Origin of the sequence: Limibacillus halophilus, from assembly GCF_014191775.1 — a bacterium.
Classification (GTDB): Bacteria; Pseudomonadota; Alphaproteobacteria; order Kiloniellales; family CECT-8803; genus Limibacillus; species Limibacillus halophilus.
This window is the reverse complement of record NZ_JACHXA010000008.1, coordinates 1-56081: the sequence shown is the minus strand read 5'-3', so window position 1 is coordinate 56081 and position 56081 is coordinate 1. Positions and strand designations below refer to the sequence as shown.

The window sequence follows — 56081 nt, the reverse complement described above, 5'->3', positions numbered from 1 at the left end:
TCGTCGATCAGGGCCTGCAACATGCGCCGTTCGGGGCTGAACCAGAAGCCGTTGTAGATCAGCTCGGCGTAGCGCGGCATCAGCTCATCCTTCAGATGCATCGCGCCGCGGTCGAGGGTAATGGACTCAATCGCCCGATGGGCCTGCAGCAGGATCGTGCCGCCGGGCGTCTCGTAAACGCCGCGCGATTTCATGCCGACGAAGCGGCCTTCCACCAAATCCAGGCGTCCGATGCCGTTGTCGCCCGCTAGTTTGTTGAGGCGGGTCAGCAGGGCTGCTGGCGACAAGGCCTCGCCATCGACGGCGACCGGGTCGCCCCTTTCGAAATCAACGGTGATGATCGTCGGCTCGTCCGGCGCGTCTTCCGGAGAGACGCTGCGCGAAAAGACGTACTCCTCCGGCGCTTCCCAGGGGTCTTCCAGCACTTTGCCTTCGGCGGAGATGTGCAGCAGGTTCGCATCCACCGAGAAGGGCGCCTCGCCGCGCTTATCCTTGGCGATGGGAATCTGGTGCTTCTCGGCGAACTCGATCAGCTTGGTGCGGCTGGTCAGGTCCCACTCGCGCCAGGGCGCGATGACCTTGATGTCGGGGTTGAGCGCATAGTAACCCAGTTCGAAACGAACCTGATCGTTGCCCTTGCCGGTTGCCCCGTGGCAGACGGCGTCCGCGCCGACCTCGCGGGCGATTTCGATCTGCCGTTTGGCGATCAGCGGTCGCGCGATCGAGGTGCCCAGCAGGTAAAGCCCTTCGTACACGGCATTCGCGCGGAACATCGGGAAGACATAATCTTTCACAAAGGTTTCGCGCAGGTCTTCGATGAAGATATGTTTCGGGTTGATACCGAGCATCTCGGCTTTCTTGCGGGCCGGCTCAAGCTCTTCGCCCTGACCGAGATCAGCAGTGAAGGTCACCACCTCGCATCGGTAGGTCTCCTGCAACCATTTCAGGATCACAGAAGTATCGAGTCCGCCTGAGTAGGCGAGGACGACGCGCTTGATTTCGCTCATGGGACACCTTCACAACATCTTGGGTTTGGACGGCCCGTCTCAGGCCGTGACCGCGCGGCGGCGAGTATAGGCAAAAGGCGTTCTCTTACAAGAGGGCGTTCCGTCGCCATTGCGCAAGTGTCATGGGTCTTGCAAGGCCAATGGCTTGCTGATCGTGTCGGTAGCCGCCTTATCGCGCCTCTGCGTCAGCTTTTTGGCGCGAATCAGAGAGACAGGCTTCTCGTCTGTGCCGCAGTTTGGGGCAGCGACCAAATTGAGACACGAGGGCAGAAAAGATGCCAGGACCCATGCGGGATGCGGGGAGCCGGACCAGAGGGTTTTCGGCGGCGGAACTTGCGCTTTACGAGGCGCAAGGATTTTTCGCCCCCCTGACGCTTATGGAGCCTGCCGCCATGGCGGCGCACAGGGCAGCGCTAGAGATGGCGGAGGCGCGGCTGGGCCCTCTGCATTACAAGACCAAGCCCTATCTGATCTGCGGCTCCGCCAACGAGTTGGCGCGTGATCCGACACTGCTGGATGCGGTTGAAGCACTCATCGGGCCGGACATCCTGTTGTGGGACAGCGCCTATGTGATCAAGGAGCCCCATAGCCGGGGAAAGGTCTCCTGGCATCAGGATCTGACCTATTGGGGCCTGGATAGCGACAAGTTGGTGACCGCCTGGATCGCGATCAGCGACGCCACGCCGGAAAACGGCTGCATGATGATGCTGCCCGGATCACATAAGAGCGGTCGGCAGGCACACCGTGATACCTATTCGGACGACAACATCCTGCACCGCGGTCAGACCGTGGATAAGGAAATCCGTGAGGACGACATTGTTCATGCGTCTCTCATCGCGGGCCAGGCTTCCCTGCACCATGGCTGGACCCTGCATGCATCCCAACCTAACCGAAGCGATAGGCGCCGGATTGGCCTGACACTGCAATACGCGGCTACATCGGTTCGGCAAACGGTTATCGACAACGAGACGGCGACACTGGTGCGTGGCGAGGACCGCTTCCATCACTTTGAAGAAGAACCGCGCTTCGTTGGGGACTTCAATCCGGGAATGTTGGCCTATCGCGAAGAACTGGAGCGCCGTAAGCACGCTGTCTACGATGCGGATAGCCCGACGTGAGCGTTGACGCGCCCACCCTGGGTTTTGACCGGGAACGCATCATCGGATTGTCGCTCGTGATGCTGGCGGGCACCTTCTGGAGCACCTCCGGAATGTTTGTGCGTTCCATGGAGGAAGTGGACGCGTGGCAACTGCTGTTCTACCGGTCAATTTCAGTGGTTGTTGCCGCGGGACTCTACTTTGCCTGGCGCCAGCGTGGACGCAGCTTCGCTGTTCTGCGCAACGAGGCGCGTCTCTCCCTGATCGGCGGGTTCTTTCTGGCCGTGGCCTCTGCTGGCTTCGTCTTTGCGCTTTTTTACACCACCGTGGCCAACGCGGTCTTCATGCTGGCCGCCGGTCCCTTCATGACGGCGATCCTGGCTTGGTTCATTCTCAAGGAGCCAATCCGCAAGGCAACCTGGATCACCATGTGCATCGCCGGGTTCGGGGTCGCCTACATGGTGCAAGGCGGCGTGGAGGCCGGTCGTTGGCTGGGCAACGTCACCGCGCTGATCTCGGTTGCCGGGTTTGCCTGCTATGCGGTCACGCTCCGTCAGGCGTCCTCCAGGGACAGCAAGCGCGAGACCATGCCGGTTGTGATCGTGGGCGGCTTGATGACTGCGCTTTTCGGTGCCGTGATGCTGGAAAGCTTTTCCGTTAATTTGCACGACCTGCTGCTCTGCCTGTTGATGGGGGTCGTGCAGATCGTTCTGGGCATGGTGCTGTTCTTGAAGGGAGCGTCCAGGGTCTCGGCCGCCGAGTTGTCGCTCTTATCCCTGACCGAGGTCGTGCTCAGCCCTGGTTGGGTCTGGATGTTCTACGGGGAGGTGCCGGAAACCACGACGGCCATCGGCGGCGGGCTTGTCATGGTCGCCGTGCTGTTGCGCGCTGTCTCCGGTCTGCGGCGTCGACCCACCTGGCGGTCCGTGTGAAAGTGTCAGGTCTCGGCCGGAACCGCCGCCGCCGCCAAAGCGGCATCGCGCTCGGTTTTCTTCAGCCGTTGGCTTTCACTCTTGAGCTGTCCGCAGGCGGCGAGGATATCCTGACCCCGGGGTTGACGCACGGGTGCTGAGAGATTTCCGGCCGCTAGAATATCGGCAAAGCGGTTGATGCGCTCGCTCGTCGAGCATTCGAACTGCACGCCCGGCCAAGGGTTGAAGGGAATCAGGTTCACCTTCGCCGGGATGTCTTTGAGGATACGGATAAGCTGACGCGCATCCGCATCGCTATCGTTGACGTCCTTTAGCATCACATACTCGAAAGTGATGCGCCGGGCATTATGGATACCGGGATAGTCTCGACAGGCCTGCAAAAGTTCGGCGATCGGGTACTTCTTGTTGATCGGCACGATGTGGTCCCGGATCTCGTCGTTGACCGCGTGCAGCGACACCGCAAGGTTGACGCCTAACTCCTCGCCGCAGCGCTTCATCATCGGCACGACACCGGCCGTCGAGAGCGTGATCTTGCGCTTGGAGATGCCCAGTCCCTCGCCATCCATGATAATCTTGAGAGCCTTGGCGACGTTGTCGAAATTGTACAGAGGCTCGCCCATTCCCATCATCACCAGGTTGGTGATCTGGCGGCCTTCCCGGCTGGCGGGCCATTCGTCGAAGCTGTCCTTGGCCAGGATTACCTGGCCGACGATTTCGGTGGCCGAAAGGTTGCGTACCAGCCGCTGCGTGCCCGTATGGCAAAAGCGGCAGGTCAGGGTGCAGCCGACCTGGCTGGAAACGCAAAGGGTGCCACGATCGCTTTCGGGAATGTGGACACTCTCGACTTCCTGGCCATCGGGGAAGCGCAGCAGCCATTTCTGCGTACCGTCGCTCGACTCCTGGTGCAGCTTCACGCCAGGCCGACCAACCTCGAACCGCTCCGCCAGCTTCTCCCGGAAGCCCTTGGAGAGCGAGGTCATTTGGGCGAAGTCCGTTTCACCCCGGTCATAGATCCAGTGCCAGAGCTGTTTGGCGCGGAAGGCAGGCTCACCCAAGCCAGTGATGGTCTCGGTCAATTCCTCGCGGGAAAGACCAAGCAGCAACGGCCGCCCGTCGGTTATGGCGGGCGGTGGGGCAAAGGCTTGTGTGTGTGCGCTTCCAGTCATGGGCGCCTAGATAAGCCTGCGAAGGCTCCTCGGCAAGGGAATCCTTGTTAAGACCCTTTACGGACAGGCTTTGGAAATGGCGTCATAAGCCGCCGTGAAACCCTTCAGGGAGTATGTGTCCTTGGTCTTGGTGCCGCGCGAGGATACGCCCTGGACGACCATGTCCAGCCCAGCCTTCATGGCAGTCACCATGGCCTTATCCGTCTCGCTATCGCGCGCCCAGGCATTGCCTTCCTGGGTAAAGAGCGCAAAGGAACGGTTCTCCACCGTCACGGTCACATCGGAGCCATCTTGGTAGGTATAGCCTGCTTCAATGGATACGACGTCGCGGGTTTCCCGCGCAGGCCGGTGGGTCACCATGGCCGAGATATTTCCACGGCGGGTGTAGTTGCCCTCCGCCTTTGCCGGCGTTGCGGACATGAAGCAAATCTTCTGACCGCCCGATTCATAGGTGTAAGCGGTCCACTGCTGGAAACTGCCAAGTTGCTCAACGGCCTGGGCCGAGGCATTTTCCGTGCTGAAACCCAAGATCAAGAGCCCTAGGGCCGCTCCGAGCAAGGAGCGGGCCGTCATCCTGTCGACCAAGCATCCGTGATTGCCTTTTGCCGCCGATGTCGATGTGATCTGCACTGCTGGTCCCTCTCGTTTCTCAACTGTCGCGCTGCCGTGGCAAACTCTTCCCGGCGAGCCTAGCGTTTGTCGACTTCCAGCGGAAGTCCGCCGCAACCCCCGCCGATAATCTTCATGTCTTTCTGCGCCGAAGCACAGGACCCCCACTCACATGGGGCGGTTTTTCTCCGGGCCCACCTAGGCTTCCGACCGCACGCGGGGCGAAGCGCCCGAGCGATCGCATGCGATCATACATCACGATGGCCCCTGCAACGCCGACATTGACACAGAATTTTGTCGGTATTTTGACAACCTGATCACAGCGTTCAATTAATTCCGGGCTGAGCGAGCCGCGTTCCGGGCCCAGGACATAGGCGGCGTTGTGCGGGTGGTGAAAGGATGGCAGGTCGACCGCATCGTCGGTGAGTTCCACGCCAACCAATCTGCATTCGCGCGGCAAAGTCAGGGACCCCACGGTGGGGAAGGTATAGAGGGGCAGATTCTTGGCAGCGTCGGATGTGTCGGAAAGCTTCACTTCCTTTGGATTGAAGTCCGGGTCGATGGTGAAAAAGAAACTGGCTCCGAAGGCATGCGCCGACCGCATCAGGCTACCCAAGTTCATGGGTTTGCTGATCTGCTGCACGCCGAATCCAAAATACCCTCTCATGACCCGAGGGAACTTGCACCGCGCCGCGCCGCAAGGCAAGGTCTGGACAAATCATTTACCGCATACAGGACGGCCTTCATGCTTGAACATGAGAAGGATACCACGGGTGAAAGCTCTTCGTCGGGCAAAGCCCATGCCAATCCGTTGCTGGTTGAACTGACGCGTGGCGATATGGTCGAAAGCGTTCACCGGGCCCGCTACGCGGTGGTCGACAACGAGGGGCGGGTTGTATTACAGGCCGGCGACATAGAGGCGCCAATCTATGCCCGTTCCGCCATCAAATCCCTTCAAGCCATCCCGCTGATCGAAACCGGTGCGGCCGAGGCCTTCGGTTTGGGCGACGCGGAAATTTCAATGGCCTGCGCCAGTCACGACGGGGAGCCACGTCATGTTGAAACCGTACTGGCCTGGCTGGAGCGTATCGGTTGCGGTGTCGAGGATCTCGAATGCGGTGCGCATTTGCCCTACGATCCCGCGTCGATGGAGTCATTGTTGCGGAGCGGAAACGCCCCGACCGCTGCGCATAACAATTGCTCGGGCAAGCATAGCGGCTTCTTGACCACCGCCCGCCACAAGGGAGAGGCGACCAAGGGTTACATCCGCCGCGATCATCCCGTACAGCAGCGCATTCTTGGTGTTCTGGAAGCCATGACCGGGCTCGATCTGTCGCGCGTACCTATGGGCATCGACGGTTGCGGTATTCCGGTAATCGGAATGCCACTGGGCAATATCGCCCTGGCCATGGCGCGGCTTGGCAGCCCGGACGATCAACCAGACCGCCGTCAGGAAGCTTGCGCGCGCATTCGCGGGGCGATTGCCAACGAGCCAATCATGATGGGTGGGACGCGGCGGTTCGATAGTCGGGTTATCGCCGCCGTCGGGGGGCGTGCCATCGTCAAGACCGGGGCCGAAGGCGTCTACTGCGGGACGGTGCCTGATTTGGGACTGGGTTTCGCCGTCAAGGTGGATGATGGGGCGGGGCGGGCCAGCGAGATTGTCGCTGGCGCCCTTCTGCGCCGTCTGGGTGTTATCGACGATCAGCAGGCCGAGGCGCTTTCGGAGTTGTTGCGGCCGGCCATATTGAACCGGGCCGGTCGCGATGTTGGCGTAATTCGTACCGCCAGCGCGGCCCGCTTCTGAGGTGTAATAACCAGCGGATGAGAGGTTGAAGAATGCGCGCAGTTATCTGTGACTCTTGGGGTGAGCCGGAATCTCTTAAGGTTGGTCAACTTCCGGAGCCCCGACCAGGGGCCGGCGATGTTTTGATCCGCGTGGCGGCGGCCGGGTTGAACTTTGCGGATACCTTGATGATCGCGGGCAAATACCAAGAGAAACCGCCGTTTCCATTCAGTCCTGGCCTGGAAGTAGCAGGCGAGGTTCTGGAAGTTGGCGAGGGTGTGTCCGGGACAAAGCCCGGTGATCGCGTCTTGGCGGTCGTTGATCACGGTGGATTTGCGGAGCAGGCCATCGCCCGCGAAAGCGATGTTTTCAAAATTCCCGATAGTCTCGACTTCCAATCGGCGGCAGGCTTTCCCATCACCTATGGAACGGCGCATGGCGCACTGGTCTGGCGTGCCGGATTGAAGGCGGGAGAGACGCTGTTGGTGCATGGTGCTGCCGGCGGGGTTGGCTTGGCAGCGGTTGAAGTCGGCAAGGCCCTGGGGGCACGGGTGATCGCATCGGCCGGTGGTGCGGACCGGTGTCGTCTCGCCGAAGCCCACGGCGCGGACGCCTCCATCGACTATCGAACTGACGACCTTCGTGCCGCCGTGAAGGATATGACCGACGGGCGCGGTGTGGATGTGGTTTTCGACCCCGTCGGCGGAGATATCTTCGATGCCTCCCTGCGCTGTCTGGCATGGTCCGGCCGATTGCTCACCATCGGGTTTGCAGCCGGACGGGTACCGCAGGCGGCCGCAAACATTCTGTTGGTGAAAAATATTTCGGTGGTTGGTTGTTATTGGGGCTCTTACCGCAAACAGGCGCCGGAAATGCTGCGCGACGAGTTCGCCGAGCTGTTTGGCTGGTACGATGCGGGCCTGCTGAAGCCGCATGTGTCGCACGCACTGCCCCTGGAAAAAATCGCAGAAGCAATGCAGTTGCTATTGTCGCGCCGCTCTACCGGAAAGGTCGTCTTGACGACCGACGCTTGAGTGCCGACGTCAATCGGGCCATCAACCCTGGTCTCGCAGGTAGTAGAGCAGGTCCAATGGTGGCGGCATGAGTCCTGCATCCTTGAGCAGGGCGTGCGCCTGCCCTCTGTGGTGGGTCTGGTGGTTGAAGATATGGGATAGCACCTGGTGCAAGGGGTTGCGCATCTGCCCGCCGGTGATGGTGTGGTAGGTAAGATCGGCAGCCAGCGCTTCGTCGGTCATGGTGGCAACCCTTGCCTCGATAGCCGCGTCCTCCTGCTCCCTTGCGGCGCGAAGCTCCGCAAAATCCTCGTAAAGGATACCGTCAAGCTGCGTGTGGCGTCCCGGACGGCCTTCTACACGGTCGAACCATAGTTGGTCGACCAGCAACAGATGATTGAGCGTGCCGAGCAGGGAGCCAAAGTAAGCCGCAGGTCGTGGTAGGCGCTTTGCCTCATCGCTCAGGGTTGCCGTCGCCTCATAGAGGCGCCGATTGGCCCAAGTGTTGTAGCGGGAAAAAGTTTGAAAATGAGCTTTCATAGTCTTATCCATCTGTAACATCTCATAATATAGCGATTAACTGCAAATCGATTAAAATTAACTTCCAATACGACATATCTAGCTGAAATGCTGCCTAATAAATATAAAACAGTTTAAAAATTTCTTATAAAGCAATAACATAAAAAATTAACGTAAGATCAGTTCAAGTCTATCAAGCGCCTTCGACAAGAGGTTGTGAGAAGACGCATAACAAAGGCGCATGTGCCCCTCGCCGCCCGGCCCGAAAGCAGAGCCTGGCGCCAGCCCGACACCGGTTTCGGATAAAATCCTCTTGGCGAAGGACAAGCTGTCCTCCACTCCGTCAATGCGAAAGAACGCATAGAAAGAGGCGGTTGGGCGCGATAGCGTGACCCGCTCCATTGCCGCCAGCCGCTGGAACACCATCTCGCCGCCCTGGCGGCAACGGTCGACCATGGAGCGCGCGAAGGTCTCGCCCTGGGGCGTCAGCGCCGCCAAGGCGCCATGCTGAAGGAATGCCTGCGACCCGGAGGTCGAAAACTCGATCAACTGATCGACGATCTTTCCGAAGGCAGGCGGCGTGATCAGCCATCCCAAGCGCCAGCCGGTCATGGCCCAGGCCTTAGAGAAGGAGTTTATGTGGATCACCGGGTCGTCCGGTTCCGCCAGCTGAAGGAAAGACGGTGCAACCGAGCGGTCGTAAACGAAGCGGGCGTAAACCTCATCGGCCAGCAGCCAGATACCGCGGGATCGGCAAAAATCGAGTATCTCGCGTTGCTGATCGGCTTCTATCATCCAACCGGTCGGATTGCCCGGCGAATTTACGAACAATGCGCGCGTGCGGTCGGTGACCAGGGAAAAAAGCCTCTCCAGATCCAGCGTGAATCCGCCTTCCGGTTTCGGATCGAGGGTGGCAAAGCGAACTTCGGCATGCTGCACCTGCGCCGCCTTGACCACATTCGGCCAACTCGGCGCGACCACGATGAGGTTATCGCCCGGTTCGAACAATGCCTGACAGATCAACGTGATACCGTGCATTCCCGAGGCCGTCACGCTGACGCGGTCGGCCGACATGGGGATTCCGTACAGTCCGGCAGTGTAGTCGGCGATGCCCTGGCGTAACTCGGGAATGCCACGCTTGTGAGTGTAGAAAGTCTTGCCGGCCTGAAGGGCCGCATAGGCTGCGTCGGAAATGAAAGCCGGGGTTGCTTGGTCACTTTCTCCCACCCAAAGCGGGATCACGTCGTCCATCCCAAAGCCTAGTTCCCAGAGCTGAACTATCCTGGAAGGTTCCATGGCGGCGACATCATGACGGACAAAAGCGGGGAACCGCTTTTCCTCGCTCGGCATGGAACCCTTGATATCAGCCATCTACGGACCTGCTGCTTTTGTTTGAACTCTAAGACCGGCTCCGTGCTTGCCGGATCGCGCCGCGCGGGCCGGCGCGGCGACTGCCGCCTTCCTCATCGAAAAGCTCCGCCAGCTTCTCCATCAAGGTTCCGCCTAGCTGCTCTGCATCCACGATCGTCACGGCGCGCCGGTAATAGCGCGTGACGTCGTGACCAATGCCGATTGCGATAACCTCAACCGGCGAACGCGTTTCCATGTAGTCGATGACTTCACGCAGGTGCTTTTCCAGGTAGTTGCCCGGGTTGACGGACAGCGTCGAGTCGTCGACCGGCGCACCATCCGAAATCACCATGAGAATCTTGCGTTGCTCGCTGCGACCGAGCAGGCGATTGTGCGCCCAAAGCAGCGCCTCACCGTCAATGTTCTCCTTGAGAATGCCTTCCCGCAGCATCAGCCCCAGATTCTTGCGTGCCCTGCGCCATGGAGCGTCTGCACTCTTGTAAACAATATGCCGTAGATCATTCAAACGGCCGGCATTGGCAGGCTTGCCCGCTGCAATCCAACGCTCCCGCGATTGGCCGCCTTTCCACATGCGCGTCGTGAAGCCCAGAATTTCGACTTTCACCCCGCAACGTTCGAGGGTGCGTGCCAGGATGTCTGCGCTGACGGCGGCCACCGAGATGGGTCGGCCCCGCATGGAGCCGGAATTGTCAATCAACAAGGAGACCACCGTGTCTCGGAAATCAGTCTCCAGTTCCCGTTTGAAGGAAAGCGGCATGGTCGGGTCGACCACGATACGCGCCAAGCGGGCTGTATCGAGCAGCCCTTCCTCGATATTGAATTCCCAGGCGCGGGTCTGCTTTGCCATTAGGCGGCGCTGGAGCCGGTTCGCAAGGCGGGAAATGACACCTTGCAGATGGGCAAGCTGCTGGTCCAGCAACATGCGCAGGCGCGCCAGTTCATCAGGGTCGCAAAGGTCTTCTGCCTCGACCACCTCGTCGAACTCCGTGGTGAAGGCCCGGTAGGGCGCTTCCGCCGGGGCGTTGCGACGGTCGTCGAACTCCGGCGGGGTACCGGGACGGCCGGGATCCTCTTCACTGTCACCCGCCATCATCTCACCGTCGGCATCCGCGCTCGCGTCGTCGCTGTCGGCGTCGTCTGCTTCCCCTTCTTGCTCCTGCATGGCATCGAAGGCATCGCTGGACTGCTGGTCGCCGCTCTGTCCTTCGCTGTCCTGCTCGTTCTGCTGTTGATCGTCGGTTTCGCTATCCTGGTCGGGGTCATCGGGGTCGGATTCGCTGTTGCCGAGGTCGAAGTCGAGATCCTCGATGAGTTGGCGCGCCATCCGTGCAAAGGCAGCCTGATCTTCGGCGAGTTCAGCCATTTGCTTTAGATCGCCCATTGCCTTTGCGTCGAAAAGTGGACGCCAGAGATCAACGATCGGCCGTGCTGCGGGCGGCGGCTTCTCGCCCGTCATGGCCTCACGGGCCAGCAGGCTGACAACCTCGGAGATCGGCGCGTCCTCGCGTTCGGTGATGTGGTCGTATCCGCGTGTCCGACAGCGGTCCTGCAGCATAGCGCCAAGGTTGGCGTTAACCCCGGCCATGCGACGCGCGCCCAAGGCCTCGCAGCGGGTCTGCTCGACCGCGTTGAAAATTTCCCGGGCGATCTGACTGCTGGGTGCAAGGCGCGCATGGTTTTTGGCGTCGTGGTAACGCTGCCGCAGGGCGATGGCATCAGCCTCTCCCCGCGTCAGGGCGACGTCCTCTGCCGAAAGGTCACGCCCGGGCATCGGGACACGCGCCTCGTTGCCCTGAAGGCCCTGGGCATGAGGCGCGAAGGCAACTTGCAACTCTGCATTGCGGGCGATTGCGCGCAAAGTTGCTCCGGTCGCCCGGCGAAAGCGTTCTATTGGTGCTTCACCGCCGCCGGACTTGTTGCTGGGTTTTTGATTGCCGCTCAAGGGGCTATTGCTCCTGCTGCCCGCATGCGTCAGGCGAGGTTGGCGTGCACGCCGCTCTCGGGCAGTTCACTGCCAAAGCAACGCTGGTAATACTCAGCCACCACCGGGCGCTCAACTTCGTCACACTTGTTCAGGAAAGTGACCCTGAAGCCGAAGCCGACGTCGCCGAAAATCTGCGCGTTCTCGGCCCAGGTGATCACGGTCCTGGGGCTCATCACCGTGGAGATGTCGCCGTTGATGAAGCCACTGCGTGTCAGATCGGCCAATGCGACCATGGCAGAGGCCGTCTCGCGACCTTCCTTGGTATCCAGGCTGGGAACTTTCGAGAGCGTGATGGCGACCTCTTCGTCGTGCGCCAGATAGTTCAGCGTTGCGACGATGTTCCAACGGTCCATCTGTGCTTGGTTAATCTGCTGGATACCGTGATATAGGCCTGTCGTGTCACCCAGCCCCACCGTGTTAGCGGTGGAGAAAAGTCGAAATGCCGGATGCGGTTTGATGACGCGGTTTTGGTCGAGCAGTGTAAGCTTGCCCTCGACTTCCAGCACGCGCTGAATGACGAACATGACGTCGGGCCGTCCCGCATCGTACTCGTCAAACACCAGCGCCGCCGGGTGTTGCAACGCCCAGGGCAACAGGCCTTCGCGGAACTCAGTTACCTGCTTGCCGTCGCGCAATACGATGGCGTCCTTACCAACCAGGTCGATGCGGCTGATATGGCTATCGAGGTTGATGCGGATGCAGGGCCAATTCAGCCGCGCCGCGACCTGCTCGATATGCGTCGATTTCCCGGTGCCATGATACCCCTGGATCATGACGCGGCGGTTATAAGCAAAGCCCGCCAGGATCGCCAGGGTGGTATCGCGGTCGAAGCGGTAGTTGTCATCCACATCCGGACAGTAGTCGTTGCGCTGGCTGAAGGCCGGCACTTGCATTTCACTGTCCAGTCCAAAGGTCTGGCGCACCGAAAGCGTAATATCGGGTCCCTCAGTGGGCATCGTGGTGTTTTGGGCCTGTGTATCGGAAGGCATATTTTCCTGCTTTCACTTCTCTATCATCGTCGTCGTTTCCATGCCGCCGGGACGGGGCAAAATCCTTCTTGCCAGGGAATAGCGCTCTTGGCCTCAGGAATAAATAGCTTTCAAGTGACCATAGGCCTGAATGATGATCTTCAGGCGCTCTTCGGCCGCCTTGTCACCGCCGTTCGCATCCGGGTGGTGTTCCTTTACCAGCCTACGATAGCTCTGGCGAATCTCCTCAAAGGTTACGGGCGGGCGAAGCTTGAGAACAGCCAGTGCCCGTGTTTCCTCAGTACTGGCCGGTTTGCTGGGCGGGTCGGCGTCTTCCTGCTCGAAAAAGCCGAAGGGATCGTTTGCCACGTTGCCCTTGCTAAAGCCGGCATTGTCGTAATGCCGATGACTGCGGCCCGAGAAAGGCCAGCTTGGACGCTGCCAGACTGTGTCCGCGCGAGTCATGCGTTCGATCGTGCCCTCGTCCAATCCGGCAAAGAAGTTCCAGGCACGGTTATAGCTACGCACGTGATCCAGACAAAACCAGTAGTACTGGTCCAAATGGTCGCGACTTATGGGCGCGCGATAGATTCCCTCTCCTTCGCAGCCGTGGGCGTCGCAGAGCTTCATCTGCTGCTGGGCCTTGCGGAACGGCCTGAAAAGGTGCTCTGACTGATTGCGTGACATAGCCCTCCAAGTATGGTGGGCGGACCGCTTTCAGGCAAGGCATGCCGCACGTTGCAAGGCAGGCATGCGTTAGCCGGAAGGCTGTCGGACGGTGGAAAACCAGCAACGGGAGAAAATGGTCGTGTTGTCCTACGCAGAACGAATTGAAGTTAAGCTGACCGAGGCCCTGTCGCCGCTACGGCTGTTGGTGCGCGACGACTCGGATCAACACCGCGGTCATGGAGGTTATAGAGAGGGTGGGGAAACGCATTTCCATGTCGAGATCGTTTCCCAGGCGTTTGAAGGCCTTTCGCGCGTCGCGCGCCAGCGAAAGGTGTACGAACTGCTTGAGAGTGAATTGTCCGAACGCGTTCATGCACTTGAACTGGTGACAAAAACACCTGCCGAGGCGGCCGCGGCAAAGGCCTGAAGATCGTTCGTTTTAGAAAATCTAGGGTTGCATACCTTAGATAAATCACTACTCTATCCAGAAATGCTGGATGGGGGATTATGGCATCTAATCAAAAGGGGGGCAGGCTTGGAGCGTCGGTCGCGGCCACCTCCAAACCGAGCACGCTGATCAACCGGAATGTGACGATCAAGGGGCGCAGAACGTCGCTGCGACTGGAGGCGATGATGTGGGATGCCCTGCAGGAGATTGCTATCCGCGAGCGTAGCTCACTCCACTTGCTTTGCGAAAAAATTGATAGCACACGCTCCGAATCTTCGCTTACCGCAGGGGTTCGGGTTTTCATACTTGGGTATTTTCGAATCGCCGCAACCGAGGCCGGACATGCAGGTGTCGGCCACGGAGGCCTTAAAGCCCCGGCGCGACCGGGAACCAAGACGTCGTCCAGCGAAGGGGGCCAAGCCTAGTTTGTGATACCGGGCGGCCTTAGGAAGCTTTGGGCGAATCTTCGCCAGAGCTTGAGTCTGAGCCTGGCTCTGGACCTTCATAGAATTCCGGCCAGGTATCCCTGACAACCGGGCTCGTGGGTGCGTAGGCATGGCACGTGCCTAACAAGGCGGGTCGCGATGGCGGGGCTCCCGCCGCACGGCGCTCTGCCGACTTGCGCGCCAGGGCGGGCCACATAGTCTGGTAGGCCGCCGTCGCCATGGCCCCCAGCATTTCCACCAGATGCGTGCAGCCCTCGGTGCCGCCGAGTTGTTTCTTGACGGCCATCCGCCAGCCTGCGCCGATCTGCAGGCCGATGGCTTTCTTGAAGTTCGGCGTGATCTGGGGGCAGATACCGTAGGGGCCGGAGTCGGTGACGGCTTCGATATCGCGCACCACCATATCTATATCCAAGGTCAGACGAATCCACATATCGTGAATTGGTTCTCCAGCCTCGATACGGCCGCGAAAAGCGTTTGGGAATCCGTAGGTTTTGCTGTCCGTCATATGGCCCTCTATGTCGAACAGGCCATCTTCTCGCTCGTAGCCCTGAAAGCGATATTGCCGCGTGTGCTTCTGTTCGCGAGCGACCTTGGCGGGTGGGAGAGGCATTTATCACGCTCCAATTCAAACTGTGACTTTATGTGGATTACTTCGCTGCCGCGTCCATTCTCTCTTCCGTCCGGGCCGTTCCGTCCTCGCCGCCGTCATCAGCAGGCGTTATCAGCGCGCGCGTCACTTGATTGCGCTTGCGGCCTTTAATGGCAAAGCGAAGGCCATGGAACAGGAAGACCTGACCGACTTCGGGAATGCGCCTGGCTTCATGCAGGATGAGACCGGCGATGGTCGTTGCCTCTTCGTCGGGAAGACGCCATTCGAACATGCGGTTCAAGTCGCGGATCGTAACCGTGCCCTCGACTTCGATCGAGCCGTCTTTCAGGCGTCGGACGCCCTCAACCTTGATATCGTGCTCGTCGGATATCTCGCCGACAATCTCCTCGAGAATGTCTTCAAGGGTGACGATTCCCAGCACTTCACCATACTCGTCGACGACGATGGCGAAGTGCTCATGCCGTGTTCGAAAGGCCTCCAACTGACTTAGTAGGTCCGTGGTGTCCGGAATGAACCAGGGCTTGTTCGCTATGCCGACGATATCCAGGCTGTTCTTGTCATCCCGCTCGGCTTCCGTGTCGCCCGCCATCAGGCTTTCCAACTGCGCAGGATGGGCACGGACAGCACGGAACAACTCCTTGGCATGCAAAACGCCGACGATGTTGTCCTGGTTCTCGCGATAGAGCGGAATGCGGGTATAGGGAGCGGCGAGCACTTGCTCGATGAGTTTTGCTGGTGGCAGGTCCGCGTCCAACGCGGCGATATTGCGGCGATGCGTCATGACCTCGGAAACTTCGAGGTCGGCCAAATCCAGAATAGAGCGTAACATTTGCCGTTCGGCGCGAACTTCGTCGCTGGTTCCATGATGTAGCTCGATAGCGCCGCGCAGTTCTTCTTCACGTACTTCGTCAGTGAGATGGGTGTCGACGCGGGCGCGGAATATCCACAGGGTCAAACGGACCAGAGCTTGCACGGCGCGCACCGGCGGGCTCAGCACCGCCACGACAAGCCGCAAAGGGCCGGCGGCAGCCAGCGCCACATTGTCGGCATGATGAATGGCATAGGTTTTTGGCAGCACCTCCGCGAAAATCAGGATCAATGCCGTCATTCCCAAGGTCGCATAGGCCACACCAGCATCACCGAACAGACGAATTAAAGCCGAGGTCGCCAAGGCGGAGGCCAGGATGTTAACCAAATTGTTGCCGAGCAGGATGGAGCCAATCAGCCGCTCCTTGCGCGCCCAAAGTTCATTGACGGTTTTCGCCCGCTCGTCGCCCTGTTGTTCCAGGTTATGCATGCGCGGCCGCGAAGCCGCCGTGATGGAGGTCTCCGATCCGGAAAAGAATGCCGATATCAGCAACAGGCCGATGATCGATAGCAGCGTCAGAATTAAGTCGGTTTCCATAAATTTATCTCAGCGCCTTGGCAGGTACTTGGCGTCCATCGGATCAGGCCGCCAGAGTCATGGTCATGAAGTCCTGCAAATCGCTTGCGTTCACTTCTGAGGTAATGAAAGCCTTGCCGATGCCCCGCGCAAGGATGAATGTCATCCGACCGTCCCGCACTTTCTTGTCGCGGGTCATATGTTCGATCAGCGCAGCAGGGGCGAAAAACTGTCCCGGCACCTGGCTGGGGTCGGTCGGTAAGCCTAATGACGCTGTGTGGCGCCGCAGTCTTTCTGCATCTTCAGCCGGACAAAGCCCCAGACGTACAGAAAAATCGAAAGCCATCATCATGCCAATGGCCACGGCTTCACCGTGAAGCAAGCGGTCGCCATACCCCGTTTCCGCCTCCAAGGCGTGCCCGAAGGTATGGCCCAGATTAAGCAGCGCCCGCTGGCCGGATTCCCGTTCGTCGGCGGCCACGATCCGCGCTTTGGCGGCACAACTGGTATGGACCGCTTTCAGCCGTGCGACCGGGTCGCCGTCGATGACGGCATGCCCATGGGTTTCCAACCAGTGAAAGAACGCCGGATCGTCGATTAATCCGTACTTGACGACCTCCGCATAGCCGGCCAGGAGTTCACGACGTGGCAAGGTGGACAGCGCCTCGGTGTCGGCCAAAACCAGCCGCGGCTGGTGGAATGCGCCGATCAGGTTCTTACCGTGCGGGCTGTTCACGCCGGTTTTTCCGCCGACCGAGCTATCGACCTGCGCCAACAAGGTTGTGGGAACCTGTACAAAATCTATGCCGCGCAACAAAACCGCTGCGGCGAATCCCGTGAGGTCACCGATCACGCCACCGCCCAATGCTATTAAGAGCGAATGACGGTCGACCTTCTTTTCGAGCAGATTGTTCGTCAACTTTTCAAGCTGGGTGAGACTCTTGGTCCGCTCCCCAGCTGGCAGGACAAGCGCTTCGACCTTGATGCCATTATGATTCAAAGACGCTGTCAGGGCATCCAGGTGATAGCGTGCCACGGTCTCGTCGGTGATCACGAAACAGCGCTTGTGCCCCAGTTGCGCGATCTCGGCCCCGGCCAAGCCAAGCACGTCTTGACCGATCAGTATGTCATAGGCGCGCGGACCCAAGTCGAGCCGCAGTCGTTTGTGCCGTCGGTCTGACGACAATGGCGTGTCGGAGGTCGGCGGCGTCATGAGCCAACCTCGAAACGCGCATCCTTGTGTCCTGTACGCGCGCTGTCGCCATGGCGCTCAAGATAGGATTTCAAGCCTTCTAGTGCGAGCTTCACTGTTTCCTCCGGTGGACCATTCTGTGAATCCACCACGATCTCGGCCTCGTTGTAAGTGGGGTAACGCTTCTGGATCAAGTTCCGCAAGATTTGGCGCGGGTTGCCTTTATTCAAGAGCGGACGGTGATTTCGCTTTGCCGTTCTGCGCACCAGCAAGTCCAAGTCGGCGCGCAGCCAGATTGAAATGCCACATTCTTTCACCTTTTCACGGGTGTGTGGATCCATGAAGGCGCCGCCACCGGTCGCCAGAACAATAGGAGGACCATCCAGCAGGCGGGCTATGACCCGGCGCTCTCCCTCGCGGAATTCTTCCTCACCACGCGTTTCGAATATGTCGGCAATCGAGCAACCGGCGGCCTTCTCAATCTCGTTGTCCGCATCGACGAAGGGTAGCCCGAGCTTCTGCGCCAGTTTGCGCCCAATGCAGCTTTTTCCAGCGCCCATCAGGCCGACCAGGACCAAACTCCTGTCGATCTCCAAGGCAGCGGTTTCATTTCCGCCGTTGCCGTTATCCTCTGCAATCATCCTGTCCATCGTTCCTGTCGTCATCTCTGCGCTATCGGCTTGCTCCATCGCCATTGCCGGGTCAACGGCCGATAGCTAGAGTGCCGCAAAGTCGCCATAGTCGGAACCTAGCATAAACAGGTGCTACAAGCGCAAGGAACGTCGCTGTTCCCTTTAACGCCGGAGTCTTTGCGCAAGCCTGGTGAAGACGTGCAGAATAGGGCTGGGCGCGGGTGTCGGACCGGGCGAGCGTCGGGGAAAGAAGTTAGAAAGAAAAGCGGAAGGTCGCATGCGAAAAATCGGTATCATTCTGGTACTCATTCTCCTCATCGGCGGGATCGGCGGTGCAGTTCTTGCGACATGGGACATGCCGCCGCCGACCCAGCGCATGGAGAAAGTCATACCGAATGAGCGGTTGCCGCGATAATTGCATGCACGAAGTAATGCGTATTCTGACATCGCATCGCTGTTTGCTTCTTGCGGCAAGCCTCTTGCTGATGACGGAAGCTGCGCAAGCCCAGCAAAGCAACGGTCCCATACGTTTGATGCCGCCGGCGACAGACAGCGGTCTGCAGCCCGACGGCGATTCCCCACCAGCACCGTCACTTGATGGCGGCCAAACCGATGGAAGCCAAAGCGGCGGATTCACAGGCGCACTCGCGCCTTCCAGCGGGTTCGCACCGTTAGTACCTTCTCAATCAGTATCTCCCAGCACCCCTAGGCGAGGCATTCAAATCGAATCCCTCGCACGCCCGAGCCTGGAAACCATAGGCCCTCTAGAGCCGCAGGACGGTGGGTTTGGCTACGATCTGTGGGAAGGTTCGCACCGTGGCATCGTGCTTGGTTTGATTCGGCAATTGCCCAATGATCTCCGCTCCCATTGGGGCGAGGGCATGGCGCGGCGTCTTCTTTTGACCAATGCAGAAGGCCCGCAAGCCGGTCCGGAAGCGACGGATTCGGCACTGCTGCGCGCGCGCATCCGACGGTTGATCGCGTTAGGGCATATCGCGGATGCAGGGGCGGTGATCGAGCTGGTCGCAGGGCCTTTGCAGGAGACGGTTATCGCCCGAGAAAAGGCGGAGGTGCTGCTCTATCTTGGCCGCTACGATGAAGCCTGCAATACGGCGCGCGGCCGTGTGGAACGCGCCATGGCGGTTGCGACCTCTGAAGCCGCAGCCGAAAACGATCCGGAGTTTTGGCAGAAAACTTTGATTTTTTGCAATATACGCGCGGGTGAAATAGCGCCGGCGCAGCTTGGTCTGCAATTGATGCAGGAGCTAGGCGGCGATCCCGAAGGCGCTTTCCTGGCACTTGGTCAGCGCATGCTGGATGGTGTTGGGCACTTCCCCGATTTACTCCCGGCTAAAGCTCCTGAGTTGGCGATGGTGGATCAACTTGGTGAAGCTTTGCCGGAAGGAATGCTCGACCTGAAGGATCCCAAGATCGCCGTGGCGTCGCTGCGCCTCAAGGGTCTATCGGCTAACGAGCGCGTTTTGGCTGCCGAAACGGCCGCAGCCAACGCGGCTTTGGATGGTGATAACCTGCGTGAAGCCTACCGTACCGTTTCCTTCACGCAGCAACAGATATCCACGGCGCTGAGCCTGGCAGGAAGCCAGCCCGTCGGCCTTGACCGGGCGCTACTCCTGCAGGCTGCCGAGGCGGCGGCGCAGCCGTCCTTGCGCGCCGAACTGGTGTTGGTCGCGCTGGAGGAAGGCAGAGCCGACGGACTTTATTACGTAACCGCAAAGGCCTTTGCCCCATCGATCTTGTCCCTGGAGCCGGAACCGGACCTGCTTTGGTTCGCCGGTTCCGCCGGACGCGCGCTTTATGCGCTTGGCAAGTACGAAGGTGCCAACGCTTGGTTCGACCTGGCTCGGCGCGAGTCAATGATCAGCCCACAGGCACAGGCGTCCCTGACGACGCTTTGGCCTTATGCGCGGCTGGCTGGGTTTAGCGCATCGGATTGGGATGGCAGCCTTGCTGCCTGGGGCCTGGCGCGTAATGAATCGAAAGAGCATATCGCCGACCTTCAGACCTTACTGGCGAGTGCTTTCGAGGCGCTGGGTCAGGCGGAGATGTCCGATCTGTCGCGCCAGCTCGCCAATTATCCCAGCGGGACTTGGCCGGAGCCCAACAACAATACGCTGTTGGCGCTGCGAGACGCAGCCGATGGCAACCGAAGGGGCGAGGCGATTTTGTTGAGTCTGATCACCTTGGCGCCCAAGGGGACGCAGCACCTTCATCCGCGTAAGCTGGAAGCAATCTGCTCGGCCCTCATTCGACTGGGTTACCCGGAGGAGGCGCGCCACTTGGCAATCGAAGCCGCAGTGCGCGCCGGAATCTGATGTCGGCAGAGGATTCCGCGGGCGCCGGCGGGGCGGGCCATTTGCAGGGCAGCGCGCGTGACATCGATAGCTTCCTGGAGATGCTTGAGGCCGAACGCGGAGCCTCTCTCAATACGCAGGAATCCTACCGCCGAGATCTTAAAAAAGTCGCGATTTTCCTTGGCGGCAAAAGGATATCGTTGCGGCAGGCCGCGGCCGAGGACTTGCGGGCTTTCCTGGGTAGGCAGAAGGATGCGGGAATGGCGGCCAGGACCGTTGCGCGCCGCCTTTCGACGATCCGTCAATTCTATCTCTTTCTCTATACCGAGGGTTGGCGCAGCGACAATCCCGCTTCCGATTTAGACAGCCCGCGGCAGGGCAGATCGCTGCCCAAAATTCTCTCTGAAAAGGAGGTGGATGCGCTGCTGGAGGCGGCGCGCCGGAAGGAGGGCTTCGAGGGCGCGCGACTCGTCGCTTTGTTGGAGTTGCTTTACGCCACCGGCATGCGCGTTTCCGAATTGGTCGCCTTGCCACAGGCCGCAGCCGCCCGCGATCCGCAGGTCCTGACCGTACGGGGAAAGGGTGACAAAGAACGCATTGTGCCGCTAAGCGAGGCGGCGCGCGGCGCTTTGAAGGATTACTTGGCAGCGCGCGCGGACATCTTGCCGAAGGGGAAGTCCTCGCCCTGGCTGTTTTTCTCCCGCAGCAGCAGTGGCCATTTGACGCGTCACCGGGTTGCCCAGCTCCTGAAGGCTCTGGCTGTTGACGCGAATATCGAGCCGACCAAGGTGTCGCCACACGTTTTGCGCCATGCCTTTGCCAGTCATTTATTGGCGCATGGCGCTGATCTCCGCTCGGTTCAGCAGATGCTCGGGCATGCCGATATTTCGACCACGCAAATCTACACCCATGTCCTGGATGAGCGCCTGCGGCGGTTAGTCGATGACCATCACCCGCTTGCGAAGGGCTTGCTGGACCCCTCCTAGACTTGCTATTGCCTGAGGATCGGTTTTTTGCGGCGCAGCAATTAGCGGTCGTCCAGGATGTATTGGGAGGGACTTCATGAGTTTTACCATCGTCGAACAGGCTCCAGCGCGATTGAATCGCAGCGAACTTGCGGTTCCCGGTAGCAACCCCAAGCTTTTCGAGAAGGCAGCGGCCTCCGCGGTGGATGTGGTGTTCCTCGATTTGGAGGACGCCGTGGCGCCGGACGAGAAGGTGCAGGCCCGCCGCAACGTGATCGCCGCGGTCAACGATGTGGACTGGGGCAACAAGACCCTCTCGGTGCGGATCAACGGGCTCGATACCCACTACATGTACCGTGATGTCGTCGACCTTCTGGAACAGGCAGGCGATCGTCTCGATCTAATCATGATCCCGAAAGTCGGCACCGCGCAGGATGTCTATGCGCTGGATATGCTGGCGACCCAAATCGAAGCGGCAAAGGGTCGGAAGAAGCGTATCGGTTTCGAACTTATCATCGAAACGGCATTGGGCATGCAAAACATCCATGAGATCGCCGCAGCCTCAAAGCGCAACGAGAGCCTGCATTTCGGTGTCGCTGACTACGCGGCCTCGACAAAGGCGCGCACCACCGGGATCGGCGGACCGAATCCAAGTTACGGCGTGCTGACAGACGCGGCAACCGATGGGGCGCCGCGCGATTATCACTGGGGTGATATGTGGCATTACGCTATCGCCCGCATGGTGGTTGCGGCGCGTGCCAATGGCTTGCGCCCCATCGATGGTCCTTTCGGTGATTACTCGGATGCCGATGGCTACAAGGCGCAGGCGCGCCGCGCCGCTGTTTTGGGCTGTGAAGGTAAGTGGGCCATTCACCCCAGCCAAATCGGTCTGGCCAACGAAGTCTTTAGCCCCTCGGAGCAGGAAGTCACCAAGGCCAAGCGTATTCTGGAGGCCATGGCGCAGGCCCAGAAAGACGGCAAGGGCGCCGTCTCTCTGGATGGTAGGCTCATCGACATCGCGTCGATCAAGCAGGCGGAGGTGATGGTCAAAACCGCCGAGCAGATCGCCGGCCAGGGCCAGGCAAAAGGCTAGCGGGCGACTTCCACCGCATAGCTGTCGAGGGCCGGGTTGTTGCGGATAACGCCCTGATCTTGCAGGAAAGCGGCGAAGGCCTCATAGCGACTGCGGTCGAGCGCGGCGGGCCGCAAGGCAAAGCGCGGCAGCGTATCGGCCCAGGCGCGACGGTTCAGTTCATCATCCAGTTCCGGGCGGTACTCCAGGAACGCGACCCAACTGTCTGCCGGATGATTGATCAAGTAGGTGGTGCCGCGCTCCACCGCCCGCAGAAAAGCCGCAAGCTTGGCATCGCGGAGGGTGTCGTTCTTGGCGACGATGATCAATTCGTCATAGGCAGGTACGCCGTGCTCCTCGATGAAGAAAGCGCGGCCCTTGTGGCCTTCCAGATCGAGGTGATTTAGCTCGAAGTTTCTGTAGGCGCCGATGACGGCATCGACCTGCCCCGATAGCAAGGCAGGACTGAGCGAGAAGTTGACGTTGATCAACTCCACGTCGTCCAACCCCAATCCAACCTGCTTAAGCATGGCGCCGAGCAACGCGTCTTCGAAGCCGCCGACCGAGTAACCGATCTTGCGTCCTTTCAGATCCCCAATGGTTTTGATCGGCCCGTCTTCCAGCGCCAGAAGGGTGTTCAGCGGGGTTGCCACCAGCGTTGCAATGCGTGTAAGCGGCAGCCCTTCGCCAACCAGGATATGAAGCTGCGGTTGATAGGAAACGGCGACCTCCGCCTGTCCGGCGGCGACCAGCTTGGGTGGGTCGTTGGGATCGGCAGGCTCAATAAGGTCGACTGCCAACCCTTCCTCGGCGAAGAAGCCTTTTTGCAGGGCAACGACCAAAGGCGCATGATCGGGATTCAAGAACCAATCGAGTAGAACGGTAAAAGGCTCGGCCGCGCGGGTTGGTGCGGCGAGCAGCAAAGACAGGGCAATACCCAGGGCCGGGATGATTTTTCGAAACATGACAACGGACCTCCTTGTCGTCTAAGTGGCGGCGCGGAGATCCGGGGTGCTTAAGAGCAGGAGCGGTTTGCCGTCCGTGGATGGTGTGGCGGCGTCTATTCCATTCCCTGCGCCGGCATGACCCGGATCAGGTTCTAAGGGTCAGGGATAAATCCCAATCTCAGCCCGCCGTTGCAATAGCGTGCACCCCTAGGAACGCCCCAAGAAGTGACCGTCCCAGCGCCCGCTGTCAAGCCACAGATATTGCCTAGGCCTTTTGCTACCTCTATGAAGCAGGTTACGCTTCGCTTTCCATAAAAGCCTGTGGTAGAACGGCCCGCCATGCAGACATACCTTGATTTTGAACAGCCCATCGCCGAGCTCGAAGGCAAGATCCATGAGCTCCGTCACCTCTCCAACCATGATGACGTAAACATCGCGGAGGAGATTTCACGCTTGCAGCAGAAGGCCGACCGCCTGCTGACGCAAACCTATGCGAAATTAACGCCCTGGCAAAAAACCCAAGTCGCGCGCCACCCGGATCGGCCGCACGCGAATGATTACATCGCGCACTTGCTCGAGGATTTCGTGCCGCTGGCAGGCGATCGCCTGTATGGTGAGGACCATGCGGTAATCGGCGGGATTGGTCGCTTTAAGGGGCGCAGCGTGTTGGCGATCGGTACTGAAAAGGGTCATGACACCACCAGCCGCGTGAAGCGTAATTTCGGGATGGCCCGTCCTGAAGGCTACCGCAAGGCGCAACGCCTGATGCAGATGGCCGAGCGCTTTGACTTGCCGGTGATCACTTTTGTGGATACCGCCGGCGCCTATCCGGGGCAAGGGGCCGAAGAACGAGGTCAGGCAGAGGCTATCGCCCGGTCAATCGAGGTGGGTCTGAACATTCGTGTGCCTTTCGTTGCCGTGGTGATAGGCGAAGGTGGATCCGGCGGCGCCATAGCGCTGGCGGCAGCGAATCGGGTTCTTATGCTGGAGCATGCAATCTATTCCGTCATCTCGCCGGAGGGCTGCGCATCAATCCTGTGGCGGAGTGGCGACGAGGCGAAATCCGCGGCCGAGGCTCTGAAGCTGACGGCACAAGACCTCAAGAAGCTTGCCGTCATTGATGCGGTGATCGAGGAACCACTTGGCGGGTCTCACCGTTTCCGAGACGAGGCGATGCGCCGGGTGGGCGATAGTATCTGGGAACAGATTGAAAGCCTGAAGGGGCTGGACGGTGATGCGCTGCGCCAGGATCGCCGGGAGAAGTTCCTTGCCATGGGGCAAAAGGGCTTGAGCTAGGCTTTAACTATCCGGCCAGCAGGCTGGTATCCTGCTTGAAGTCTAGCGACGTTTGGACAGTTTCTCCTCCAGCGGTTTCAACCAGCCGATTTGGTGAATGCGGCGGCCAAAAAATGCGGCGCCCTGCATGGTGTAGTGGCCATAGTCGTAGAAGGCTTTGTGTCCCTCGTCCGTCGCGCCGAAGCATATTTTCCGCGAAAAATCACAGAGGTAATCCTCTTTCTTCAAGAGGGTGAAGTCATAGGTCTGGGCCAAATCGGCGATTTCACGATTGATCTCATCAACCTCCGACGGCGCCCGGGCCTTGTTGCGCTCCAGAAAGTAGCGCTGATTCACGGCCTCGGAGAAGCCAGCGTTTGCTATCCCGTTATCTGCGCTCGCTTGCCATAGGAGTGAGTCGTAGAGGGTCTTTGTGCCATCCCAAAAGAACTCAACGGTATTGTTGGCGACCACGAGGATCTTGTCGTCCAAAAGCGCGCGTTTAGCGAGGGACTCCAGACCCTCAATGTCGCTCAAACCCCCGGCCTTTCGACGCTTCCTCAAGTATCTCGTTGAAACGAAAATCACATCGGCTTTGCGATAGGCGGCGCTCCTGAAGAAGTTGCCCGCCTGTTTGCTATGTTGGTGGAAGTCGGCGAGCTGCATGGGATACCGGGAAAATCCAAACTCCGTGAACAAGCCCGCATTGGTCATGAACACGTTGTACAAGTCCTTACTGTGAGAATTTCCTACGATTAGAACTTTGGTGGCTCGGTCCGGCGGTTCGAATTTTGCGCGCCGCTTTATCGCGTCCACCAGGATCCAGGTTTCGTCGAGCAGTTTTTCGTTATCCGGCTCGTAGTCGGCGAGGAGCGACTTCAAGTGTGCGTATCTTCCGAACTCCCCCTCCTTCAAATCGACGGTTGAGGCGATTCCGCTAAGAAGCATCGCGGTCAACGCCATCGAACCGATGGCCTTTTTCCGCCCGAAGCGCTGTCGGTCGCGAAACGGCTGTTCGATGAATTTGTAAGATAGCAACGCCAGGACGAATGTCAGTGCAATAGCTATCAGCTTGTCGTTCAAGCTGAAGTAAACGAGAGAAATTCGCGAGAAAGAGAAGATCGGATAATGCCAAAGGTAGAGTGAGTAGGAGATGAGTCCGATGCCGACGAGAAGCCGCGTGGAGAGCAGTCGGCCAGCGAGGTCCAAGGCGCCGGCGTAGCGAATAACCAGAACGGTCCCGATGACAGGCAGAAAGGTCGCCAAACCCGGGTGCTGCGTTTCCTCGTCTAGGGCGCCAAACGCGAAGACAATGAGCAAAAGGCCGGCGGTTGAGAAGGCAGCACTCGAGGGCGGAAGTTCCCGGGCGCCCTTTTTTATCTCTGAGTGTGCCAAGAGCGCTCCGGCGAGAAGCTCCCAGGCCCGGCTCGGCAGCATGAAGAAGGCCAAACTTGGATCGCTGCGGCTGACCCATACCATGATCGACAGGCTTGCGGCCGCGAGCAGAATCAAGGCCGCCGGAGCGCGCTTTCGTAGATATCGTTCGGATATTACCAGGAGAAACGGAAACGTAAGGTAGAACTGCTCTTCAAAACTAAGAGACCATGTGTGGAGAAGCGGTTTCAGAAGGCTTGTGTCAGCGCCATACCCGGTCGTTGAGAAATAGAAAAAGATGTTTGATCCGAAAAAGACGGACGAAAGCATCGACCGAGCGTATTCGGTCAGCGCCGTGGGCAACAGCGTGAACCAAGCGAACGGCAACGCGACCAGCATTGTCGTAAAGAGCATGGGAAGTATGCGCCGGGCTCTTCGCTCGAAGAAACGGCCGTAGTCGAAGCGGCCGCGTTGCCGTATTTCCAATAAAATCAGCTTGGTAATCAGATACCCGCTGATAACGAAGAAAACATCGACGCCAAGAAAGCCTCCGCTAAACCATGTGAGGCCATAAGCATGAATCTCCGCGTGGTAAAGAATGACCGCAACAACGGCAAGCGCCCTCAACCCGTCGATTTCAGGTCTGTAGGCGATCTTCATTCAAACGACCCAGATTGCCGGTCCAGCCGGCCGAAACGAAAAATAAACAAAGCTTTCCCGATAAATGGGGCCAGGGCTCCCATCGTTCAGTGATTGGTTGGTGATCCGGTCGTTACGGATACCCTGAGAAAAGCAATTTGTTGTGTATTAATTTGTACAGAAAGGTCCGGTCATTCGCCGCGCCACCCGAAAGACGCGAGAGGACGTTCAATTTCCTTTCGTCGGATCACGTCGGGTCAGCGGCCCGCCTGTTCCGACAGGTGAAGCGGGTGCAAACTAGAGTTTCCCGTGGCAGTGCTTGTACTTTTTGCCGGATCCGCAAGGACAGGCCGCATTGCGTGCCACACGGCCCCAGGTTCCCGGATCATTCGGATTGACCTTGGCGGCGGCTTGGCGCGTCTCGACGGTTGCCTGCCCGGCAAGGTTGCCCTGACCCTGAGCGGCAGCTTCCTGCCGTCCCTGTTCTGCAAAGGCCGGGTCTTGACGACCCTCATGCAACTCCCGCGGACGCTCTTGGGGTGCCAGACTTTCCGGCGCTTCGTTGCTGCGCACTTCCAGATGGCTAAGCACGGCGGTCACGGTCTGGCGCACTTCGTCCAGCATCGCCCCGAACATGTCGAAGGCCTCCCGCTTGTACTCGTTCAGCGGGTCGCGTTGGCCATAGGCACGCAGGCCAATGCCGTGCCGCAGATGGTCAAGGCCCAGCAGGTGATCCTTCCACTGTTGGTCAAGAACCTGCAGGAGGATCGATTTCTCCGCCATACGCATGATTTCCGGGCCGAAGTTGGCGGCCTTTTCGGCCATTCGGCTGTCGCTGGCCTTGATGATACGTTCCAGTATCTCCGGTTCGGCAATGCCTTCTTCCTTGGCCCACTCCTGAACCGGTAGATCGAGGTCGGTCAAGCGGCGCAGATTCACATGCAGACCGTCCAGGTCCCACTGCTCCGGCAGGGAACCGGTCGGAATTGCGGTGCTTACCGCTTCCTCCAACGTCTCGTAGCGCATATCGCGGACGGTATCCTGTACCGTTTCGGCCTGCATGAGTTCCTTGCGCTGTTCGTAAACGACCTTGCGTTGATCGTTCATGACATCGTCGAACTTCAGCAGGTTCTTTCGGATCTCGAAATTGCGTTGTTCAACCTTCTGCTGGGCTTTCTCCAGGGCTTTGTTCACCCAGGAGTGGATGATCGGTTCGCCTTCCTCTAGGCCCAGGCGTTGCAGCATGCCGTCCATACGCTCTGAGCCGAAAATACGCATCAGGTCGTCTTCGAGAGATAGGAAGAAGCTGGAGGCGCCAGGATCGCCCTGGCGGCCCGAACGGCCGCGAAGCTGATTGTCGATGCGACGGCTTTCATGGCGCTCGGTACCGATCACATAGAGGCCGCCGGCCGTATGCACGATCTCCCGGTTATGGGCGATCTCGGCCTTGATCTCCGCGACCTTAGCCGCTCGTGCGGCTTCGTCCTCGATGCCGGCAGCCTCCTGAGCGATACGCATGTCCAGGTTGCCGCCGAGCTGAATGTCGGTGCCGCGGCCGGCCATGTTGGTTGCGATCGTGACCGCACCAGGTCCACCGGCCTGGGCGACGATGAAGGCTTCTTGCTCGTGATAGCGGGCATTCAGGACTTGATGGGGAATCTTCGCTTTCTTAAGCATCTCCGAGAGCATCTCGGACTTTTCAATGGACACCGTGCCGACCAGAACCGGCTGTTGGCGCTTCTGGCACTCGCCGATCAACTTGATGATGGCCTCATGCTTCTCCCGTGCCGTTCGATAAACCTCGTCGTCGTTGTCCTTGCGGACGACGGGGACGTTGGTCGGCATTTCAACGACTTCCAGCTTGTAGATTTCCTGGAATTCCTCAGCCTCGGTCATGGCTGTTCCGGTCATGCCGCCCAGTTTCGGATAAAGCCGGAAATAATTCTGGAACGTAATCGACGCGAGGGTCTGGTTTTCCTTTTGGATCGTAACGCCTTCCTTGGCTTCCAGGGCCTGGTGCAGCCCCTCGGAGAAGCGGCGTCCCTCCATCATCCGGCCGGTAAACTCATCGATGATGATAACTTTATCGTCCTTGATGATGTAATCGGTGTCGCGCTCGAACAGGGCGTGCGCGCGCAAGGCTTGGTTGGAGTGGTGCAGCAGGCTGACATTGTGCGTATCGAAAAGAGACCCCTCCTTCAGGAGGCCGCTTTCCGTCAACAGCGCTTCGATCCGTTCCTGGCCGACTTCGGTGAAGGCCACGGACCTGGCCTTCTCATCCTTCTCGTAGTCGGTTTCCGGGTCCAGTTTCGGGATCAGCTTATCGACGCTGGCATAAAGCTCCGAGGAGTCTTCAGCCGGGCCGGAGATGATCAGCGGCGTTCGCGCTTCGTCGATCAGAATCGAATCAACCTCGTCGACAATCGCGAAGTTGAACTCGCGCTGAACCATATCTTCCAATCGGAACTTCATATTATCCCGGAGATAATCAAAGCCGAATTCGTTGTTCGTGCCGTAGGTGATGTCGCAAGCGTACGCCTCGCGCCGCGCGGCATTGTCCATGTTCGGGACGATGCAGCCAACCGTCAGGCCCAAAAAGCGATAGATCTGCCCCATCCATTCGGAATCACGTCTGGCGAGATAGTCGTTGACCGTCACCACATGGACGCCTTTACCGCTGATGGCGTTCAGGTAAACCGCCAGCGTTGCGACCAGAGTCTTGCCTTCGCCGGTTTTCATCTCGGCAATCATGCCGCGGTGAAGGATGATGCCGCCCATGAGCTGCACGTCGAAGTGCCGCTGGCCCAGCGTTCTCTTGGCAGCTTCTCTAACGGTGGCAAAGGCCTCCACAAGCAGATTGTCGAGCTTCTCGCCCTTGTCGAGGCGCTCCCTGAACTGAGGCGTGCGAGCCCGCAGTTCTTCATCGCTCAGCTTTTCTATTTCCGGCTCAAGGGCGTTGATTTCCTTGACCAGAGGGTGGAGCAATTTGACGTAGCGATCGTTGGCGCTTCCGAACAACCGCTTGGCGATGGCGCCGATCATGGATATGAAACCTCACGAGGCGAGAAAAATAACTGGCGTAAGCATGGTGCTTCGCCGCGCAACAGACATAGGCAACACACTACGGCCTGTCAACGACGAGGGGCATTACACTTTGCCTTTAAAGCGCCTTAAAGCTGGGCTTGCCGCTGGCGAGTGCTCTCTGCATAGTGTCGGCTCGCAGATCAAGCACCGGATGCCCTATGGGCTGTTCGGCTGATCGAGACCGCATTTTTATCCTGTAAGGGGACAAAGGAAATCCTGATGACTCACTCTACAAATCGCCGCGCGGCCTATTCCCTGGCGGTATTCTTCGCAGCGGCGTTTCTGGTCGTGCAGCCCTTGCGTGCGCAGCAGGACAGCGCGGCAGCGCCGACGGCCGACTCCGTCGTAGCCACGGTGAATGGCGAAGACCTGACGCATGGTGAGGTTGTCGCCGCGGCTGAATCCCTCGGACCGCAGTACATGGCAAATCTCGATTCTGTGTATCAGATATTGGTGGAACGGCTGATTGACCTGCGCTTGGTGCAACAGGCTGCACTCAAGGCCGGTCTGGAAGATGATGCCGAAGTCGCAGAGCGGGTTGAGAGCCTGCGTCAGCAGGTCGTGCGGGACGTTTTCTTGGAGCGCGCGCTCAATGAGGCCGTGACAGAAGCGGCTCTGCAGGATCGTTACGCTGCTTTCCTTGAGCAGAATCCGCCGCAGACCGAGGCCAAGGCCCGCCACATCCTTGTTGAAACCGAAGAAGATGCAAAGGCGATCATCGTCGAGTTGGATGGCGGTGCGGACTTTGCCGCCCTTGCACGTGAGCGTTCGACCGGACCGAGCGGCGCAGAGGGTGGTGATCTGGGTTACTTCACGGCAGACGTGATGGTGCCGGAGTTCTCCCAGGCGGCCTTCGCGCTTGAGCCGGGCAGCTACACCAAGACACCGATCCAGACTCAATTCGGTTGGCATGTGATCCTCGTGGAAGACAAGCGTGATACGCCGCCGCCGAGCTTCGAGGAGTTGCGCACGCAGCTTTCCAACGAATTGCGTCAAGAAGCGGCGCGCAAGTTGGTAGAAGACCTTCGTGGAACTGCCGATATCGTTCTCACCAAAAAGGAAGAGGCTGCGCCGGAAACCGGCGAATCCGATTCCAGCGAGGGATCCGAGACCGCACCGGTCTCGAACAACTGAACGTCTGGCAGGTCGACGCCGGAGCGAAGCTTTGTCCAGGGTCGCTGGCCGACCCTGGATGATCCGGTAGATCCGGTTTTACGAGTGGGGGAGTGTCATGGCTTTGCAAGTATCGCCCTTGGCGCCGGAATCCTTTCCGGATTTGCCGGTTATTGCCGGAGTGTCCTTGGCTACGGCGCGTTGTGGAATCAAATACAAGGACCGGACGGACGCCTGTTTGATCGAGTTGGCTGAAGGCAGCAGCATCGCAGGGGTCCTGACGCGCTCGCTGACGGCCTCGGCGCCGGTTGAGTGGTGCCGGGAAAACCTGAAACGGGGCTCGGGTCGGGCGATCCTGATCAACGCGGGCAACTCCAACGCCTTCACGGGGGCCGTGGGTGTGGCCTCGGTGAAACGCTGCGTGACGGTTGCCGCAGAAGTGCTCGGATGCAGCGAGGCTGAAATCTTTGTCGCCTCGACCGGCGTCATTGGCGAGCCGCTCCCCGACGAAAAAATCACCGCAATGTTGCCGAACCTGCACGCTGGCCAGAACGACGATGGATGGGCCGACGCTGCCGCAGCTATCATGACCACCGATACCTATCCAAAGGGCGCGACCTGTAAAGCCGTGGTCGACGGCGTGACCGTGACCATCAATGGTATTGCCAAGGGCTCAGGCATGATTGCGCCGGACATGGCGACCATGCTGGCTTTCGTCGTCACCGATCTTGCGGTGTCGGCGCCGGTGCTGCAGGCCCTGTTGTCGGCGGGGTCGGATCGGTCTTTCAATTGCATTACCGTTGATGGTGACACCTCCACCAGCGATACCCTGTTGCTGGCGGCCACGGGGCGGGCGGGGAACCGTCGAATCGAAAAGGTCAACGACCCGGCGCTGGAACCCTTCCGCAAAGCGTTGGACGATCTGCTGATTGATCTTGCCCAGCAGGTAGTACGGGATGGTGAAGGTGCGGAAAAGTTCGTGACTATTGCCGTCACCGGCGCCGACAGCGATGCGGCGGCGCGGCGCATCGGGTTGGCTATCGGTAATTCACCACTGGTGAAAACCGCGATTGCCGGCGAGGACGCAAACTGGGGCCGTATCGTCATGGCGGTCGGCAAAGCGGGCGAGAAAGCGGATCGGGACCGTCTGGCGATCTCGATCGGTGGGGTCGCGGTGGCGCACAACGGGCTGCGGGTTCCCGATTACGACGAAGCACCGGTGGCCGCCCACATGAAGGGGCAAAACATCGATATTGCGGTTGATGTCGGTGTGGGTGAGGGCGAGGCCACGGTTTGGACCTGCGATCTGACCCATCGTTATATCGACATCAACGCCGATTACCGATCCTAAAAACGCCGTGGACCACCAGCCATGATTGAACGAGAACCCGATAGTGGCTGTTGGCAGGCTGATGAGCGCAGCAACACCGCCAAACCCTTGGTTTTGGTGGCTGCGGCGGCATTGATCGATGTCGATGGCCGGGTGCTTCTTGCGCAACGGCCCGAGGGCAAATCCATGGCGGGCCTATGGGAGTTTCCGGGCGGTAAGCTGCATGACGGGGAGAGCCCGGAACAGGCCTTGATTCGCGAGCTTCACGAGGAACTGGGCATTGATACCAGGGCTTCCTGTCTGGCGGCCGTCGCCTGCGCTTCCCACGCTTATGACAGCTTCCATTTGCTGATGCCGCTTTATGCCTGCCGTACCTGGAGGGGAACGCCGCGCGGTAAGGAAGGCCAATCACTGGCCTGGGTACGGCCGGTTCGTTTGGGCGACTATCCGATGCCTCCTGCGGATGAGCCACTTGTCGCCATCCTACGGGACTTGCTTTAGACAGTCGATTTCAGGTCGGGTCGCCTGAGGCTTTCAAGGGCTCCAAGCGATAGAGAAGATGCGGCAGGTTTACATGGGTGATGCTCTTTTCGAAGGTCATCCCCAGTTTTTCCATGATCCGCCTGGAGCCGAGGTTACTGGACAACGTGAAAGCCACAACGCTGCGCAGGCCAAGCGCGGCGACACCGTGGTCAAGTACGGCGCGGGCCATCTCGAACCCGAAACCTTGTCTCCAGCAATTACTCGTCACGGCATAGAGCAGTTCGCTCTCGGCCATGCCTTCGACCAGGTAGTGGCGCAAGCCGCAATAGCCGACAAACCGCTCATCCTGTCGTTGCCGGAAAAACCAGATGCCAAATCCGTGGGCCTCCCAATGCGCAAGTGCACGATTGAGGCTGGCCTTCGATGTCTCCAAGGAGTGAGGTTCACCCATAGCCGAAAGTGTCTTCATGACCAGGGGGTCGCTATGGAGTTGCCTCAAGTCGGTGATGTGTGCCTGTCGGACGGGCAAGCCCTGAAGCCGTTCGGTGATAATTTCCGTCATTTCTTGTCTCGTCCCGGCTGCGCTTTGACGCCGGTTTTCTGCTCGCTTGAACCCAGGGCGGCGGCGAGGCGCGCCTTTGCGCTGCCTGGGCGGAGCGGTTGGGGTTGAGAGGCCGCAGGTGCCCAGGCGGTCAGGAAGAATACTTGAAAGCTCGCGGGAATTCGACCGTCGGCGCGCTGGTAATGCTCCTGATACAGCTCGGCCGCACGCTGCAGCGTCGCTCTTCGGGTGAGGGTACGGCGTTGTAGCATCACGGCATTACTCTCCCCCATGCCGCGCAGGTCGTCCATCAGCTTCAGGGCGTGTGGATAGTCGACGACGATTGTTTCCTGATCGGCAACAGGCAACGCAAAACCGGCCCGTTGCAGCAAGGCCGCGGCATCCGCCAGATCGAGTTGCGGTGACAGCCGGGGGCTAAGGCCGCCTTCGATTTGCATCTCGGCTTCCATCAGACTGTGTCGCAGTTCCTGCAGCGTGTCGCCGCCCAGCAAAGCCGCCAGAAAAAGTCCATCCGGTTTCAAGCTATGGCGAATCTGCATCAGACAGCCGGGCAGGTCGTTGACCCAGTGCAGATTCATCAAACTGAGGACCAGGTCGAAACTGCTGCGACCGAAGGGCAAAAACTCCTCATCGAGCACGACACCGGGCCGCTGCGGCGCGGATGCGCGCTCAACCATTGCTCCGGAAAGATCGCCTTGAGCCAGCCATTGCACGCCGCCGCGCCCCTGTAGCCTTTGTCCGAGCAGGCCATTGCGGCATCCAAGGTCCAAAGCAATGGGAAACTCCCTGCGGATATCTTCAAGCCGTTCCAATAGCCGCTCACCGACTTCCTGGAATAGAAAGTCGTAGCCCGACAGACCTGCCGCCGCCCTATCGCGATGTAGGCGCAGGAGATTTCGATCGAAAGGCTTCAAGGTTTCATCCATCAGCGGCAATATGGCAGAGCAACCTTTTGGCGCAAGGGCCCAATTGCGTATGACTGAACAAGCCGTCAAGCTGTTTCGGCAGGGGATAAGGGGGGGTATAGAAGCGGCGGGTCGCGCGGTTGACCTCTTGCTGCCGCCTCGCTGTTTTTCCTGTGGCGTTCTGGTAACGCAACAGGGTTTGTTGTGTCATCACTGCTGGTCCGAACTTGATTTTGTCACCGATCCGCAGTGTTTCTCCTGTGGCCTACCCTTTGATTACGACCTCGGTCCAAAAACCCGTTGTGCCGCCTGCCTGGCACAGCCGCCTAGCTTCCACCGGGCAAGGGCATTGCTGCGCTATGATGCTGCCACGCGGCGGCTGTTGCTGCCTTTCAAGCACGCGGACCGGACGGCAGCAGCACCGCATTTTGCGGCCTGGATGGCGCGTGCCGCCCCTGAACTTCTGGCAGATTGCGATCTAGTTGCCCCGGTGCCATTGCATTGGCGGCGTCTATGGCGCCGACGGTACAATCAGGCTGCGCTGTTGGCACAAGCCCTGGCCGCGCAGGCTGGGGTGCCTTGCGTGCCAGATCTGTTGGTCCGGACACGGGCCACGGCGTCACAGGGTCATCTGTCGCGTAGCGGACGCGGGCGTAACGTTGCGGGAGCCTTTGCGCTCAAGAATCGCTATGCGGCAAACATTGAGGGTGCGCGGGTTCTGTTGGTGGATGACGTGCTGACGACTGGGGCCACGCTGGAGGCCTGCACCAACTCTTTAATCCGGGTTGGGGCCGGTCGAGTTGACGTTCTTGTGATGGCACGCGTGGTGAGGTGACAAGCTTGTTTCCCCTTCCTATTTATTGAGGCAGATTTTTGTAACAGACGCCTCAACAGGGCGTGGTGAACCAGCAAGAGGAAGTGATGCCGAAGATTGAGATTTATTCCAGCATGTTGTGTCCCTACTGCCACAGGGCAAAGCAGTTGCTGAAGGCCAAGGGCGCGGCCTTCGAGGAAATTGATGTTTTCCTGAAGCCCAGTGCGCGCCAGGCCATGACCGAACGTGCGGGAGGGCGCACCTCGGTTCCGCAGATTTTTATTGACGGAAAGCACGTGGGCGGTTGCGATGAAATCTATGCCCTGGATCGAAAGGGCGAACTGGATCCGTTGTTGAGCGGGAGCGCGTGAGCAATGCCATTCAAGGCAGCCTGTATTCAGATCAATGCCGGGCGTGAGATCGCGCCTAATATCGAGATGGCATCCGACTTGATCCGTCAGGCCGCCGACCAGGGTGCGGAACTCATCGTGACGCCCGAAAACACGACGATGATAGAGCCGGACAAAGAAGCACAGCGCGCCAAAACACCGCGAGAAGCTGATCACCCGGCGGTCGCTGCCTTTGCGGATTTGGCGCGGGAGCGCGGAATCTGGCTTGTGATCGGATCAATGTCGATGGCCTTGGATGACGGCCGAGCGGCCAACCGGTCGTTTCTCTTTGCGCCCGACGGCAACATCGCCGCCCGATATGACAAGATTCACATGTTCGATGTCGATGTACCCGACGGGCAAACCTATCGGGAATCGGCTAATTTCAGGCCGGGCGAACAAGGCGTGGTCACCGACTTGCCTTGGGGCAAACTCGGCATGACGATCTGCTACGACCTGCGCTTTGCCTATCTGTACCGAGCACTGGCCAAAGCCGGCGCGGGTATTCTCACGGTACCGGCAGCCTTTACTCAGTTTACCGGTAAAGCGCACTGGCACATTTTGCTCCGCGCGCGCGCCATTGAAACGGGTTGCTTCGTTCTTGCGCCGGCCCAGACAGGGGAACATGCCGGCGGTCGCCATACCTACGGCCATTCCCTGATCGTTGCGCCTTGGGGCGAGATTCTGGCCGATGCCGGGGAAGCACCGGGCATTATCTATGCCGATATCGATATGCAGCGGGTTCGGGACGCCCGCCGCATGATCCCGGCGCTCGAGCACGACCGTACTTTCAAACTTCCCGAGGAAACCCGCGCTGCGGGCGAGTGATCCTTCTTTTTGGGTTAGGCTTATTGGCCGGTCGCTTTCCTGGCTGCCAATCTCTGCCGACAGGCCGGTCGCGGGCTGGTTTCCTCCAAGTCCTCATAAGCCAGGACGCGCATGCCTGCATTCGCTGCCAGTTGCAGCAGTTCGCCGGGACGCAGAAGGTAATCCGGGTTGGCCGGACGTCCGTATTTCTCGTTGCCCTCGGCAAAGGTTTCGTAAAGAAGCAAGCCCGCGGGTTTCACCGCTGCGACAATTGCCGGCATCACAGGCCGATACAAATAGTTCGTCACGATAACGGCTGAAAACTGCCGCCCACCTAGCGGCCAGGGAGCGCCGTCCTCCAGATCAGCACCGATGGCTTCCAGTCTTGGATGTGCCGCAAGCTCGCCAAGCTTGGCAGGATCAATGTCCAGAGCGACAACGCCGTGCCCCCGCTCCAGCATCAGCTTGCTATGGCGTCCACTGCCGCAGGCAAGGTCGAGAACACTGCCCCCCGGTTCGATTAAGTTCGCGAAACGGCAAATCCAGGGAGAGGGTGCAATTTCAGACTCGGTGCTTGCTGTGGGGAGGTCTGGCGCCCGCATCTTTCTGTTTCCCTTGCTTTTTCTTGCTTGCGTTTCAGCGCAGCATCGCCCATTTCTCAGGTATTGCAGTTTGATTGCAAGAGGCTAGGCACCCCTGGCGCGACATCAGGTAGCCTTGGGTGGCACCTACAGGACAAATAGGACCATGATTGTATTTGACCTGATCTGTCCAGACGAGCACGTCTTCGAGGCGTGGTTCTCCTCCAGCGCTGCTTATGAAGAACAGCGCAAGGCGGATGCTGTCGCCTGTCCGACCTGTGGGTCGCGGGAAATCGGCAAAGCCTTGATGGCCCCAAGTCTTGGCGCATCGGTTGGACAGGAACGCCGTAGCGACGATAAGGCTAAGCAGCAGACCGCACACCAGGCTGTGCGCCAAGCGCTGCAGAAGCTTCAGGAAACCGTTCAGAAGAACTGCGACTACGTCGGACCTCAGTTTCCCGAGGAAGCCCGCAAGATATTTTACGGCGAGGCCGATCAGCGGAATATTTACGGCGAGGCTTCGTTGGAGGAAGCGGAGGACCTGGTGGAAGAGGGTATCGACGTTCAGGCGATACCCTGGATCGCTCCTGAGAACTGAGGAATCAGTCCTCACGCACCGCATAAAGCAGGTAGTTGACGTCCAGATCGTTGCGGTCCAGACGCCAAGAATCGCTCAAGGGGTTGTAAACCAGTCCGGTCACTTCCCTGATTTCCACGCCATTCGGGCGCAAGTGTTCCGCCAACTCTGAGGGTTTGAGAAAACGCCGCCAGTCGTGCGTGCCGCGAGGAACCCATCGCAGCAGGTATTCGGCCCCGACAATGGCCATCATGAACGACTTCGGAGTCCTGTTGAGCGTTGAAAGCAATAAAGCTCCGCCCGGTTTCGCCAACCCGGCGGCGGCACCGAGGAAGGCGCCGACATCCTGCACATGCTCAACCACCTCCATGGATACCACGGCATCGAACTGGGCCCCGTCGGCCAGTAGCGCTTCTGCGGTGGTTACCCGGTAGTCGATGGACAATCCTCCGGCCGCTGCGTGCGCTCTTGCGGCTTGAATGCCGTCGGCGGCGGCATCGATGGCCGTCACGGAAGCACCCATTCTGGCCAAGGGCTCGGAAAGCAGCCCACCTCCGCAACCGAGATCAAGCAGCCTTAACCCGCTTAGAGGTTTGGAGGTGAGGGGCGCCCGGTCGAAATGTGCGGCGAGTCGGTCACGGATGAACTCCAAGCGCGTCGGGTTCAAACGATGCAAGGGCCGGAAGTTCCCTTTAGGGTCCCACCAGGCTTCGGCCTGTGCCGCGAACTTTTCGATTTCCTGCGTATCGACGCTGGCGGCGCTTTTTGTTGTCGTCATGGAGAAATAATTCCCTGCTAAAGTCCGGGCGGCCTTGCATTTTAGCCGCTCCATTGAGTATGGATAGCCCCGCGTGCGCCGACAAGCGAAGCCTGTCATGGTGCGGCAAGGTTGCAAGGCTCCAGTGACGGCAGAGCAGGACAGTAGGTCATGGCCCGGATTGTCATGAAATTCGGCGGTACCTCGGTGGCGGATCTTGATCGAATCGCCAACGTGGCGCAGCGCGTCAAACGCGAAGTTGATTCCGGTAATGAGGTGGCGGTGGTCGTATCGGCCATGGCCGGTGAAACGAACCGCCTGGTCAATCTGTGCGAAACCGCTTCCAATCTGTTCGATCTTCGGGAATACGACGTCGTGGTTTCGACCGGCGAGCAGGTAACGGTTGGATTGCTTGCCATCACCTTGCAGTCGATGGGTGTATCGGCGCGGTCCTGGCTTGGTTGGCAGATACCGCTGTGCACCGACATGGCCCACGGCAGCGCGCGCATTCAATCGATCGATACACAGGACATGATCCGGCGATTCGGCGAGGGTCAGGTGGCGGTGGTCGCAGGTTTTCAGGGTGTTGACCCGCAAGGCCGGATCACGACTCTCGGTCGTGGCGGCTCGGACACTTCGGCGGTGGCGCTGGCCGCCGCCCTCAAGGCCGATCGCTGCGATATTTATACCGATGTCGACGGGGTCTACACGACGGATCCGCGAATCGTTGCCAGGGCTCGTAAGCTCGATAAGATTACTTATGAAGAAATGCTGGAGATGGCCTCCCAGGGCGCCAAGGTCTTGCAGACCCGCTCTGTCGAATTGGCCATGAAGGAAGGCGTGCGCGTCCAGGTGCTTTCCAGCTTCAAGGACACGCCTGGCACCCTGGTGGTGGATGAGGACGAGATCGTGGAACAGGAAATGGTAAGCGGCATTGCCTACAGCCGGGATGAGGCAAAGATCACTTTGCGGGAAGTGCCGGATCGCCCGGGTATCGCGGCGTCGATTTTCGGACCGCTGACCGATGCATCGATCAACGTGGACATGATCGTCCAAAATATCTCGGCGACAGGCGAGAAAACCGATCTCACCTTCACCGTCAATAAGACCGACCTGAACCGCGCCGTCGAAGTGCTGCGCAGCCAGAGCCAAACCATTGGCTACAGTGATCTGCTGGCGGACCGCGACGTGGTCAAAGTTTCGGTAATCGGCGTCGGCATGCGCAGCCATGCCGGTGTCGCTCAGACGATGTTCAAGGCCTTGGCTGACAAGGGCATCAACATCCAGGTGATTTCGACGTCCGAGATCAAGGTTAGTGTCCTGGTTGCGGAGGAGTACACCGAACTCGCCCTTCGAAGCCTTCATACGGCCTACGGACTGGACGCGGCCTGATCGGGCGATGACCCCCCCGGAGCCCCCAAGGAGCGCGCCACAGTCCCTAGACTGGGCCGGTTCCAGGCGCTTGCTTCGCCTTCTGAGGGATGCGATGAAAAGCGGCGGGTTGGTCCAATCTCGCCTGGACCGGGTCGTCAAGCTGATTGCCGCGAACATGGTTGCCGAGGTTTGCTCGATTTATGCCATGCGCGCCGGTGAAGTTCTTGAACTTTACGCCACCGAAGGACTGCGGCCTGAAGCCGTACACAGCACCCGGTTGCGACTGGGTGAAGGCCTTGTCGGGCAAATTGCCCTGACCGCCGAGCCTCTGGCTCTTTCCGACGCCCAGCAACACACGAACTTCGCCTATCGCCCGGAAACCGGGGAAGAGCTTTACCACTCGTTCTGCGGTGTGCCGATTCAACTCGGGGCGCGTGTTTTGGGTGTTCTCGTTGTGCAGAACCGGACCCAGCGAAGCTATGGCGAGGAAGAGATAGAAACGCTGGAAACGGTGGCCATGGTCCTGGCAGAGCTGTTCGGGAGCGGCGAGGTCATCACCTTGGAGGAAGGCCGCAGTGTCGAAGGCTCCGCCTTGCTCCCTGTTCGGATCGGCGGTTTGGTGCTGAACGAAGGCATGGCCATGGGGCGGGCCGTCCTGCACCAATGGGGCATAGTGATCAACCAAGTTGTGGCCGAGGACCCCGAGGCCGAAATTGCGCGCCTCGATGAAGCCGTGGGGGACATGCGCCGCGCCGTGGATCGCATGCTGGCGCGGATGGACAAGAATCTCGACGACGAGCAGGGCGAGGTTTTGGAGAGCTATCGCATGTTCGCGCACGATCGCGGTTGGTTGGAGCGTATCCGTGACGTAATCAACAGCGGTTTGACGGCCGAGGCGGCGGTGGAGCGGATCAAGAACGATACGCATCAGCGCATGATGAAGGTGCGCGACCCTTACATTCGTGAGCGCCTCGCCGATTTGGAAGACCTTGCCTACAGGTTGCTTCAGCACTTGTCCGGGACGGAAGGGTCTTCGCGGAACCTGCCGGACGAAACGATCCTGATTGCTCGCACCCTGGGGCCAGCCGAACTGTTGGATTATGACCGCAAGCGTTTGCGCGCGGTGGTCTTGGAGGAGGGGAGCAAAACCGCGCATGTCGCGATCGTTGCACGCGCACTCGGCCTGCCGACGATTGGCCGTTGTGAAGGAGCACTAAGCCGTATCCGGGCTGGAGACTCGGTGATCGTCGATGGACAGAACGGCCAGGTGTTTGCCCGCCCCAACCAGGGTATCAAACAAACTTTCAAGGCATCGCTGGCCTTGCAAGAAAAGCGCAAAGCCGAAATGGCGGCGGTGCGCAACCTGCCGGCCGTCAGCCAAGATTCGGTAACGGTCGAACTATTGATGAATGCCGGACTGCTGATCGATTTGCCGCACCTGGACGAGTGCGGTGCCACAGGTATCGGTCTCTACCGCACCGAGATTCCTTTCATGGTCCGCGATGCTTTTCCAGGCGTTGAGGATCAACAAGCCCTCTACAGCAAGGTGTTCGAACAAACGGGGTCGCGGCCGGTGACTTTCCGCACGCTTGATGTCGGGGGTGACAAACCCTTGCCCTATCTGACCATGGAGAAGGAAGAGAACCCGGCCATGGGATGGCGCGCCCTGCGCATGACACTCGACCGACCGGTGATGCTAAGGCTCCAACTGCAGGCGTTGATTCGTGCAGCCAAAGGCCGGGAGCTGCGAATCATGTTCCCGATGGTTACCGATATCTCGGAGTTTGATGCAGCGCGTGGAATGGTCGAGCGGGAGTTGGCACGCGAAATCGCGCGTGGCACCGCAGCGCCAAGCGAGATCAAGCTCGGCGCGATGCTGGAGGTTCCTGCCTTGCTGTGGCAACTGGAAAAGCTGTTGCCTTCGATCGATTTCCTGTCCATCGGTAGCAATGATCTCTTCCAGTTCGTGTTTGCCGCCGACCGGGGAAATCCGAGATTGACCCGGCGCTTCGACAGCCTTTCTCCGCCAATGCTCAGGCTGCTGAGCGACCTGACCGCTCAAGCAAACGCTGCGAATGTGCCCGTGACTCTTTGCGGGGAAATGGCTGGGCACCCCTTGGAGGCCCTGGCTTTGATCGGTTGCGGAATCAGGCGTCTGTCGATGAGTGCGGGCTCGATCGCACCTGTCAAGCAGACCGTCCGCGCATTGAATGTCGCCGAGGTGACGGATCTGGTGCAACATCTTGCAGGCTTGCGAACACGAAGCGTACGTGGTGTCTTGCGTGCCTATGCGTTGGATCGCGGCATACCCTTCTGATCTGGCAGCGTGTTTCCCCGCATCCGCGTCGGCAGGCCGCAAAAGCTTTTAAGAAGTTTGCCGTAAGCCCAATCGCTTTGCTAGAAACAGGAAGAAGTAGTCGGACAAGCCGGTCCACTGCCTTGAAGGAAGCTTTTCATTCCCATGTCGAACCTTGATGACGAATTTGAGCAGCATCAGTTGGACGATGAAGCCTTGCCCGAGGTTCGTCCCACGGTAGGACGGTTGCTCCGCGAAACACGGGAATCCTACGAACTGGACCAGCAGGATGTGGCCGGAGCGCTTCGTATCCGTTCCGTTTATGTCGCCGCGATGGAAGAAGGCCGTTACGACGACTTACCCGGCGAAGCCTACGCCATCGGTTTTGTGCGGACCTATGCGGACTATCTGAGGCTGGACAGCGCGGAGGTCGTGAAGCGTTTCAAGGCCGAATTCGCCGGTTTGGAACGCCGGTCTCTACGATTCCCGACGCCGCCACGAGAAGGTCATATCCCCGGCGGGGCCTTGATCCTGATTGCCTTGATCCTGATTGCCTTGGGATATGGCGCATGGAGTTACTTTGGTCAGGAAGAGCGCAGCTTCGCCGACAGTGTGGAAGCCGTTCCCGAGGAACTCAAACCATTGGTCGATCCTGTGCCGGAGGTGCAAAGCGATCCGACGGTAAATACCCAATCACAAAGCGAAATGAGGGTTGAGCCCAATGCCGGGCCGCGCCTTGAACAACAGCCTGCAGCCGAGACGGCGATGACGCCCGAGGTGCCGTCGCTGGTTGAAATACCTACGCCCACCGAACTGCCAGAACAAGCACCGCAAGACGCCTTGCCGGCACCGGCGGAACAACCTGCAGGGGGTGTGACCGAGGAGACTTCAGCCGCGGGATCGGCTTTACCGCTTGACCAAACGTCTGCCCCGGAACCGTCATCGGACGTGGCAGTGGCGCCGCCGCCAATACCTGCGCAAAGCCTTCAGAACACCACGGCGGATAGCGAGGGCCGCACCCTTGGGGCGACGGACGTCGCTAGCCGCGTTGTGTTGGTGGCGAGCAGCGACGCTTGGGTGCAAATTCGAGAAGCCGACGGGTCTCTATTAATGACGCGCATTTTGCAAGCGGGTGATCGCTACCGGGTCCCTGATCGCCCCGGTTTGTTGCTGGATGTCGGAAATGCCGGTGGAGTGACCGTAGAGCTGGACGGCGCAACCCTGTCGCCACTGGGCGATCTAGGCCGTGTGCTGCGCAAGATTTCACTCGACCCCGAAGCTTTGCGAAACCGTCTCGCGCAGTAGGAAAGAGCAGCACAGCCTTGAAACTGCCGCCGCTTCGGCGCATGTTCCGGGTGCAAGCGGACAAGCATCTGCGGCACGAGTTTCCATTGTAGAAGAGAAGCGTCTAGAGTTGACGATGAACCATCGCCCATACCGCCACATTGAACGCCGCAAGTCGCGGCAGGTTTACGTCGGCAAGGTGCCGGTGGGCGGCGATGCGCCGATCACCGTGCAATCCATGACCAATACGCTTACGGCCGATGCGGGGGCGACCATTGCGCAAATTCGCGCGCTTGAGGTCGCGGGCGCGGATATCGTTCGGGTGTCCTGCCCCGACGAGGCCTCGACCAAGGCCTTGCGGAGCATTGTGGGCGAGGTAACGGTCCCCATCGTCGCAGACATCCATTTTCACTATAAACGCGCGATCGAAGCGGCGGAGGCAGGTGCTGCCTGCCTGCGCATCAACCCAGGCAATATCGGCTCGGCGGCGCGGGTACGCGAGGTGGTGCGTGCGGCCAAGGACCATGGCTGCTCGATCCGCATTGGCGTCAATGCCGGCTCATTGGAGCGCGAGTTGCTTGAGCGATTTGGCGAACCCTGTCCGGAAGCCATGGTTGAAAGCGCGCTCAATCACATCCGGATCCTGGAAGACAATGACTTTCAGGAGATCAAGATTTCCTGCAAGGCCTCGGATGTATTCCTGGCGGTGGCGGCGTATCAGCAGTTGGCAGACGCCTGTGATTACCCGCTGCATATTGGTATCACCGAGGCTGGCGGGCTACGGAGCGGCACCGTAAAGTCCTCGATCGGACTTGGGAACCTGCTGTGGGCGGGCATTGGCGATACGATCCGCGTGTCCCTCTCGGCTGATCCGGTGGAAGAGGTCAAGGTCGGTTTCGATATTCTCAAGGCGCTGGGATTACGCCACCGCGGCGTCAATGTGATTTCCTGTCCGTCTTGCGCGCGCCAGCAGTTCGACGTGATCAAGACCGTTGAGGTTCTTGAAAAGCGCCTGGCGCACATCACCACACCAATGACGCTTTCTGTGATCGGCTGCGTGGTGAACGGTCCAGGTGAAGCGACCATGACCGATATCGGCTTTACCGGGGGCGGTCGCGGAACCCATCAGGTTTATGTGGCCGGTCTACCCGATCACCGTTTGAAAGATGGAGATATTGTCGACCATCTGGTGAAGATGGTAGAGCAGAAAGCCGCCGAGATAGAAGCGCAGGGAGCGAGCAAAGAGGCCGAGGGATCGGCTGGCGATGCCCCCCGCGTAGCTGCATCCTAGCCGTAAGCAGAGGGAGATCACCGCCGTGTTGCAGCCGATCCGGGGGACTCGCGATCTTTTGCCCGAGGACATGCGCAGACATCGCGCGGTGGTCGAGCGCGCCCAGGAGATGGCCGAGCGCTATGGTTTTCTGGAAATGGCGACGCCAATTTTCGAGGACACAACGGTCTTCAAGCGCACGCTGGGCGACACCTCCGATATCGTTACCAAGGAGATGTACACCTTCTCAATGAAGGATGGCGAAGAGATCACGCTGCGGCCTGAAAATACCGCCGGTGTCGTGCGCGCAGTGCTTTCCAACGGATTGCGCCAGGACTTGCCGCTCAAATATTTCTACGCAGGGCCGATGTTCCGTCACGAGCGCCCGCAGAAGGGCCGTTACCGGCAGTTTCATCAAATCGGCGTGGAATTGATCGGCGTTCCCGAACCGCTCGCCGATGTCGAGGTGATCGCGACAGGACAGGCGATTCTCGACGCCCTGGGTTTGCAAGGGCGCACGACTTTGGAAATCAACACGTTGGGCGACCCTGAAAGCCGTAAGGCCTACCGGGCGGCTTTGGTGGAATACTTCAGCGCCCACCTCGACCGACTTTCGGAGGATAGCCGCGATCGTTTGGGTCGAAATCCGCTGCGTATCCTCGATTCCAAGGATGAAGGCGACCGTCGGTTGGTGGAAGGTGCGCCGTTGTTCGGGGAGTTCCTGAATCAAGAGAGCCAGGATTTCTTTGCGCAAGTTCTCGCTGGAATCACAGCCCTCGGTATCTCCTACAAACTTAATCCCAGGCTGGTGCGCGGGCTTGATTACTACACACATACGGCCTTCGAGTTCACCACCACCGAACTGGGTGCGCAAAGCGCGGTCATGGCCGGGGGGCGCTACGACGGACTGATGGAGATGATGGGAGGGCCAGAAATCCCCGGTATTGGCTGGGCCGCAGGGATCGAGCGTCTTTCCATGCTGGTGGCGGACGTGGCGCCGGCCCCTCGTCCCATCGCCGTGATACCTTTGGGATCCGAGGCCGAGGCGAAGGCACTGGTCCTTTCGGATCGTCTGAGACGGTCGGGTTTACAAGTCGACCTCGGTTACTCCGGGAACATGAAGAAGCGCATGAAGCGGGCGAACAAGATTCAAGCGCGCGCAGCTGTCATTCTGGGCGAGGACGAGTTGGCGCAGTCGGCCGCGGCGGTGCGCGACTTAGATAGCGGTGAGCAGCAGCTCGTTTCCCTGGACAAGCTGGCCGATCACCTCGCTCGTTTCCGCTAGCCGGCCGGGTGCCCCCTGTGGCCGGCTCACGGCATGGCAAAGATTTGCTGCTGATCGGAATCGATTACCGATCCGCGCCGGAGGTCCTGCGTGATCGCCTGTTCCAGGATGAGATTTCAACGGAAGAGGGGCTTGGCGCTTTAGCTGCGGCGGGGCTCAAGGCCGCGGTTCTGATCGCCACTTGTGAACGGATCGACGTGATCCTGCCCGCGGAGCAACGAGAAGACGAACAGGCGGCGCGGCGTTGGCTAGCCTCGCTCGCCGGTGCCGAATCGCGCCGTCTTGGCGATTCCCTATACCGTTTGTCGGGAGAGGAGGCGCTGCTCCATCTCTGGCGTATCGCCGCTTCGCTCGAAAGTGCGATGCCCGGTGAGCCGCAGGTTCTGGGACAGGTTCGTAAGGCCGAGCGTCTGGCCGAGGAGGCCGGACTTCTTTCGCCACCCCTTGTGGAAGCATTTCAGGCAGCATTTGCCGCAGCCAAGCGGGTGCGCAGCGAAACGGCACTGGGCGAGCGTGCCGTAACCATGGCGTCCGCCGCGCTGCAGGTCGCGCGCGACCTGCATGGCAAACTGGACTCCTGCCGCCTGCTGCTGCTCGGATTGGGCGAGGGGCTAGAGCTTTTCGTCGGTCCCTTCCAATCTGTAGGCGTTCAGCAAGTGCTGGTTTGCCACCCAAACGGGCCGCGCGCCGATGCCGCAGCCCTGCGATTGGGCGCCCATGCCCGCCGTTGGGAAGAAAGGGAGCAGGCGCTGGCGGAAGCGGAGATCGTCATCACAGGCATGGCCTCCGCACATTACAGTCTGGAGCCGGATTTGCTGCGCCGTGTCATAAAGGCAAGGCGACACAGGCCGATATTGGTCATCGACGGAGGTGTGCCCGGCGATGTCAATCCGAGTGCTGGAGAGTTGGAGGATATTTTCCTTTATGATTTCGACGATCTGGAAGGCTTGGCTTTGGCAGGACAATCCCGTCGACGTCTAGCGCTTGAGGATGCAAAAACGATCTTGGCGGAAGAGTTGGAACGGTGGCGTCTCCGGCTCTCGGGCCGTGAAACGGCGGCTCTGCTGCGCGAGGCGGAGATAGGGCTGCGCGCCCTGGAAGCTGATGCCCTATCGGCGGGAGAGGGCTCGGCCGTCAGCCTGCTGCGGCAGCAGCTGTTGGAGCGACTGACTGCGATGGCGCGTGGGCTTGGTCGCCAACAGCCTGAGGAACGCGCCGCGCTCGAACGCTTGATCAAAGGTCTGTTCAGCGCCAGATACGACGACGAGAAGGAGTAGCAAGCGTGAGTCTTGAACAATCTTTGTCCCGCTTGGAAGAGCGATACCGAGATATCCAGCAGGAAATTGCAGGCCACGCAAATCCTGGATCGGCTGAATACACGCAGCTTTTGCGTGAGCTATCTGAAATGGAGCCGGTGATCGCCAAGGCGGCCGAATGGCAGTCCGGGGTTAAGGAGTTCGCGGAACTTGAGCAGATGATCGAAGATCGTTCCACCGACAGCGAGATGCGCGAATTGGCCCGCGAAGAGTACTACGCCCTCAAGGAGCGGCTTCCGATGTTGGAGCGCGAGGTGCAGTTGCTCTTGATTCCGAAGGACGCCGATGATGAGCGTAACGCCATTTTGGAGATTCGGCCCGGCACAGGCGGCGACGAGGCGTCCCTTTTTGCGGCCGATCTGTTGCGAATGTATCAGCGCTACGCGGAACTCCAGGGCTGGCGGTTTGAGCCCATCGATGTCTCCGAAACCGACGTCGGCGGCGTTAAGGAAGCAAGTGTGGCCGTTTCCGGACGCGGGGTTTTCGCACGGTTGAAGTTTGAATCCGGCGTACATCGCGTGCAGCGCATTCCCACGACCGAATCCGGCGGCCGCATTCATACCTCTGCCGCGACCGTTGCAGTCCTTCCAGAGGTGGAAGAGGTGGATATTGCGGTTGCTGAAAAAGATCTTCGGATCGATGTCTACCGTTCCAGCGGCCCAGGCGGACAGTCGGTGAACACAACGGACAGCGCCGTTCGCATCACGCATCTGCCGACCGGACTTGTGGTGATCTGCCAGGACGAAAAGAGCCAGCACAAGAATAAGGCCAAGGCGATGAAGGTGTTGCGCGCCAGGCTCTATGAGCAAAAGCGGCAAAAACTCGAGGATGAACGCGCCGCCGAAAGGCGCACGCAGGTCGGAAGCGGTGATCGATCCGAACGTATTCGGACCTATAATTTCCCGCAGAACCGGGTCAGCGATCACCGTATCAACCTGACACTCTATAAGCTGGACAAGGTGGTCGTTGGAGAGGCCCTGGACGAGGTGATCGACGCCTTGATCACCGAAGACCAAGCAGCGCGGCTGGCAGCGGTCGAGGAAGCATGACGGCGGGGCGGTCAGGTTGCGCAACGGCGGAGGCGTTGCTGTCGGCTGCGACCATACGTTTGTCCGCAGCCGGGATAGAGGCTGCCCGGAGAGAAGCCCGCTTGCTGTTGGCGCAGGCGTTGAGTTGCGACCCGCAGAAGCTTTTCCAAGAACCCGGGTATTCGGTCAACGGGAAAGATCAGCAGGTGTTTGAGACACTGGTGTCGCGCCGTTTAGCCGGGGTTCCTTTGTCTCGCTTGCGAGGCTGGCGCGAGTTCTGGAGTCTGCGCTTCAAGCTGTCTGCCGAAACGCTGGACCCGCGGGCTGATAGCGAAACCTTGATTGAAGCAGCGTTGGCGCGGATCAAGAATCACGATGAGCCGCTAGAGTTTCTTGACTTGGGGACCGGTTCTGGATGCCTGCTCTTGGCGCTTTTGAGCGAGTATCCCAACGCCTGGGGACTGGGTATTGACCTCAGTAACGATGCCGCGGCTACAGCCTCCGAGAACGCACGTGCCCTCGGATTGGACGACCGAGCGGCATTTCTTTGTGGTGATTGGGCCGCTTCCCTGGTGTGCGACGGCGCCCGCAAATTTGATCTGGTCGTTTCCAACCCCCCTTATATCAATGCCCTTGAATTCGATCATCTGGCGCCGGAGGTTCGCTTGCATGATCCTTGTTTGGCGCTTGCCGGCGGCGACGACGGACTCGCCTGTTATCGAATCCTGATCCCGCAAGTGTTGGATCTGGTCAAAGAGGGTGGGCTTCTGTTATTGGAAATCGGCAGCATGCAAGCGCAAGCCGTTGTAGGCCTCCTTTCCGCTTCTGGATGGACGAAGATATCGGTCTTGAAGGACCTCGCAGGTTTGGATCGTTGTATAGCGGCATGCAGATAAAGGTGCTCTAAGGCAAAAAAAGGCTTGGAAAGGGTGACGGCGGCCACTAATGTAGCTTCTGTCAGAGCCCTGTGGCTCGGCGCTTCATAAAGCAAGTGCCTTCGTGTCTCCTAAAAACATCGAGCTCCGTCCAATGACGGAATGGGCGAGTGTTTTTAGCGAGGTACGTAAATGACTTCTGTCCCGATGAACAAATAAAGATTGCAATGAGACCAGGTTCCAATGCACGGCGGCCTCGTGGCCGTCCTCACCGTCGCCAGGGTGGCGGTGGAGTTCCCAACAAGAACCAGAATTTCGACAGCAACGGCCCTGACGGGCGCGTGCGCGGTAACGCTCATCAAGTATACGAGAAGTATATCGGGTTAGCGCGCGACGCGCAGACGGCGGGGGACCGGATACTTTCGGAATCGCACCTGCAGCATGCGGAGCACTACTTTCGGATCGTGAACGATTCGATGGATCCGCATGACGAGAACCGGCGCAGGATCAACGGGCATGATGGCCAGGACGGGCATCAGGGTCGCCATGGCGGTAATGATGGGTCTCACGATGCAGATCAGCAAAGCGATCAGCCACATGCTGCCGATTCCAATGAGTCCGGAGGACTATCGGATCAGCAGGAGCATGCCAGCGATGGCAATCGCCAGGACGATCACGCGCCTCGTCGTAGAGGGCGTCGCCCCGGTAGCCGGGATACCAGACCCGAAAGCCGGGACCGCGATACCCAGGCCTCGCCACTTCCGGTAACCGATGTAGTTCCTGCTACGGCTCCTTCCGAAGCATCTGCATCTGCGGTGGAGGGTGATGGGCCTCAGCCCCAGGCAGAGCCTCAGCCCAAACGCCGCGGTCGGCCGCGCAAAGTGCGTAGCGACGAATCCGTTGAGACCTCCGGTTCATCGACTACCGAACCAGTCGAGTCTTGAACCTCTGCCTTGCCTTTTTTTGAAGGCGGTTGAAACCGATTGGTTATATCGGGAGAATCAGGGCAGCCGTTCGACGGTATCGCCGACGCCCAGTTTGCCGCCTCGGATGATCCGGGCGTAAACGCCCATCTCGCTATGACTAAACCCGCGAGCCAGTCCTTTCAGGACCATAAGATCACGTCTTCCGCTTTCCGGGTTGACCTCGGTTGCCGCGCAGCGCCCGATGGGCGTCATGACATGAACTTCAACATCGCCAATGCGCAGCCGCTTACCGAGCCAACTGCGCTCCTCCCAGGCGGCTAAGCCCGCAATCAGGAGATTAGCGCGGAACCTGCGTGGGTCCGCCGGTTGGCCCAATACTCTTTCCAGGTCCGATATCGACGCGAGATTGACAAGCGAGACCACGGGCTCCTCGACATCGGTGAAGCCATGCTCGTGGCGTTCCTGGAGTTTGACCGGACCCCGTCCGCTTTCCGCCAGATAGGCCGTCAGGAACTGTTCTAGAATCATTCTGCCCAATGGTTCGGTGACGTTGCCCTGCGCGACCCGTCGGCCCCCTCGCAGGATCGACATGACCCCACTGTCCACGTCGAAAGTAACCCGCAATTGGGCCAGTTTCTCGTCGCGCATCAAATTGAAAAAGCTGTTCTTGCTAGCCCAACGGCCATCGATTACCTGATTACGGCTGCCGTAGGAGATGGCAAAGCGACGGTCATGTGGAAGCAGGCAATCGGCAGCTACGGAGACTTCCTGTAAAGCTTGGCCATCCAGGCTTTTGACCGGGTAACGCCAAATTTGCTCGAGCGTGGCGTTCATTGAGGGCTTCTCCCACCCAAACGGGCTATGAACAAGACGATCAAGAAGCCGCTTTTGATGAGCCTTGTCAACTTTGTGCCGGGCCAAGTTTGCGGCAACCGCCTTGCACGGGCCCGGGTCGCTCCCATATCTGAATTAGCAATCCTCTTCGGATCGCACTTGCGGTGGATCAATGCGCAGACGGGGCTCTTAGAGCACGTTTGGGTTTCATGGAGGAAGATAAATGAACTTGGAACACTACACCGAGCGTTCGCGCGGATTCGTTCAGGCCGCCCAGGGCTTGGCACTCCGGCAAAACCATCAACAACTTACACCCCTGCATCTTCTGAAAGTCCTTTTGGACGACAAGGAAGGGTTAGCGGCGAACCTAATCCGTAAGGCTGGCGGGGATCCCGCGCGCGCCTTGAGCGGTGTTGATGCGGAATTAAAGAAAGTACCGGCCGTGGAAGGTAGCGCGGCGGGGCAAGTATACTTGACTCCCGAGCTCGCGCGCGTCTTCCAGCAAGCGGAGCAAATTGCCGAGAAGGCCGGCGATTCCTACGTGACCGCGGAGCGGTTGCTGCTGGCATTGGCCATGCCAAATGCCGGCAAGGCCGCGGATATTTTGAAAGCCGCGACGATTACGCCGCAAACTTTGAATCAGGCAGTTGAGGAGTTACGCAAGGGGCGAACAGCGCAATCGGCTAACGCTGAAGAAGGGTACGATGCACTCAAGAAGTACACACGCGATCTGACGGCTGTGGCCCGAGAGGGCAAGCTTGATCCGGTAATCGGCCGAGACGAAGAGATCCGGCGGACGGTTCAGGTGTTGTCCCGGCGAACCAAGAACAATCCCGTTCTGATCGGCGAGCCCGGTGTTGGCAAAACAGCGATCGTAGAAGGCTTGGCGCAGCGTATCGTCGCCGGCGACATCCCCGAAACGTTGCGCAACAAAAAGCTCTTGTCACTGGATCTCGGGGCGCTGGTAGCCGGGGCGAAGTTCCGCGGCGAGTTTGAAGAACGGTTGAAGGCGGTCTTGCAGGAGATCGCCGATGCCGAGGGGCAGGTTGTGGTCTTCATCGACGAACTTCACACGCTGGTGGGCGCTGGTAAGGCCGATGGCGCAATGGACGCGTCCAACATGTTGAAGCCCGCGCTGGCGCGGGGTGACCTGCATTGTGTCGGTGCGACCACGCTCGACGAGTATCGGCAGCACATAGAAAAGGACGCAGCACTCGCGCGGCGCTTTCAGCCGGTTTTTGTTGCGGAGCCGAATGTCGAGGACACGGTGTCCATTCTGCGGGGCTTGAAGGAGAAGTATGAGCTTCATCACGGCGTGCGGATCACCGATGCTGCCATCGTTGCCGCGGCGACGCTGTCAAACCGCTATATTACGGACCGGTTTCTTCCGGACAAAGCCATCGACCTGATCGACGAGGCGGCGAGCAAGCTGCGGATCGAGGTCGATTCAAAGCCGGAAGCCATCGACGAGCTTGATCGACGGCTGGTGCAGTTGAAGATCGAGCAGGCGGCCCTGAAAAAGGAAAGTGACGAGGCTTCCAAGGACCGCCTTGGTAAGTTGGAAAAGGAAATCGCTGAACTGGACCAGCGTTCGTCCGAAATGACCGGCCAGTGGCAGGCGGAAAAGGATAAGTTGGGCGCTCAGCAGCGGCTTAAAGAGCAGCTTGATCAGGCGCGTGCGGAATTGGAGATTGCCCAGCGTGAGGGCAAGCTCGATCGTGCATCTGAGTTGAAGTATGGCACGCTGCCTGATTTGGAGCGCAAGCTTCAAGAGGCCGTTTCGGTCGGTGGGCATCACATGCTGAAGGAAGAAGTGACGGATTCCGATGTTGCTGGGATCGTGTCCCGTTGGACTGGAATTCCCGTCGATAAGATGCTTGAGGGTGAGCGCGACAAGTTGCTGCGGATGGAGGATGCCCTGCACGGCCGGGTGGTCGGGCAGGAAGAGGCCGTCACCGCCGTTTCCAATGCGGTACGTCGGGCCCGTGCGGGATTGCAGGACCCCAATCGTCCCATCGGTTCTTTCCTGTTCCTGGGACCAACCGGCGTCGGCAAGACGGAGTTGACCAAGGCGCTGGCCAACTTTCTTTTCGATGACGAGACGGCAATGGTGCGGCTGGACATGTCGGAGTACATGGAAAAACACGCGGTTTCGCGCATCATCGGAGCGCCGCCGGGATACGTCGGTTACGAACAGGGCGGTGCCCTGACCGAGGCGGTGCGGCGCAGGCCCTATCAGGTGATCCTTTTCGACGAAATCGAAAAGGCGCATCCGGATGTCTTCAACGTGCTGCTTCAGGTGCTCGATGACGGGCGGTTGACGGACGGCCAGGGTCGCACGGTCGATTTCCGCAACACCCTGATTGTCATGACCTCCAACCTGGGTTCGGAGATTCTTGCTGCACAGCCCGAGGGACAGGAGGCCGAAGCGGTCCGCGATCAGGTTATGGAGGTGGTGCGCAGCGCCTTCCGGCCGGAGTTTTTGAACCGGCTGGATGAAGTTCTGCTGTTCCATCGGCTCCAGCGGTCGCAGATGGCCGGGATCGTCGATATCCAACTGGGACATCTGCGCCGTCTGCTGGAAGACCGTAAGATGCGCCTGGAACTTGACGAGTCCGCCCGCCACTGGCTGGCTGAGGCAGGTTATGATGCCGTCTATGGGGCACGCCCCTTGAAGCGGGTCATCCAGCACCGCCTCCAGAACCCGCTGGCGTCATTGATCCTGGAAGGGCAGATAGGCGACGGCCAAACCATAAAGGTTTCGGTTGAACAGGATCACTTGGTCATCAACGGCCGAGCGGTGGCAGCCGAGGCCGCCTGACGGAGCGCAGGTGCCGTGAAAGAAAAACCCCCGTGCGGATCTCCGCGCGGGGGTTTCTTCATATAAGGTTCCGGGAGTATCGATTCAGGTCCGGTTTACCCTTGCGGAATGATGCCGCAAGCAACACGCCCGCCACCGCCGCCCAATGGCTTGGGTTCATCGCGGAAATTGTCGCCGCTCTCATGGATCATGAGGGACCTTCCGAGCACGTCGGCGACCGTCAAGCGCGGCGCAACCAGGGTATGTTTGGTTGCCGTGGCGCCGTCTTCGGAAATCTGTACGAAGAGAATCGGCAAGTCGCCAAGATGACCTTCACCGGAAGGACCACCATGGGTTCCCGTGCCTGCCGGGTCGAAGTGTCCACCGGCAGCCAAACCGGCGACCATCGCGCCATCTTTGTCGGCTGCATCGCAACTGGGATTCTCATGTATGTGAAACCCATGAGGTCCTGGAGCGAGCTTATCTGAAAGATTGATCTTCAGAAGCAGGCCGTTGTCGCTATCCGACAGCGTCACGGTGCCGATAGCGTTACCAACGCCCATACCGCTTATGAGGTGCATTTCGACAGCCACCTCATTGGCGTTGGCAGATTGGAGACAAGCAGAAATGATCGCAAGGCCGGTAGCCGTAGCGAAGAACGCGTTCTTCAACATTTTCTGAAAAGTCCTCTATAAGCGCTGCAACACTTTGCCGCGCAGGCGCGCATTATAGTGCGAGCCGCACCTTATTAAAAGCGGCTTATAAAGGAGTCTGGGTTCCGTTCAGCAACCGTCATTTGCGCCGATGCGTACCGGTTCGTGAGTCTGTGGAGTAACGGCTTTTAGCGTTGTCTCTGTGACGCAATCGTCGGACTGCTTTTGCGCAAGTTGTGGGGCTGCACGGCGAAGCTCGGCCAGCTCACGCTCCATGCCCTGGCGCTGCACTTCGAAGCGCGCCAACTCGCTGCCCTTCAGCTCTCTTCCGGTCGGGAGGTCGATGGAACGCGGATTTACCTGCTTGCCATCGACTAACACTTCATAGTGCAAATGCGGACCAGTGGAGCGTCCGGTGGTGCCGACATAACCGATGATCTGTCCTTGTTCGACGCGCGCGCCCTGTCGGACACCGCGTGCGAATCCATTCAAATGTGCATAGGCCGTTTCGTAACGGCTATTGTGCCGAATTCGAATGTAGTTGCCATAGCCGCCGTTGCGGCCAGCCTTTAGCACCTTGCCGTTACCGGCCGCGTAGATCGGTGTGCCTCTGGGGGCGGCGAAATCCGACCCGGTATGCATTTTGCTATAGCCCAGGATCGGATGCTTGCGCATGCCGTAGCCGGAGGACAGGCGGGCGCCGTCGATTGGTGTGCGCATGAGGGCGCGCCGCACGGATTTTCCTTCCTCATTGAAGTAATCCGTCTCGCCATCGGTCGCGGTATAGCGATAGTAGCGACGCTCCTTGCCCGATAGCGTCAGGCGGGCAAATCGCACCGGACCGGTTTTCGCCAACTGTCCGGTTTCCTCGAAAAAACCGTCATAGAGAACTTCGAAGGAATCTTCAGGTTGGATGTCGCGTTGGAAGTCGACGTCAAAGCTGAAGATTCTTATCAGTTCGATCATGGAGCCAAGAGGCACGCCCGAATCGATAGCCGCCTGGTACAGGCTGGTATCGATAACGCCGCGATGCCACTCGGGTGTTTCTTCGAAGCTGCGGGTCGTGGCTAGCGCGGTAAACTGCCCCTCGCCGTCGCGGTCGACGACCACGTCGGTTTCGATGTCGGGCCGTAGTTGCAGACTCATGAGCCGAATCGCTTCGCCTTCATCGGCGACGGCCAATTGAATCTCCTGGCCAACCCGTAATTTTCTGGGGCTGAAAACATCGGAAAGCACGTCGATGGCTTCATAGGCCTCGCGACGTTCGATCCCCATCTTGGTCAAGAGACCCATCAAGGTATCGCCGCTGGAAACCGTCAGCACCTCGTGCTTGAGGATATCCTCCGCCGAATCGACAGTACCGGCGGTTTCCGAATTGCCGTCTGCTTCGCCCGGCGCAGCCTTGGCCATTGGATCAGCGAACAGGTAGTTGCTCTCCGGTAGCGTCGCTTCGAAGTCCTTCCCCGGCTGCGCGGTGGATGCAATGGATTCAGGGGTTGATGTCGTGGATTCCGAGGTCGCCAACTCAGGAGTTGCAGGCTCTGGGGTCGCAGACTCTGGGGTCGCAGACTCTGGGGCTGCTGTTTCGGGAATCGATGCTAGCTGGGCCGGGGCCGCTTGGACTGCGTTGTCCTCGGCGCCGACTGGGCTGCTCTCAAGCTTCAAAGGCTGGCGGGATGCGGTTTCCTGGCCAACCGGACGGAGCGTCACGGAAAGCGGGATCTCGATGGTGCCGATCGGGGCTTGGCGCTCGACGGCCGCTGAATAGGCTGAATAAGCGAGGATCGGAAGCAACAAGGCTGTAGTACCAACCGCGATTCGCTTGATGACGCGGCTACGGCTTTGATCGCCCGGAACCATACGTTGACCCCCCTGGGAATGGCTGTCTTGTAAAAAGCTGTCCGTCGGTTGCGACTCGTGACCTCCACCTAAAGGCAGTGATTTCGCAAACGCGCCTTGTAAGATGCTGAATCGTAGGACTCTTGTCAAATAAAAGCCCCATGTCGTGTTGGGCTATTCCTGGTGATCCCGCGGTTCCCTACGCGTTATTGTCCCGGCGATGAGGGCCGTGAAGAAAGGTTTTGTAAAAAAACCGCAAAAGAGGTTTGACAGGGCAATCTGAGCCGCCTATATACCCCCTCGACACGGGCCGAGGCGCTCACCACCGTGTGGGTGTCGCAACCGTGTTTTTTGTGGCCTAGGTCGCAGAAAGCCGGATTGAATTGAGTTCGGTTTTGTTCATTGACATTGTGGATATGAGATAAGGAAGGGATACGCGGGCGGCGGCTTTGCGGTTGCTGTTTTGTGCTGTTTTTCTTTGG

Annotated in this window: 52 protein-coding genes and 1 riboswitch (1 of these 53 running past the window's edge); of the genes, 29 read left to right on the top strand and 23 right to left on the bottom strand. The window is 59.3% G+C overall.

Annotation, left to right across the window (positions count from 1 at the left end; translation table 11 throughout):
• A protein-coding gene (locus FHR98_RS13225; protein ID WP_183417186.1) for an argininosuccinate synthase crosses the window boundary here: on the bottom strand, positions 1–1007 show its 5' portion. It extends 205 nt beyond the left edge of the window; the window shows 1007 of its 1212 coding nt (coding positions 1–1007); it begins with the start codon at positions 1005–1007; its stop codon lies beyond the left edge, outside the window.
• 275 nt (positions 1008–1282) lie between these two features.
• On the opposite strand from FHR98_RS13225, the gene FHR98_RS13220 reads away from it, so the two are divergent.
• Together FHR98_RS13220 and FHR98_RS13215 are read left to right on the top strand one after the other, a co-directional pair.
• Positions 1283–2125 (top strand): phytanoyl-CoA dioxygenase family protein, encoded by an 843-nt coding sequence (locus FHR98_RS13220; RefSeq protein ID WP_183417185.1) that lies wholly within the window; start codon positions 1283–1285, stop codon positions 2123–2125.
• Positions 2122–3036 (top strand): DMT family transporter, encoded by a 915-nt coding sequence (locus FHR98_RS13215; RefSeq protein ID WP_183417184.1) that lies wholly within the window; start codon positions 2122–2124, stop codon positions 3034–3036. Before FHR98_RS13220 ends, FHR98_RS13215 begins: the two co-directional genes overlap by 4 nt.
• A gap of 5 nt (positions 3037–3041) precedes the next feature.
• Here FHR98_RS13215 and rlmN read toward each other — a convergent pair whose 3' ends face one another.
• The 3 genes from rlmN to FHR98_RS13200 all read right to left on the bottom strand — a co-directional run bounded on the left by rlmN (position 3042) and on the right by FHR98_RS13200 (position 5478).
• Positions 3042–4202, bottom strand: a complete 1161-nt coding sequence (rlmN, locus tag FHR98_RS13210; protein ID WP_183417183.1) for a dual-specificity RNA methyltransferase RlmN — start codon at positions 4200–4202, stop codon at positions 3042–3044.
• A 57-nt stretch (positions 4203–4259) separates the two neighbouring features.
• A complete protein-coding gene (locus tag FHR98_RS16675; RefSeq protein WP_221205903.1) occupies positions 4260–4832 on the bottom strand; it encodes an invasion associated locus B family protein in 573 nt (190 codons plus the stop codon).
• A gap of 112 nt (positions 4833–4944) precedes the next feature.
• The gene (locus FHR98_RS13200; RefSeq protein WP_183417182.1) at positions 4945–5478 is read right to left on the bottom strand and encodes an RNA methyltransferase; all 534 of its coding nucleotides are present in this window, start codon (positions 5476–5478) and stop codon (positions 4945–4947) included.
• 78 nt (positions 5479–5556) lie between these two features.
• Between FHR98_RS13200 and FHR98_RS13195 the strand changes: the two genes are divergently transcribed.
• Positions 5557–6618, top strand: a complete 1062-nt coding sequence (locus FHR98_RS13195) for an asparaginase (protein ID WP_183417181.1) — start codon at positions 5557–5559, stop codon at positions 6616–6618.
• A gap of 32 nt (positions 6619–6650) precedes the next feature.
• Positions 6651–7631, top strand: a complete 981-nt coding sequence (locus FHR98_RS13190; RefSeq protein ID WP_183417180.1) for an NADPH:quinone oxidoreductase family protein — start codon at positions 6651–6653, stop codon at positions 7629–7631.
• A 21-nt stretch (positions 7632–7652) separates the two neighbouring features.
• Here the strand turns inward: FHR98_RS13190 and FHR98_RS13185 are convergent, their stop codons facing one another.
• The 5 genes from FHR98_RS13185 to FHR98_RS13165 form a co-directional block, all read right to left on the bottom strand.
• On the bottom strand, positions 7653–8162 hold the full coding sequence (locus FHR98_RS13185; protein WP_183417179.1) for a DinB family protein: 510 nt from the start codon (positions 8160–8162) through the stop codon (positions 7653–7655).
• Between the two features lie 135 nt (positions 8163–8297).
• A complete protein-coding gene (locus FHR98_RS13180; protein ID WP_183417178.1) occupies positions 8298–9500 on the bottom strand; it encodes a pyridoxal phosphate-dependent aminotransferase in 1203 nt (400 codons plus the stop codon).
• Positions 9501–9528: 28 nt separating this feature from the next.
• Complete coding sequence (gene cobT / locus FHR98_RS13175) at positions 9529–11442, bottom strand: cobaltochelatase subunit CobT (RefSeq protein WP_183417177.1); 1914 nt, start codon at positions 11440–11442, stop codon at positions 9529–9531.
• A gap of 29 nt (positions 11443–11471) precedes the next feature.
• Positions 11472–12473: a cobaltochelatase subunit CobS gene (cobS, locus tag FHR98_RS13170; RefSeq protein WP_183417176.1), complete on the bottom strand. Its 1002-nt coding sequence runs from the start codon at positions 12471–12473 to the stop codon at positions 11472–11474.
• 93 nt (positions 12474–12566) lie between these two features.
• Positions 12567–13139, bottom strand: a complete 573-nt coding sequence (locus FHR98_RS13165) for a J domain-containing protein (protein WP_183417174.1) — start codon at positions 13137–13139, stop codon at positions 12567–12569.
• A gap of 91 nt (positions 13140–13230) precedes the next feature.
• Here FHR98_RS13165 and FHR98_RS13160 point away from each other — a divergent pair, with 91 nt between their 5' ends.
• Both FHR98_RS13160 and FHR98_RS13155 read left to right on the top strand, forming a co-directional pair.
• A complete protein-coding gene (locus tag FHR98_RS13160) occupies positions 13231–13548 on the top strand; it encodes a BolA family protein (protein WP_322091257.1) in 318 nt (105 codons plus the stop codon).
• A gap of 80 nt (positions 13549–13628) precedes the next feature.
• Positions 13629–13994, top strand: coding sequence for a ribbon-helix-helix domain-containing protein (locus FHR98_RS13155; protein WP_183417173.1), 366 nt, complete (start codon positions 13629–13631; stop codon positions 13992–13994).
• A 19-nt stretch (positions 13995–14013) separates the two neighbouring features.
• Here FHR98_RS13155 and FHR98_RS13150 read toward each other — a convergent pair whose 3' ends face one another.
• Genes FHR98_RS13150 through FHR98_RS13135 form a run of 4 tightly spaced genes read right to left on the bottom strand, consistent with a single transcriptional unit; the run spans position 14014 to position 17842 of the window.
• Positions 14014–14625: a DUF2889 domain-containing protein gene (locus FHR98_RS13150; protein ID WP_183417172.1), complete on the bottom strand. Its 612-nt coding sequence runs from the start codon at positions 14623–14625 to the stop codon at positions 14014–14016.
• Between the two features lie 37 nt (positions 14626–14662).
• A complete protein-coding gene (locus FHR98_RS13145) occupies positions 14663–16030 on the bottom strand; it encodes an HlyC/CorC family transporter (protein ID WP_183417171.1) in 1368 nt (455 codons plus the stop codon).
• Positions 16031–16073: 43 nt separating this feature from the next.
• Positions 16074–17222 carry a 3-dehydroquinate synthase gene (gene aroB / locus FHR98_RS13140; protein WP_183417170.1) on the bottom strand — a complete coding sequence of 383 codons (1149 nt, stop codon included), beginning with the start codon at positions 17220–17222 and terminating at the stop codon, positions 16074–16076.
• Positions 17219–17842, bottom strand: coding sequence for a shikimate kinase (locus tag FHR98_RS13135; protein ID WP_183417313.1), 624 nt, complete (start codon positions 17840–17842; stop codon positions 17219–17221). Before FHR98_RS13135 ends, aroB begins: the two co-directional genes overlap by 4 nt.
• Before the next feature lie 268 nt (positions 17843–18110).
• Between FHR98_RS13135 and FHR98_RS13130 the strand changes: the two genes are divergently transcribed.
• The 4 genes from FHR98_RS13130 (at position 18111) to FHR98_RS13115 (ending at position 22203) form a co-directional block, all read left to right on the top strand.
• On the top strand, positions 18111–18248 hold the full coding sequence (locus FHR98_RS13130) for a hypothetical protein (protein WP_183417169.1): 138 nt from the start codon (positions 18111–18113) through the stop codon (positions 18246–18248).
• 4 nt (positions 18249–18252) lie between these two features.
• Positions 18253–20166 carry a hypothetical protein gene (locus FHR98_RS13125; protein ID WP_221205901.1) on the top strand — a complete coding sequence of 638 codons (1914 nt, stop codon included), beginning with the start codon at positions 18253–18255 and terminating at the stop codon, positions 20164–20166.
• Positions 20166–21131 carry a site-specific tyrosine recombinase XerD gene (gene xerD, locus FHR98_RS13120; protein ID WP_183417167.1) on the top strand — a complete coding sequence of 322 codons (966 nt, stop codon included), beginning with the start codon at positions 20166–20168 and terminating at the stop codon, positions 21129–21131. Before FHR98_RS13125 ends, xerD begins: the two co-directional genes overlap by 1 nt.
• A gap of 76 nt (positions 21132–21207) precedes the next feature.
• Positions 21208–22203 (top strand): HpcH/HpaI aldolase/citrate lyase family protein, encoded by a 996-nt coding sequence (locus tag FHR98_RS13115; protein ID WP_183417166.1) that lies wholly within the window; start codon positions 21208–21210, stop codon positions 22201–22203.
• Here FHR98_RS13115 and FHR98_RS13110 read toward each other — a convergent pair.
• A complete protein-coding gene (locus tag FHR98_RS13110) occupies positions 22200–23147 on the bottom strand; it encodes an ABC transporter substrate-binding protein (protein ID WP_183417165.1) in 948 nt (315 codons plus the stop codon). The genes FHR98_RS13115 and FHR98_RS13110 overlap by 4 nt on opposite strands.
• An 86-nt stretch (positions 23148–23233) precedes the next feature.
• A riboswitch (TPP riboswitch) is annotated at positions 23234–23348 on the bottom strand.
• Between the two features lie 120 nt (positions 23349–23468).
• On the opposite strand from FHR98_RS13110, the gene FHR98_RS13105 reads away from it, so the two are divergent.
• A complete protein-coding gene (locus FHR98_RS13105; protein ID WP_183417164.1) occupies positions 23469–24425 on the top strand; it encodes an acetyl-CoA carboxylase carboxyltransferase subunit alpha in 957 nt (318 codons plus the stop codon).
• A gap of 42 nt (positions 24426–24467) precedes the next feature.
• On the opposite strand, the gene FHR98_RS13100 is transcribed toward FHR98_RS13105, so the two are convergent.
• Together FHR98_RS13100 and secA are read right to left on the bottom strand one after the other, a co-directional pair.
• Positions 24468–26438 (bottom strand): acyltransferase family protein, encoded by a 1971-nt coding sequence (locus FHR98_RS13100; protein ID WP_183417163.1) that lies wholly within the window; start codon positions 26436–26438, stop codon positions 24468–24470.
• A 276-nt stretch (positions 26439–26714) separates the two neighbouring features.
• Complete coding sequence (secA, locus tag FHR98_RS13095; RefSeq protein WP_183417162.1) at positions 26715–29459, bottom strand: preprotein translocase subunit SecA; 2745 nt, start codon at positions 29457–29459, stop codon at positions 26715–26717.
• Between secA and FHR98_RS13090 the strand changes: the two genes are divergently transcribed.
• From FHR98_RS13090 to FHR98_RS13075, 4 genes are all read left to right on the top strand, one after another.
• Positions 29458–29676, top strand: coding sequence for a hypothetical protein (locus FHR98_RS13090; RefSeq protein ID WP_183417161.1), 219 nt, complete (start codon positions 29458–29460; stop codon positions 29674–29676). The two genes, secA and FHR98_RS13090, sit on opposite strands and share 2 nt — an antisense overlap.
• 44 nt (positions 29677–29720) lie before the next feature.
• Positions 29721–30635: a peptidylprolyl isomerase gene (locus FHR98_RS13085; RefSeq protein ID WP_183417160.1), complete on the top strand. Its 915-nt coding sequence runs from the start codon at positions 29721–29723 to the stop codon at positions 30633–30635.
• Between the two features lie 97 nt (positions 30636–30732).
• A complete protein-coding gene (gene argJ / locus FHR98_RS13080) occupies positions 30733–31965 on the top strand; it encodes a bifunctional glutamate N-acetyltransferase/amino-acid acetyltransferase ArgJ (RefSeq protein ID WP_183417159.1) in 1233 nt (410 codons plus the stop codon).
• A 21-nt stretch (positions 31966–31986) separates the two neighbouring features.
• On the top strand, positions 31987–32445 hold the full coding sequence (locus tag FHR98_RS13075) for a (deoxy)nucleoside triphosphate pyrophosphohydrolase (RefSeq protein WP_183417158.1): 459 nt from the start codon (positions 31987–31989) through the stop codon (positions 32443–32445).
• A gap of 10 nt (positions 32446–32455) precedes the next feature.
• On the opposite strand, the gene FHR98_RS13070 is transcribed toward FHR98_RS13075, so the two are convergent.
• Entirely contained in the window at positions 32456–32989 is a 534-nt protein-coding gene (locus FHR98_RS13070; RefSeq protein ID WP_183417157.1) for a GNAT family N-acetyltransferase, read from the bottom strand.
• Positions 32986–33903, bottom strand: a complete 918-nt coding sequence (locus FHR98_RS13065) for a methyltransferase domain-containing protein (RefSeq protein WP_322091256.1) — start codon at positions 33901–33903, stop codon at positions 32986–32988. Before FHR98_RS13065 ends, FHR98_RS13070 begins: the two co-directional genes overlap by 4 nt.
• 61 nt (positions 33904–33964) lie before the next feature.
• Here FHR98_RS13065 and FHR98_RS13060 point away from each other — a divergent pair, with 61 nt between their 5' ends.
• From FHR98_RS13060 to FHR98_RS13050, 3 genes are all read left to right on the top strand, one after another.
• A complete protein-coding gene (locus tag FHR98_RS13060; protein ID WP_183417156.1) occupies positions 33965–34729 on the top strand; it encodes a ComF family protein in 765 nt (254 codons plus the stop codon).
• A gap of 86 nt (positions 34730–34815) precedes the next feature.
• Positions 34816–35079, top strand: coding sequence for a glutaredoxin 3 (gene grxC, locus FHR98_RS13055; protein WP_183417155.1), 264 nt, complete (start codon positions 34816–34818; stop codon positions 35077–35079).
• A 3-nt stretch (positions 35080–35082) separates the two neighbouring features.
• Positions 35083–35925 carry a carbon-nitrogen hydrolase family protein gene (locus FHR98_RS13050; RefSeq protein ID WP_183417154.1) on the top strand — a complete coding sequence of 281 codons (843 nt, stop codon included), beginning with the start codon at positions 35083–35085 and terminating at the stop codon, positions 35923–35925.
• A gap of 20 nt (positions 35926–35945) precedes the next feature.
• On the opposite strand, the gene FHR98_RS13045 is transcribed toward FHR98_RS13050, so the two are convergent.
• Positions 35946–36506: a class I SAM-dependent methyltransferase gene (locus tag FHR98_RS13045; RefSeq protein WP_183417153.1), complete on the bottom strand. Its 561-nt coding sequence runs from the start codon at positions 36504–36506 to the stop codon at positions 35946–35948.
• Positions 36507–36651: 145 nt separating this feature from the next.
• Here FHR98_RS13045 and FHR98_RS13040 point away from each other — a divergent pair, with 145 nt between their 5' ends.
• Positions 36652–37083, top strand: a complete 432-nt coding sequence (locus tag FHR98_RS13040) for a DUF1178 family protein (RefSeq protein ID WP_183417152.1) — start codon at positions 36652–36654, stop codon at positions 37081–37083.
• A gap of 4 nt (positions 37084–37087) precedes the next feature.
• Here FHR98_RS13040 and ubiG read toward each other — a convergent pair whose 3' ends face one another.
• Entirely contained in the window at positions 37088–37840 is a 753-nt protein-coding gene (ubiG, locus tag FHR98_RS13035; RefSeq protein WP_183417151.1) for a bifunctional 2-polyprenyl-6-hydroxyphenol methylase/3-demethylubiquinol 3-O-methyltransferase UbiG, read from the bottom strand.
• A 150-nt stretch (positions 37841–37990) separates the two neighbouring features.
• Here ubiG and FHR98_RS13030 point away from each other — a divergent pair, with 150 nt between their 5' ends.
• The 9 genes from FHR98_RS13030 to FHR98_RS12990 all read left to right on the top strand — a co-directional run bounded on the left by FHR98_RS13030 (position 37991) and on the right by FHR98_RS12990 (position 49491).
• Positions 37991–39211 carry an aspartate kinase gene (locus FHR98_RS13030; RefSeq protein WP_183417150.1) on the top strand — a complete coding sequence of 407 codons (1221 nt, stop codon included), beginning with the start codon at positions 37991–37993 and terminating at the stop codon, positions 39209–39211.
• Positions 39212–39305: 94 nt separating this feature from the next.
• Positions 39306–41510 carry a phosphoenolpyruvate--protein phosphotransferase gene (ptsP, locus tag FHR98_RS13025; RefSeq protein ID WP_246377833.1) on the top strand — a complete coding sequence of 735 codons (2205 nt, stop codon included), beginning with the start codon at positions 39306–39308 and terminating at the stop codon, positions 41508–41510.
• A 144-nt stretch (positions 41511–41654) separates the two neighbouring features.
• Positions 41655–42794, top strand: coding sequence for a helix-turn-helix domain-containing protein (locus FHR98_RS13020; RefSeq protein WP_183417148.1), 1140 nt, complete (start codon positions 41655–41657; stop codon positions 42792–42794).
• 115 nt (positions 42795–42909) lie between these two features.
• On the top strand, positions 42910–44064 hold the full coding sequence (ispG, locus tag FHR98_RS13015; protein WP_183417147.1) for a flavodoxin-dependent (E)-4-hydroxy-3-methylbut-2-enyl-diphosphate synthase: 1155 nt from the start codon (positions 42910–42912) through the stop codon (positions 44062–44064).
• Between the two features lie 25 nt (positions 44065–44089).
• Complete coding sequence (gene hisS / locus FHR98_RS13010) at positions 44090–45328, top strand: histidine--tRNA ligase (RefSeq protein ID WP_221205899.1); 1239 nt, start codon at positions 44090–44092, stop codon at positions 45326–45328.
• 17 nt (positions 45329–45345) lie between these two features.
• Positions 45346–46605: a glutamyl-tRNA reductase gene (gene hemA, locus FHR98_RS13005; RefSeq protein ID WP_183417146.1), complete on the top strand. Its 1260-nt coding sequence runs from the start codon at positions 45346–45348 to the stop codon at positions 46603–46605.
• 5 nt (positions 46606–46610) lie between these two features.
• Complete coding sequence (gene prfA / locus FHR98_RS13000) at positions 46611–47693, top strand: peptide chain release factor 1 (protein WP_183417145.1); 1083 nt, start codon at positions 46611–46613, stop codon at positions 47691–47693.
• Complete coding sequence (gene prmC / locus FHR98_RS12995) at positions 47690–48568, top strand: peptide chain release factor N(5)-glutamine methyltransferase (protein ID WP_183417144.1); 879 nt, start codon at positions 47690–47692, stop codon at positions 48566–48568. Before prfA ends, prmC begins: the two co-directional genes overlap by 4 nt.
• Positions 48569–48774: 206 nt before the next feature.
• Positions 48775–49491 (top strand): DUF4167 domain-containing protein, encoded by a 717-nt coding sequence (locus FHR98_RS12990; protein WP_183417143.1) that lies wholly within the window; start codon positions 48775–48777, stop codon positions 49489–49491.
• 57 nt (positions 49492–49548) lie between these two features.
• On the opposite strand, the gene FHR98_RS12985 is transcribed toward FHR98_RS12990, so the two are convergent.
• On the bottom strand, positions 49549–50307 hold the full coding sequence (locus tag FHR98_RS12985; RefSeq protein ID WP_183417142.1) for an MOSC domain-containing protein: 759 nt from the start codon (positions 50305–50307) through the stop codon (positions 49549–49551).
• 223 nt (positions 50308–50530) lie between these two features.
• Between FHR98_RS12985 and clpB the strand changes: the two genes are divergently transcribed.
• Positions 50531–53128, top strand: a complete 2598-nt coding sequence (gene clpB, locus FHR98_RS12980) for an ATP-dependent chaperone ClpB (protein ID WP_183417141.1) — start codon at positions 50531–50533, stop codon at positions 53126–53128.
• Positions 53129–53223: 95 nt separating this feature from the next.
• Here the strand turns inward: clpB and sodC are convergent, their stop codons facing one another.
• Together sodC and FHR98_RS12970 are read right to left on the bottom strand one after the other, a co-directional pair.
• Complete coding sequence (sodC, locus tag FHR98_RS12975; RefSeq protein WP_183417140.1) at positions 53224–53781, bottom strand: superoxide dismutase family protein; 558 nt, start codon at positions 53779–53781, stop codon at positions 53224–53226.
• 108 nt (positions 53782–53889) lie between these two features.
• Positions 53890–55620, bottom strand: a complete 1731-nt coding sequence (locus tag FHR98_RS12970) for a peptidoglycan DD-metalloendopeptidase family protein (RefSeq protein ID WP_183417139.1) — start codon at positions 55618–55620, stop codon at positions 53890–53892.
• Between the last annotated feature and the right edge of the window lie 461 nt (positions 55621–56081).

Coding starts and splice junctions, on each gene's coding strand:
- FHR98_RS13220 (WP_183417185.1), top strand. CDS start 1,283: ATGCCAGGACCCATGCGGGATGCGGGGAGCCGGACCAGAGGGTTTTCG.
- rlmN (WP_183417183.1), bottom strand. CDS start 4,202: ATGACTGGAAGCGCACACACACAAGCCTTTGCCCCACCGCCCGCCATA.
- FHR98_RS13200 (WP_183417182.1), bottom strand. CDS start 5,478: ATGAGAGGGTATTTTGGATTCGGCGTGCAGCAGATCAGCAAACCCATG.
- FHR98_RS13195 (WP_183417181.1), top strand. CDS start 5,557: ATGCTTGAACATGAGAAGGATACCACGGGTGAAAGCTCTTCGTCGGGC.
- FHR98_RS13190 (WP_183417180.1), top strand. CDS start 6,651: ATGCGCGCAGTTATCTGTGACTCTTGGGGTGAGCCGGAATCTCTTAAG.
- FHR98_RS13185 (WP_183417179.1), bottom strand. CDS start 8,162: ATGGATAAGACTATGAAAGCTCATTTTCAAACTTTTTCCCGCTACAAC.
- FHR98_RS13180 (WP_183417178.1), bottom strand. CDS start 9,500: ATGGCTGATATCAAGGGTTCCATGCCGAGCGAGGAAAAGCGGTTCCCC.
- cobS (WP_183417176.1), bottom strand. CDS start 12,473: ATGCCTTCCGATACACAGGCCCAAAACACCACGATGCCCACTGAGGGA.
- FHR98_RS13165 (WP_183417174.1), bottom strand. CDS start 13,139: ATGTCACGCAATCAGTCAGAGCACCTTTTCAGGCCGTTCCGCAAGGCC.
- FHR98_RS13155 (WP_183417173.1), top strand. CDS start 13,629: ATGGCATCTAATCAAAAGGGGGGCAGGCTTGGAGCGTCGGTCGCGGCC.
- FHR98_RS13150 (WP_183417172.1), bottom strand. CDS start 14,625: ATGCCTCTCCCACCCGCCAAGGTCGCTCGCGAACAGAAGCACACGCGG.
- FHR98_RS13145 (WP_183417171.1), bottom strand. CDS start 16,030: ATGGAAACCGACTTAATTCTGACGCTGCTATCGATCATCGGCCTGTTG.
- aroB (WP_183417170.1), bottom strand. CDS start 17,222: ATGACGCCGCCGACCTCCGACACGCCATTGTCGTCAGACCGACGGCAC.
- FHR98_RS13135 (WP_183417313.1), bottom strand. CDS start 17,842: ATGATTGCAGAGGATAACGGCAACGGCGGAAATGAAACCGCTGCCTTG.
- FHR98_RS13130 (WP_183417169.1), top strand. CDS start 18,111: ATGCGAAAAATCGGTATCATTCTGGTACTCATTCTCCTCATCGGCGGG.
- FHR98_RS13125 (WP_221205901.1), top strand. CDS start 18,253: ATGCACGAAGTAATGCGTATTCTGACATCGCATCGCTGTTTGCTTCTT.
- xerD (WP_183417167.1), top strand. CDS start 20,166: ATGTCGGCAGAGGATTCCGCGGGCGCCGGCGGGGCGGGCCATTTGCAG.
- FHR98_RS13115 (WP_183417166.1), top strand. CDS start 21,208: ATGAGTTTTACCATCGTCGAACAGGCTCCAGCGCGATTGAATCGCAGC.
- FHR98_RS13110 (WP_183417165.1), bottom strand. CDS start 23,147: ATGTTTCGAAAAATCATCCCGGCCCTGGGTATTGCCCTGTCTTTGCTG.
- FHR98_RS13105 (WP_183417164.1), top strand. CDS start 23,469: ATGCAGACATACCTTGATTTTGAACAGCCCATCGCCGAGCTCGAAGGC.
- FHR98_RS13100 (WP_183417163.1), bottom strand. CDS start 26,438: ATGAAGATCGCCTACAGACCTGAAATCGACGGGTTGAGGGCGCTTGCC.
- FHR98_RS13090 (WP_183417161.1), top strand. CDS start 29,458: ATGGATATGAAACCTCACGAGGCGAGAAAAATAACTGGCGTAAGCATG.
- secA (WP_183417162.1), bottom strand. CDS start 29,459: ATGATCGGCGCCATCGCCAAGCGGTTGTTCGGAAGCGCCAACGATCGC.
- FHR98_RS13085 (WP_183417160.1), top strand. CDS start 29,721: ATGACTCACTCTACAAATCGCCGCGCGGCCTATTCCCTGGCGGTATTC.
- argJ (WP_183417159.1), top strand. CDS start 30,733: ATGGCTTTGCAAGTATCGCCCTTGGCGCCGGAATCCTTTCCGGATTTG.
- FHR98_RS13075 (WP_183417158.1), top strand. CDS start 31,987: ATGATTGAACGAGAACCCGATAGTGGCTGTTGGCAGGCTGATGAGCGC.
- FHR98_RS13070 (WP_183417157.1), bottom strand. CDS start 32,989: ATGACGGAAATTATCACCGAACGGCTTCAGGGCTTGCCCGTCCGACAG.
- FHR98_RS13060 (WP_183417156.1), top strand. CDS start 33,965: ATGACTGAACAAGCCGTCAAGCTGTTTCGGCAGGGGATAAGGGGGGGT.
- grxC (WP_183417155.1), top strand. CDS start 34,816: ATGCCGAAGATTGAGATTTATTCCAGCATGTTGTGTCCCTACTGCCAC.
- FHR98_RS13050 (WP_183417154.1), top strand. CDS start 35,083: ATGCCATTCAAGGCAGCCTGTATTCAGATCAATGCCGGGCGTGAGATC.
- FHR98_RS13045 (WP_183417153.1), bottom strand. CDS start 36,506: ATGCGGGCGCCAGACCTCCCCACAGCAAGCACCGAGTCTGAAATTGCA.
- FHR98_RS13040 (WP_183417152.1), top strand. CDS start 36,652: ATGATTGTATTTGACCTGATCTGTCCAGACGAGCACGTCTTCGAGGCG.
- ubiG (WP_183417151.1), bottom strand. CDS start 37,840: ATGACGACAACAAAAAGCGCCGCCAGCGTCGATACGCAGGAAATCGAA.
- FHR98_RS13030 (WP_183417150.1), top strand. CDS start 37,991: ATGGCCCGGATTGTCATGAAATTCGGCGGTACCTCGGTGGCGGATCTT.
- ptsP (WP_246377833.1), top strand. CDS start 39,306: ATGAAAAGCGGCGGGTTGGTCCAATCTCGCCTGGACCGGGTCGTCAAG.
- FHR98_RS13020 (WP_183417148.1), top strand. CDS start 41,655: ATGTCGAACCTTGATGACGAATTTGAGCAGCATCAGTTGGACGATGAA.
- ispG (WP_183417147.1), top strand. CDS start 42,910: ATGAACCATCGCCCATACCGCCACATTGAACGCCGCAAGTCGCGGCAG.
- prmC (WP_183417144.1), top strand. CDS start 47,690: ATGACGGCGGGGCGGTCAGGTTGCGCAACGGCGGAGGCGTTGCTGTCG.
- FHR98_RS12990 (WP_183417143.1), top strand. CDS start 48,775: ATGAGACCAGGTTCCAATGCACGGCGGCCTCGTGGCCGTCCTCACCGT.
- FHR98_RS12985 (WP_183417142.1), bottom strand. CDS start 50,307: ATGAACGCCACGCTCGAGCAAATTTGGCGTTACCCGGTCAAAAGCCTG.
- clpB (WP_183417141.1), top strand. CDS start 50,531: ATGAACTTGGAACACTACACCGAGCGTTCGCGCGGATTCGTTCAGGCC.
- sodC (WP_183417140.1), bottom strand. CDS start 53,781: ATGTTGAAGAACGCGTTCTTCGCTACGGCTACCGGCCTTGCGATCATT.
- FHR98_RS12970 (WP_183417139.1), bottom strand. CDS start 55,620: ATGGTTCCGGGCGATCAAAGCCGTAGCCGCGTCATCAAGCGAATCGCG.